We start from the raw sequence: 41,423 nt of genomic DNA, 5'->3' as shown, positions 1-41,423 counted from the left end.
TCAGGTTTTTGTTCACACCATAATTCTTAACACTCTCCGTCAAACGTTAAAAGGCCTCCTGACCAGATTTTTTGATCTGCTTCAGGAGGTCTTTTGTGTTGGAGTAGTTTAGGACTTACTCATCTAGGCACCAGCATCATTCCCGGGGCTTCCGGTTCCATAACTGATGGGTCAGCCCGCTGACGCTACCAATGGATTCGACGGTGAAGCGTTGCTCTGCCCCAGAAAGCCCCTCCCAAAGCCTCACTCCGGTGCCCAGGACCACAGGAACAATAACCACGTGAAGGAAATCGATGAGGTCCGCTTCCAGGAATTCCCTCACCGTTGCCGGCCCACCACCGATTCGAACATCCAGCCCATCCGCGGCCTGGATAGCCATGGATAGCGCTTGGCCCGGTGCCGCGTCGACGAAGTGGAAACTGGTTCCGTTCTCAAACTGGATCGATTCACGCGGGTAGTGCGTCAAGATGAAGACCGGTGTGAGAAATGGCGGCTCGTCGCCCCACCAGCCCTGCCATCCATCATCAGGCCATGGCCCGGACTGGGGGCCGAACTTTCGGCGGCCCATGATTTCGGCGCCAATGCCTTGTCCCCACATGCTGAACATGGCTCGGTCCACAGTTACGGGATCAACCACCGTATCGACACCGTGGATGACCCGTCCGTCGAACCTGCTGAACAGTGCAACGGCATCCCCGATCGGCTTTTCCAGCGTCACATAGTCACCTGCGGCATATCCGTCCGAAGAAACGAATAGATTGTGCACGCGTACTTTGGCCATGCTGCCTCCCGTTGAAAAGTTGCACGAAGTGCTCGTACTTTAACTCCTGCGGGCACTGCGCGCAACGCTTCTGGCCGGATTGCAAGGTCGGCCCGCGAGCCGCTGCTGCGCTGCTGGAGCAACGGGGAACGGCGTTCCAGGATCTTCACCAGCAAGGCGTCGCAGCCGCGGACGGTCAGTGATCCCGAAAACGAACCCGCATCCACAGCGGGCGACCTTCGGCCGCAAGGAGTGCATCCATTGGGCCGTGGACCCACGCCAGGTGGAGATTCCAGGGCCGGGCCGCGGGGCACTTTCGTTCGCGCAACCCGGCCTGCCGCGCGGCGGCTTCCTGGCCCAGTCCGCCGGCAACCTTGCTCTTCGTTCCCGACCATATTTCCCAGCCAAGCCCTACCTGTCGGTAGCGGCTCCGGCGCAAGTGGCATTTACCCAAGCCAAGCGTGGCAATTGTGACCTAGACAACCGGTGGTGAATTGGGCATTGTTGGTTCTATAGACGTTCCCAGTTTTCCCAGAAACTTCCTGGAGGAGCCCCATGGCCGAGGCCTACATCATCGATGCGCTGCGTACACCTGTCGGACGCCGGGGGAAGTCGCTGGCGCAGACGCATCCGCTGGACCTCGCTGCAGCGCCGCTGGCCGAACTGGTGAACCGCAACAGCATTGATTCCGAGCAATACGATGAGATCATCCTCGGCTGCATCGACCAGCTGGGGCCCCAGGCCATGGACATTGCCCGCAACGCATGGTTGGCCGCCGGCCTTTCCGAACACGTTCCCGGGACAACGGTAGAACGCCAGTGCGGCTCCGGGCAGCAGGCGATCTCCTACGCGGCCCAAGCGGTCATGAGCGGAAGCAGCGACCTCGTGGTTGCCGGTGGCGTCCAGTCCATGTCGAGCATTCCCCTGTCCTATTCCAACTCCGCCGCCAAGGACTTCGGTTTCCCCGATCCTTACACCGGGTCCAAGCTGTGGGAGTCCCGCTACGGCGGGCAGGATATCTCGCAGTTCCGCGGCGCGGAAATGATGGTGGATCGCTGGGGCCTCACCCGTACCCAGCTAGAGGACTTCGCTGTGGCCTCCCATGAGCGGGCACTGAACGCCCAAGCACAAGGCTTCTTTGACCGCGAGATCTTGGCCGTGGGTTCCCTGGCTGCAGATGAGGGGCCACGCCCCGTGGACCGCGCCAAGATGCAGTCGCTGGCACCGATTCTCGAAGGCGGCGCGCATACCGCGGCCACCGCATCGCAGATGTCTGACGGCGCCGCGATGCTGCTCATTGCTTCCGAGGCCGCGGTCAAACGCTATGGGCTCAAGCCCCGCGCCCGCATCCACCACGTCTCGGCCCGGGGCGATGACCCGGTCATGATGCTTTCGGCCCCGATCCGCGCCACCAAGCATGCCTTGGCACGCGCCGGGATGGGCATCCAGGACATGGACCGCATTGAAATCAACGAGGCCTTCGCCGCGGTGGTCCTCGCCTGGCAGCAGGAAACCGGCGCCGACATGTCCAAGGTCAACGTCAACGGCGGTGCCATTGCCCTGGGCCACCCCATCGGTGCCACCGGTGCACGGCTGATGACCTCATTGCTGCATGAGCTGGAACGCAGTGGAACGCGCTTCGGCCTGCAGACCATGTGCGAGGGCGGCGGCCAAGCCAACGTCACCATCATCGAACGCCTCTAGCTACCCCGCACCCACTGCAAAGGAAACTGCCCATGAGTGCACTGCGCGCCGCCCCGGCGATGAATCCCGATGACCAGAACACCATTGGCGCGCTGCTGCGCCGGTCGGTGGCCCGCTGTCCCGAGGACAATGCCCTGGGCTTCGGGGAACGTGCCTGGACTTACAGCCAGTTGGCCAACGGGGTGAACCGGGTAACGGCCCGGTTGCGGCAGGCAGGCCTGCCGGCCGGTTCGCGCGTTGCAGCCTATGCCGCGAACAGCGACGCCTATGCCATCTTGTTTCTCGCCTGCGCCTCCTCCGGCCTGGTCCATGTGCCGGTGAACTTCGCGCTCAGGGGCGACGAGCTGCGCTACCTGCTCCAAGATTCCGGGGCCGCACTGGTTATCGCCGATGAATCCCGCCTCGAGCTGGTCCAGGAACTGCGCGATGCCGGCGCCCTGCCGGCGGTCAAGGATGCTTGGCCGCTGCTGCCCGAAGCCGGAACCGGTCCCAGCGTGCTGGAAACGGCGATGGATGGAAGCGTCGAAGCAACGCCACCTGAAGCTGCGGTGGCCGGCACGGATCTGGTCCAGCTGCTCTACACCTCTGGAACCACCTCGGCACCCAAGGGCGCAATGATGACCCATTCCGCCCTGGTGGCCCAGTACGTCTCGGCCATCATCGCGCTGGATCTGGAGGGCACTGACCGGCCGCTGATCGCGATGCCGCTCTACCACTCGGCGGCCATGCACGTGTTTTTGCTCCCCTACCTGTCATTGGGCGCCAGCATCCGCTTGCTCTCCAAACCGGAGATCGGCGAAATCCTGGAACGCGTTGAAGCCGAACGCATCGGCTCGCTGTTCTTGGCCCCGACCGTCTGGGTGCCATTGAGCAACCACCCGGATCTGGGCACCCGCGACCTGAGCTCGCTGGCCAAAGCACAGTACGGTGCCTCGATCATGCCGGTGACCGTGCTGGACCGCTTGCGCGACCGCTACCCGCAGATCGGGTTCTACAACTGCTTTGGCCAGTCCGAGCTCGGCCCGTTGTGCACGGTGTTGCGCCCCGAGGAACACGATGCACGCCCCGCGTCCTGCGGCCGCCCGGTGTTCTTCATCGAAGCGCGCGTGATGACCGCCGAGGGGAAGCTGGCCGATGCGGGTGAGCCCGGCGAGATCCAGTACCGTTCGGCACAGGTCATGAGCGGCTACTGGAACAAGCCGGCGGAAACCGAGCAGGCATTTGCCGACGGCTGGTTCCGTTCCGGCGACCAAGTGGTCAAGGACCAGGGCGGCTACATCCAGGTGGTGGATCGCATCAAGGATGTCATCAATACCGGCGGGGTGCTGGTGGCCCCGCGCGAGGTGGAGGACTGCATCTACGAGTTGCCCGAAGTTGCCGAAGTCGCGGTCGTGGGCATAGATGATGAACGCTGGATCGAGGCGGTGACCGCGGTCATTGTGCTCAAGGTCGGCACCACGCTCACGGCCGAAGCGGTGCGCGAGCATGTGAAGTCCAAGCTGGCGCACTACAAGGTTCCCAAGCGGGTGGACTTTGCTGCCGGGCTGCCCCGCAACCAATCGGGCAAATTGCTCAAGCGCCAGCTGCGCGCTGAACGCGGCAGAACCTCGGGCGGCGCCCAGTGACCGGGGACCCAGGGGCAACGTACCACCTGGCCTCTGCTTTGGACATCGATTACCTGTCCGCCTTCGAGGCGGCCACCGACGAGGACCGCAGGCATTGGGCTCGCGCCCGGCAATACGGCGAAGAGATCATGCCTGCCATCAACCAGCACTGGGAGAACGCGCATTACCCGCTGGATCTGGTCCGCCGCATGGGCGAGCTCGATTTGTTCACCGACGGACTTAGGATTCCAGGCCACGCGCATTTCTCCCCGCTGGCCGCGGGCCTGGTGGCCATGGAGCTTTCGCGCGCGGATGGTTCGATGGCCGCGGCCGCCGCCGTGCAGGGCGGACTGGTGCTGCGCAGCCTGAAACTCTTCGGCAGCCCCGAACAGCAAGAGAAATACCTGGACCCCGTGGCCACCGGTGAGTTGCTCGGCGGCTTCGCCCTCACCGAACCGCATCATGGCTCGGACTCTGTCGGCCTGGAATCCAGTGCCCGGCGCGATGGGGATCTGTGGATCATCAACGGCCACAAGAAATGGATCGGCAATGGAGCCGCCGGTGGCATCACCATCGTGTGGGCACGCGACGTTGCCGATTCACAGGTCAAGGGGTTCATTCTCGACCAGCAGACCCCGGGTTACGAGGCCTCCCCGGTGCGCGGCAAGGGCGTGCTTCGCGCCATCGAACAGGCAGTGATCCGACTCACGGACGTTCGCGTTCCAGAATCCGCCAGGCTCACCGAGGCCGGCGCATTCAAGGATGTCTCGCGGGCGCTGGTTGAAACCCGGGTGAATGTCGGCTGGTCGGCGCTAGGCCATGCGCAATTCGTCTTCGAAGCGGCACTGCAGTATGCCAAGCAGCGCACGCAGTTCGGCAAACCCCTGGGCGCGCACCAGATGGTGCAGGAGCGGCTGGCGCAAATGCTTGCCGAGATCACCAATATGCAGTTGCAATGCGTGGCCGTGGCCGGCGCCCAGGCTGCCGGCCGGTTGAAGGACACGCAAGCTTCATTGCTGAAGTACCACAACACCCGGGCTGCCCGCCGGGTGGCGGCCACCGCCCGTGACCTGCTCGGCGGAAACGGAATCTTGCTGGAAAATCATGTGATTCGCCATTTCGGGGACATCGAGGCGCTGCATACCTACGAGGGAACCGAGTCGGTGCAGGCATTGATTCTCGGCAGGGATCTGACCGGTTTCAGTGCCTTCAGCTAGTTTCGCGGAGTACGATAAAAACGAATTTCCTAAACCACTTGGCCAACGCCCGAAGGAATCCCCATGCCATACCTTGTTGATTTCAAAGACGTATCCACCCAGGGCCTTGAGTCTTCGCCTGTTGCTGACGCGCTGGCAGGCTTGCGTGCCAACGAAGCGCGCTATCTGAAGAACAAATTCAACCATGACTTTGTCGTAGAGCAAGCAGCCGACGCTCCGGAAGCCATTGCGTGGGTGCACACGATCCTTGCCCAGGAACGCGACCTGCACATCGCATCGAAGCCGCTGCAGGCGGCTGTCTTCGAGGCGGATGGAGCCAAGCGCGCCTATGTCTTCTACGAGTCCGGCTTATCCATCAATGTTCTCTACGGCCTGGACCCCGGGGAGAAGCGCGCCGTTGGCTTCAAGCTCTCCGATGGCATGGAGGTGCCAACCGAGCTGGAAGAGAAGTTCAAGTTCGCTCGGCAGAAGTCCAAGCTTGCCGGAACCATCCGCGGCTCGTACTTCGTGATCAAGAACGAGTACTGACCTTTCGCCAATTCCGCTGCTGCCCTCAGGCGCGTGCCAGCCATGAGGTCATTTTCGGACTCCACTTCATTCGTCGCGCTTTCGTGGGTCCTTCTGGCTACCCGGCAGCTGCGCGTAGGCGTCTTTGGCGGCTTCGAGAAGGAAATCGGCAGGCCACAGTTCTTGCAGCGCCGCAGGGAACGCGATGTCCTTGATCGCCGCACCGTTCTCATGAGCCGAACCCAGGGTCGTGGCGAGCAATTCGAAGCAGTGCATTTGCTGAACGACGAATTCCCGGTCCACAGGCTCGCCGTGGCCCGGAACAATCACATCCCCCGGCTGTATGCGCGCAAGCAGGGATTTGAGCACGCCTGGCCACCCCAGCGGATAGGCGCCCGAGCCGAACATCGGTGGACCAGACTGCTCGATGATGTCGCCAAGGAACCACACCTTGGCATCGGGAATATGGATCGCAAGGTCGGTGTCGGTATGCCCGGCATCCAACGGGATCAGTTCAACTTCTCGTCCGCCTAGATTTTCCGTGCAGGGTTCGGCCACCAAGTGGCTTGGCGGCGTCAGCCTCACACCGTCCCAATTCATTTCGGGTTCGAGTTCCGGCGAGCGCTGCACCATCTCAAGCCGGGGCTTCTCGAACTGCTCGAAGTGCGCGGGGATCCGGTGATGGCCGTAAATCGGGATTCCCCGCTGGGCAAAAAGCTGATTGCCGAAGGTGTGGTCATAATGCGCGTGCGTGTTGATGACGGCAACAATCGGCAGACCGAATTGCGCTGTGGCATCGTCAATGATTTCTTGTGCTTCGGGTGCGTTATTGCGGGTATCGATAATCGTCACGCCATGCACGCCGAGCACCGCGCCCACGGTGATATCCAACGGATTGTAGCGTCGCTGGAATACTCCCTGAGCTACGTGGTTCCAGATTCCTTCAGCCATCTTTTCCCGTCCTGCCAGCCTTGCTTGGGCTATAGCCCCGCCTTCAACAGCTGCTTCCAGCGCTGCGGCATGGGTGCCTCGATCACCAGTTCCTGGCCATCGGGCTTGGGTATCACCAGCTTAGTCGCATGCAGGAACAGCCCGCGACCTCCCAGCTGCTCGACGCGGCGATTGAACTTCGCGAAGCCATACCGGTCATCTCCTGCAATCGGGTGGCTTTCGCTTTGCAGGTGGACCCGGATCTGGTGCTTGCGTCCGGTCATCAGCTGCACATCCAGAATGGTGGCTCGCTGGCCTACGCGTTCTTTCACAATGACGCGAGTTTCGGCTCGCTGCCCGTTCGGATCAACCACGACCTTGTCGGCACGGCGCAGCAGCGGCGAGAGGATCGATTCGGTCTTTTCGCTCCAGTGTCCTGCAACGAGCGCGAGGTAGTGGCGTTCAATCTCGTCTTCACGGTCCCGAAGCATCTCATGCAGGTAGCGCAGCATGCTTGGGGTCTTCGCCAACACCAGCAGCCCGGAAGTGTCGCGATCCAGCCGGTGGCTCAATTCCAGGTCCGGCAGCTCCGGGCGCAACTGGCGGAAAGCTTCGATAACCCCCGCAGGAACATCGCTTCCCCGATGCACCGCGATGCCGGCAGGCTTGTCAATGACCAGTACATCCTGGTCTTCATACAGTACGGTGTTGCGTAGCCGCTTGAGCAAGGGATCCGGGACTTCGGGGGCTGGTGCCAGGCTCTGTTCTGCGTACAGTGCCGGCAGCGTGATCTCGTCATTTTCGGCTAGCCGGTAGCCTTCTTGGACTTTCTTGCCGTTGACACGCAGCTGCCCTTTGCGCATGAGCCGGAAAAGTTGCCCGGCGGGCACCGTTTTGAGCTGCGCCCGAAGGAACTTTTCGATGCGCCGGCCAGCGTGCTCACTGTCGATAATGATGGTGCGCGACTTGGAATCGGACCGCACTTCTGCCGCTGGATGCTGGAGGATTCCAGACAAGAACTATCACTCCATTTAGGGGCCACATCCAGTGGTGGATCATGGCTTCGCCACTCTCGGCGAGTCATTTGCAAGGGACTTCCGGGAGCTGCCGCCCCGAATTGGCCAACCTTCATCGTACCCCGATGCCGCGGGCCGGTAAGGGCAAAGGAACAGTTATGAGGACCGATCTCACAAATCGGCTGGGGCCAATCGAGCCATGGCATTCGTTGAGCGGATCAATAAACGGTCTTGGCTTTTGCGTTGGAGTGAAGGTGCAACGGGCGAAGGAACCGCTCCGCCAGAGTCCCGTGGGCTCATCGAAGCCCTGGAACTGATTTCAGCCTAGGAGTCGCTTGCCACCTTCTCGATGACTAGGCTGGGTTCATGGCCACAGTAATTCTTGTGCGGCACGGACGCACTACCGCCAACGCCACCGGCGTACTGGCCGGACGCACCCCCTCAGTCTTCCTCGACCAAACCGGCGAAGAACAGGCGATTCGTACCGCCGAACGCCTAGCTGCGCTCCCCTTGGCGGGCGTTGTCTCAAGCCCGCTGGAACGCTGCGTGCAGACGGCGGAGTTCGCCTTGCAACGGCAAAGCCCAGAGGCACAATTGCTGATTGAATCAGAACTCTCGGAATGCGATTATGGCCAGTGGCAGGGCCGCACGCTGCAGGATTTGGCTGCCGAAGACCTCTGGAAAGCAGTGCAGTCCGCTCCGTCCTCGGTGACCTTCCCGGATGGTGAGTCCATGGCCGGGATGCAATCCCGGGCAGTTGCAGCCATCAGGCGACATGACGCGGCCATCGAGGCCGAGCATGGTGCTGGAGCAGTATGGGCGGCCTTCAGCCATGGCGATATCATCAAGTCGGTACTGGCTGACGCGCTTGGCATGCATTTGGATCTGTTCCAACGCCTCAATGTGGGCCCGGCTTCCGCATCAATCGTGCACTACGGTCCCGGCGCGCCTCGCGTGTATTCCATCAACACCGACGCCGGAGACCTCTCCTGGCTAGCCCCAGGACTCAAGACAAACGATGCCCCAGTCGGCGGCGGAGCAGGACACTAAGGAGACTGAAATGACGGCAACAGTCAACGAATTCAATTGGCCAGATCGCGTTGTCATTGGCGCCATCGGCGAGCCTGGGTCCCGCACCTTCTACCTCCAGGCAAGGGCCGGAAAGGAACTTTCCAGCATCGCCTTGGAAAAACAGCAAGCCGCGGTGGTTGCCGAGATGATTGACGAGATCCTCGATCAGCTCTCCACCGTCAAGGGCAACCCCTTCAGCGTTCCCGAGCATACCCCGGTGGAACTGGTTGACAACGATCCGTTGGAAGAAGTCAACGAGTCCTTCCGGGTGGGTTCCATGAATCTCGGATGGGACGCCACTGTAGCGCAGGTAGTTCTGGAAGCTTTCTCCCTGAATGAAGAAGATGAAGAAAACTTTGATCCAGATGGACCGGGCGCACTCCTGCGCGTCCGCATGCCCGTAGGCACCGCACGCGCCTTCGCAATGCGCACCCATGAGATCGTGGCTGCTGGGCGGCCTATGTGCGCCAACTGCGGTTATCCGATTGATCCGGATGGGCACACCTGCAAGGACGAGAACCGCGAATGAGCTCTCCCGATCTGCTGACCGCGCAGCTGGAACTGACCGGCCGCATCACCACCGCCTCCAATGCAACTTTCCTGGGCAGCATCGGTGAGAACACCGTGGTCTACAAGCCCATTGCGGGCGAGAAACCCCTCTGGGATTTTCCCCACGGTTCCCTGGCACACCGCGAAGTTGCCGCCTTCCTCGTATCTGAAGCCCTGGGCTGGAACCTCGTGCCGCGCACTTGGCTGCGCGAAGGGCAATTTGGCGAAGGCATGGTGCAGCTATGGCAAGAAGTCGATCGAGGACAACGCCCAGTAGACATCGTAGCCTCGGACAAAGTGCCTGCTGACGGTTGGAAGACCGTACTGCACGGACAGGACGAATCGGGGCGGCAGATGACCCTGTTCCACGAAGATACTTCTGCGCTGCGACGCATGGCGGTCTTCGATGTACTGGTCAACAACGCCGACCGCAAGGGCGACCACGTTCTAGCCATGCCAGGTGGCCACCGCTTCGGTGTCGATCACGGGCTCTGCTTCAACGAAGAGCACAAGCTGCGCACTGTGCTTTGGGGTTGGGTTGGCCAACCGCTGAACGAAGAAGAACTGGCCGGCATCCGGATGGTCAGTGATGCCCTGGACGCAGAACTTGGCCAAGAACTGTCCAAGCTACTAACTGATGAAGAAATCGCGGCGCTCTCCGAGCGTTGCACTACCCTGCGCAGCAAAGGGCACTTCCCGGCTCATAGGGGGCAGATGCCCGCCGTGCCTTGGCCGCTCTTCTAGAACTCTGATTCCTATTGACCGCAAGGTGGCCCACAAGCCATCCTAGGACTCTGATAGCAAAGGCAGGTCGTGCATGGGAACGGTTGAAGCCAACGGCGTGGAACTCGGTGTCGAATCCTTCGGCAACGAGAGTGATCCATTGATTCTCCTCATTGGCGGCACCACGATGCTTGCTTGGCCAGATGCCCTTTGCCAGGCCCTGGCCGCTGGCGGGCGCCACGTGGTTCGCTACGACCTCCGGGATTGCGGAGAATCAACGGCCGGGAACCCGATGAAACCCGCCTACAATCTGCGTGATCTAGCTTCTGATGCCGCAGCGCTGGCCAGATTACTGGATAGCCGTCCAGCACATGTAGCTGGCATTGGAGTCAGTGGCATGATCGCGCAGGTTGCGGCGCTGGATCATCCCGAATCATTTGGCGCCCTGACCCTGATTGGCACACGACCAGTAGCTCCAGGACCGGTGGACAAAGATCTGCCAGATCATGACCAAGCAACCATGGGCAAGCTGTTTTCCCGCCCTATGCCAGATTGGGCAGACCGCGCAGCCGTTGCCCAATTCTCCGCCGAAGGTTCGCAAATTCTTGGCAATGATCCTGAAGCTGCCATGGACTTGGCCTCCCGCATCTGGGACCGTACGGCCAGTGCAGAGCCAGAAGTCCATCTGGCAAACCAAATCGGGATCGTCTTTTCCAAACTGGACTGCACTCCGCGCTGGCGCGAGCGGCTGCCCGAGCTCGACATCCCCACCCTGGTGGTACACGGTGCAAAGGATCCGTTCTTCCCCGTCGGCAACGGCAAAGCGCTAGCCGAAGAAATCCCGAACGCTTCCTCGCTCGTTCTTGTAAACGCCTCGACTGTCATTCCATCGTCGGCGATCCCCCAGGTAGCTTCTTCGATGCTGCAGCTCTAGCAATGCAGTGATTCAATTCCTAGTCACAGTGCAATATAGGCTGTCCCCATGGATAACCAACCTAAGCGAGTCCCAGGCGGAGAACTTCGACCTGCTGAACTCGAGCTGCTGGCCTTGCTCTGCAGCGGCACAGATGCTGAATCAGCGAAGGCTCGCCAGCAACTGAAATTTGCGCGTTGGGGCGGCTACCAGTTCAAAGAATGCGATTGCTTCTCAATCTCCTTCACTAGCAAACGCGATTGCCAAAGCGTCCGGCATGCCGGCGGCCCATTCTCAACTGTTTTTGTTTCAAGGGATGGCAAGGCGCTTGGGCATCTGGATCTCTGGATTATTGACGGATACCTTCGTTCGCTCGACTACATGCCATTTGAAGACGATCCCGGGCACCTGCCAACTGCTGCGAACTACACGTTGGAATTCAGCGGACGGAACTAGTTTTCCGGGAATTCAGGCGCGCTTCCCCCATGATTTTGAGTCGCATACCCGGATTCGCCAGATGATCATTCCGATCAGGCCGGACGCTCCTAACCAAAGCAGTTACCCTGGTTTCGGTTGGCTGAAGGAGGACGGCGCGGCGCATCCTTGGCATCTGCGTTTGCCGATCCTGACGGATCTGCACGCAATCACTATCTCTCTTGCTCGCAGCGTGGCTTCAGCACTAGTATTCATGGCACACATTCATGCCTTCGAGAGGTTTCGCCATGTCATTCCAGGCCTATCTGGACACCATAGAAAAGAAGACCGGACTCACACCTCGCCAGCTTATCGAGATCGCCCGTGAGAAAGGACTTGGCCAAGAAGGTGTCAAGGCAGCAGAGATCCTGGCTTGGCTCAAGGAAGACTACCAGCTGGGCCGGGGCCACAGCATGGCGATGGTCCATGTTATTCAAAAGGGGCCAAATATCTCCAGCAAACATGTCGGATCCGGCGGCACGCACAATGACGAATCAGATGTTCTGTGGCTCGACGGCATCGCAACTAAGCCTTCCAACTGACCCAACCGAAAGGGAGGTGGTTATAGTTCCTGCTTGTGAGGCTCGGTTCCAGTGTCTTGCCGCTGGTCTCGTACCCCGGTGATAGCCGACGTGGCTAGGGCAATCGCTATCGCGATCCAGAAGCTGTCAAGGGCTTCGGCCAGCGACCTGCCTGAAATCCTGCAATAGGCCGCAAGGAACAAGGCCAGCCCCAAAATCGAGATGCTGAGGTATACGGAGACTCGTCGCCAAGTTACCCTGGAAAGTTTCCTCATTCGATCTGCCTCCACCTCTCCAGCTCACCGGCCTATTTCTTCCAACGGTATGTTGAGCTGTCGGGATATACAACATCGACTATGAAAAATCGCGCGGACTATCGATAAGCCCGATCATATTCTGCGCAGGCTACCGTTAGGGCGTCACCACGCCCGCCCGCGCAGGTCGACCTCCCCTTGTGGCCAGGACGCAAGCCGGGACGCGATTGGCAGGGCAAACAGCGGTTGCCCTGGCGGATCGTAAGCTGGCTGGCCTGCACGGCTGATGGAGCGCTCGGCAGCGGAAATCCGAGTCCAACCACACGAGCCGTAGAAGGCGGCCACTTCCTCGCGACACCCGAGATAGCCGAACGAAATGCCGCCGGCATCCAGCATCGACGAAGCCACGCGATTCATCAGGATCTCGCCCAGACTTCGGCCCCGCGCACGCTGGGAGACCAGCACTCCGCCCACACCCGCAATGATAAGGTCGCGACCTCCCACGCCTATCGTGCGTCGCGCCCATCCGGCATGGCCGACAACCTCGCCCTTGCACCGGGCCATGACGTGGAAGTCATGCGGAGCATAGCCGTATGGCAGATCCGGAGCCCAGCTGCCGAAATCCTGGAGGTATTCGGCATCGAACAGTCGACGGAGCTTGGCGATATCTTCTGCTGCGAGATCCGCGTGCGCAACAACGTCCAACACAATCTCAGGCATCGTGGCTTCGTTCAACTCGCTGGTTCGCGTCATCGACTGTGCTCCATGGGTTTCCGGTAATTGGTTCAAGTATGAGGAGATCATTTACTCGGCGGTCTCAGATTAACGGACGGTCACCGACGCCATCGCGAAGAAAGTAGAAGATCATCGCCGCATCGTTCGCCTCGCCCTACCTCTTCGCGTGGTTGCGCGACGGATTGCCAGTCTTTGTCCGGCAGACTGCGCCCACTTCTGCCTTGCAACGCGTACAAACTCGGCTTAGATCTTGAGTTACCAATAGTTGGGTTTCCAGCTCGCGGTAGAAATCGTCCTTCTCTGGTACATCGAGGTTTGCCAAGATGTTCTTTACCTCGATCGGTGATTCCGCGATGGCATTCAGCCATTCTTTTGCCATCTGAGGAATTACGCCGAATCTTGACAGCATGGTCCGCTTGAACGCTAGTTCGGCACGTGGGCCCCCGACACCACTGTTGTAAAGGTTCTCGCCTGAATTCCTCAGTTCAGCGATCTTCAGGATTTCGGCGTAATCGAGCGATACTTGCTCGTCAAAGTAACCGAGCACTTCCTTGTGGAAGTTCTGAGCACCAATTTCTTCGATGGCCTGCCGCAGTAAATCACCGCTGCCGAGGTAAGTCTGAAAGCTGAGGGAGTCAAGACGGCTCGATTGGCCGACATAGAGAATCTCGTTAGAGGTGTTACGCGTGAGATACAGGTACCCGACGGTCATGAAAATCCTCCAAGTGGGAACAAATTTCTTCGTAGATCCTTCCTACCAACACTGTATCCGGGTTCGGATAAACAAAGGTGATGTTAGGAGTGCACATGTCAACAGAGCCTCAGCCGGGGCAAAAAGAACTTCTGAACACTAAGTGCACTACTGTGATATCAAAGTTCCGAAATGACTCAGCAAACGATGCACACGAGCCGCCTATTGCTGGACTAAGCATATTCGGGCGCGCGAGATGCATTACCCCCTCAATTCACGCCAATTGCGCGGCCAACGGGCCTTCAAAAACAGTTGATCAAGATCAGAATCCAAAACGCTTCGTAATTCAAATAAAAACCGAGGGCGGGTGTGCTGAGAAAGCTGAGACGTTGAACCTGAACTTCACCAGGTCGTCGCACATTCCGACCGCTGTCACGCAACCACCGTGGCCGCGTCAGATGCGCGGATGGTTGTCGTCGGGAACTTGTGGATCCAGACTTGTCGCATTGGCCTCTCCCGGACTCCTCAAGTCGTTCGATTCGCGCGCGATATCAACGGCGCTAACGACTTCTCCGGCGCCCTCGGTTTTCAAGAAGTGTTCTGCACACCGCGGGCAAGCACGCCCACCCATGTCGACCACGTCCCCGACGGGTTCCGGCTCTGTCTAGCTACCGAAGGTAGCACCCGAGAAGACCAAGGACTCAACTCGATCGCCGCTGGCCAGCGCGCTGCGGTGATCCGTTGGACTGACGATGTTCCGGCAGGCTACCGGCGGCTCATCGGCCCCGGGGCGACGCCCGTCAAAACTAACTCACCATCGCTCGACCGCCTGCTCATCGCGTGGGTCGAGGATCCGGTCGGGCATCTGGCGCAGATTGTGCAGCCTCTCATCTGACCAGAGAATCATTGGGAACGGTGCCTGCACGATGCACCTGTCCTGCAGCTAACCCCGGTGCCAGCTTGCGATTACATGTCTCCAACCACGTTGATGAGGTTTCCTGACGGATCCGCGAACACGGCATAAACCATAGCAATCTCTGGAATCTCGGTGCGTCCGGCAACGACGGTCCCTCCGGCCTGCTCGACGCGCGCCAGGGCCGAATCAATGTCTGCCACCCGGATCACCGGCCGCGGCTCCCGCAGGTCCTCGCTACGTGGAACCACCTCTGCATGGATGGCACCGGTCCGCGGCTCGTTCGTGTAGGCCGATTCTGCCGAACACGCTCCCATAGAACGCCCACGCGCCCTCGACATCGTCAGCGGGAATCTGCAGCCAGGTCACGAGATCTTGGTTCATGCCGCATACTCTAACACGGGGCAATCCGGCGGCCAGGCCCTCGATTTGTGCGCCTGGTCTTTGGCTTTCCGGCGCAGCGGTTGCCAGCATTACCTGAACTGCATTCTCGTTGCGCCATCCCGCTTAGCTCGACGCAGTGCATGGACTGCACGCAAAAATGCCCCCGGCTTCACAAGAAACCGAGGGCGATTGAGCTAGGCAGGCTTAGACGTTGAAGCGGAACTCCACGACGTCGCCGTCCTTCATGATGTATTCCTTGCCTTCGATGCGGGCCTTGCCCGCAGACTTGGCATTAGCCACGGAACCGGCGGCAACGAGGTCGTCGAAGCCGATGACCTCGGCCTTGATGAAGCCACGCTGGAAGTCGGTGTGGATGACACCGGCAGCCTCAGGTGCGGTGGCACCCTTGGCGATGGTCCAGGCGCGGGTTTCCTTCGGGCCGGCGGTCAGGTAGGTCTGCAGGCCCAGGGTGTCGAAGCCAACGCGTGCCAGCTTGCCCAGGCCGGACTCGACGATACCGGCATCTTCCATCATTTCCTCGGCTTCGTCCTCTTCCAGCTCGGCTAGCTCGGATTCGAACTGGGCATCCAGGAAGATCGCCTCGGCAGGGGCAACCAGTGCGGAGAGCTTTTCCTGCATCTCGGTATCGGCCAGGCCGGCCTCATCGGTGTTGAACACGTAGATGAATGGCTTGGTGGTCATCAGCTGCATCGGCGCGAGCTCTTCAAGGTCCACGCCCTTGGTCTTCGCGGCGGCGAACAAGGTGATGCCTTCTTCGAGCACCTTCTGGGCGTTGAGCACTGCGTCCAGGAAGGCCTTGTCGATCTTCTTGGTGCGCAGTTCCTTTTCCAGGCGAGGAAGCTGGTTCTCGATGGTCTGCAGGTCAGCGAGGATCAGCTCGGTAGCGATGGTCTCGATATCCGAGGCCGGGTCCACCTTGCCGTTCACGTGGATCACGTCGTCGTTCACGAATGCGCGGGTGACCTGGCAGATCGCGTCTGCTTCACGGATGGTGGCCAGGAACTTATTGCCCAAGCCTTCGCCTTCCGAAGCGCCCTTGACGATGCCGGCGATATCCACGAAGGATACGGTGGCTGGGAGGATGCGCTCGGATCCGAAGATTCCGGCGAGCACCTTCAACCGCGAGTCAGGCAACGGCACGACACCCACATTGGGTTCGATGGTTGCGAACGGGTAGTTGGCTGCCAGCACCTGGGCACGGGTCAGCGCGTTGAACATGGTGGACTTGCCGACGTTGGGCAGTCCGACGATTCCGATAGTAAGAGCCACGGGAGGAAATTCTACCTTTTACTAGTGATGAGCGCGCAATGGTGTACTGGCGCTTGAATTCTTATGGAGAAATCAGGCCTGCGGGCGGGCGTGGCCGCCAAGGGCACGTTCCTCGTCCCCGGCTTCCTTGAGCTTGCCGCGGATTTCCTTGGGCAGCGAGAAGATGATGTCTTCCTGCGCGGTGGTGACCTCGGAAACGTCGGTGAAGCCGTACTCTGCCAGTAGCGCCACGACTTCGCGGACCAGCACCTCTGGCACTGAGGCCCCGGAGGTCACGCCGACGGTGGAGACGCCCTCGAACCAGGCCTCGTCCACTTCGTTGGCGAAGTCCACGCGGTAGGAAGCCTTTGCGCCGTGGTCCAGTGCCACCTCGACCAGGCGCACCGAGTTCGAGGAGTTCGCCGAACCGACCACGATCACCAGATCCGACTGCGGCGCGATGTTCTTGATCGCTGCCTGGCGGTTGGTGGTTGCATAGCAGATGTCGTCGCTGGGCGGGTCCTGCAGGTTCGGGAAGCGCTTGCGCAACCGGCGCACGGTTTCCATGGTCTCGTCCACGCTCAGGGTGGTCTGCGAGAGCCAGATCAGCTTGTCCGGGTTCTTCACCTGGACGGTGTCGGCTTCCTCGGGGTTGTTCACGATGGTGGTGACTTCCGGAGCCTCGCCGTAGGTGCCCTCGACCTCTTCATGGCCTTCGTGGCCGATCAGCAGGATCTCGTAGTCGTTCTTGGCGAAGCGCACGGCCTCGCGGTGCACCTTGGTGACCAGCGGGCAGGTCGCGTCGATGGTCTGCAGGTTGCGGTCCGCCGCGGACTGCACCACTGCCGGGGAGACGCCGTGGGCGGAGAAGACCACCAGGGCGCCCTCGGGCACTTCCTCGTTCTCCTCCACGAAGATCGCGCCGCGGGATTCCAGCTCGGAGACCACATGCAGGTTGTGCACGATCTGCTTGCGCACGTACACCGGCGGGCCGTAGTGCTCCAGCGCCTTTTCAACGGCAACCACTGCCCGGTCCACGCCTGCGCAGTAGCCGCGAGGAGCGGCCAGCAGGACCTTGCGCTCGGTGACCGTCGGGGAGGCAGCTGCAATCTCGGCCGGGGTGCGGCGCACACGCGGGATCCGAGGCATTGACAGCGAGACCGTGGTGGAAGTGGAAGTAGCCATACCTCTAGTCTACGAACTGCATGCAAGTTAGCCCATGCTCATATGATGCGTGCCACCCTTCGGGGACTGTGAGATCTGCCTCCGAAGGGGTGCTTGCCGGTTCAGCACGGCAGCGAGCTGGGCAGCAGCACCGGGGTGCGCACCACCGCGCCAGTGCCATCGGACCCGTGGTAGGCCCGGCACACGCCCACCGACCGGGCGCCGAGGTTCGCCTTGATCTGGCGCAGTGCATCGGGCGAGAAGCCGTACCACTGCATGTGCATCAGCACGGTATCCCCGGGCACCGCGGCCGAGGCCCGGGACACGGTGATCGACTTGGATTTCACGTCCCAGTCGCGGGTGTCCCGCGACCACGTCCAGATGGCCATGCCGCGGCTGTCGTAGCCGCAGCGCACCGAACCGTCGATGGCTCCGAAGGGCGGGCGACCGAAGTTCGTGTGCACCCCGGAGCCGCCCAGTTGCGCGCCGGCCTGCTGGCAGGACAGCGGGCGCAGATCCGGGTGGCTGATCGAATGGTTGATCACCCATTGGCCCTTGGCCCGGGCCAGCGAAGCCAGGTCCACGCCGTAGCGCGACTTGAACGAGCCGAGGCAATCGCCGGTGGGAGCAATCACCAGGCCGATGTTGCTGCTGGCTGCGTAGTCCATCACCGAGGTGAAGGCGCTGAGCGTGCGCGGGCAGTCATCGAAGGTGAGCACCACCCTCGATGTCCGTTTAGGTCCGGTGGATTGCGGTGCGGATGGCGGCTTCGGGTAGGTGGTCACGTAGCTGCCACTGACCCATCCGGTGTACCCTCCGTAGCTGACCTTGTACCAGCCGTTGGAGGCGCGGGCGTAGGCGGGCACCGTTTTCCCTTTCGCGATGCTCAGCAGGACCCGGTAGCTGGTCGATGTGCCGGTGCGCAGGTTCAGGTCATCGAGCGTGCGCACCGAAGCGGCGACCACGTAGTAGTCGCTGACGTAACCGGTGTACCCGTTGTAGCTGACCTTGTACCAGCCGTTGGAGGCACGCCCGGATACCGGAACCGAGGTTCCCGTGGGTATCTGCACCAGGATCCGGTACCCGCTCGAGGCGCCGGTGCGCATATTCAGGTTCGCCGTGGTGCGCACGCGGACCGGCAAGTCGATGGATATGGCGCTGGCAATCGACACCGTTGCGGCCGGCACCGCCGCGACCGGCACCGCGGGCATCGAGGCCGCGGCGGAGAGCGGGATGGAACCGGCCAGCAGGCTGAGCGCTGCCACCCAGGTCCACCCCGAACGTGCAATATTCTTATTCTCCAATGCCCCAAGCATGGCCCTGCATCCTTCTGAAGTGTTTCCCCAATGCTCAATAGTGTCCACCCGCACATTGCCCCTTGCAATGCCCGCACGCAGGCTTGTCCCAATCGTTGGAAAATCCCGTTTCCCCGGGTCTTGCGGGGCCAATCGAGTATGAAAATCGCCCATTGCGATACCTGCGCTCCACCTGCCGTGGCCCGTCCCCTGCCCCCGGGGATCCGGCCAGCCGTCGGTGCCATGCGGTAGTCTCACAGATGCACCAGAGATTCGACTTTCCAAGGAGCGGCCCCGATGGATCCCCAAGCCCCCGCCAGTTTGCCGGCGACCGCCGGGCAGACCACCGCGGACAATCCTTGGCCGCTGCGGCTGCTCTCGGAGAAGCTGAAAATCCATATTGAGAACTCTCCGGTAGTTTGGGTTGAAGGCCAGCTGCTTGAAGCCAATGTGCGCAACGGGCACGCCTACCTCACCCTGCGCGATGTCGATGCGGACTTCTCTTTCTCGGTGACCATTTGGGCCTCGACGATGCGCAAGCTGGATTCCACCCCGCAGGTGGGCTCGCGCGTGGTGGCCCAGGTGAAGCCGAGCTTCTACGCCAAGACCGGCCGGCTTTCCTTGAATGCCACGGACCTGCGCCCGGTTGGCTTGGGTGAGCTGCTGGTGCGTCTGGAACGCCTGCGCCAAGCGCTGGGAGCAGAAGGCCTCTTCGCCCCCGAGCGCAAGCGCCCGCTGCCGGTTCTTCCCAACCGCATCGGCCTGATTACCGGGCGTGATTCGGATGCGGAGAAGGACGTGCTGCGCAATGCCAGCCTGCGCTGGCCATCGGTGCAGTTCAAGGTCATCAACACCGCCGTGCAGGGTATGGATGCCGCCAACCAGGTCATCGCCGCCCTGCAGCAGCTGGACGCGGACCCGGAAATCGACGTTATCGTCATCGCCCGCGGCGGCGGCGCGCTGGAAGACCTACTGCCCTTCTCGAACGAGGATCTGGTGCGTGCGGTCTTCTCCGCTACGACGCCGGTGGTCTCGGCCATTGGCCACGAAGCGGACCGCCCTATCCTGGATGACGTGGCCGACCTTCGCGCTTCGACCCCTACCGATGCGGCCAAGCGGATTGTCCCGGATCTGCATGAAGAATTCGCCGGCTTGGAAATCGCCCGCAGCCGCTTGGACCGTTCCATCAACAATCTGCTGCAGCGCGAAGCCCAGCTGCTCGCCTCGGTGCGCGAACGACCGGTGCTGGCCAACCCGCAGGTGATGGTCACTTCCCGAGCCGAAGACCTGGAACGCTGGAAGCAGCGTTCCACGGATCTGCTGCGCCACCGCGTAATGCGCGCCAGCGATGAGATCAATCATCTGAAGAACCAGATGCGTGCCCTCTCCCCGCAGCAGACCCTGGACCGCGGCTATTCGGTCACCCAGCTGGAAGACGGAAGCATCGTGCGCGAGGCCGCCCAGGCGCCAGCAGACAGCAAGTTGTTCATCCGCGTGGCTTGCGGGCAGCTGGTTGCACGAACCCTTGAATCCGTCCCTGCCGGCGAGAACGCAAATTAATCACGTCGAATACCAACCTGGAGTAATCATGACTGCACAGATCCCTGAAGACATTGCCAAGCTATCCTACGAGCAGGCTCGCGAAGAACTGCTGACCGTCGTCAACCAGCTCGAAACCGGTGGCGTTGCGTTGGAAGCCTCGCTGGCGTTGTGGGAGCGCGGCGAAGCACTGGCAGCCCACTGCGAGAACTGGCTCAACGGTGTATCGCAGCGCTTGGAGCAGGCCCGCGCCAACCACGAGCAGGCTGCCGGCCAGTAGCCAGGCCTAGCTGAGATCTACTTCGCGGCCTCCAGCCGCGCCTTCTCCCGCTTCACATCGAAGGTGGCAACAGGCCAGTCCGGAGCAACGCGTTCCAGGGTGTCCAGCAGCAGCTCGGCGACGCACAAGCGGGCCTTCCACTTCTGGTCGGCCGGAACGATATGCCATGGTGCGCTCTGGTTGTCGGTGCGGTTGATCGCCACCTCGTAGGCGGCCTGGAAGCCATCCCACAGCAGGCGATCATCCACATCTCCCGGCGAGTACTTCCAATGCTTGTCGGCACGGTCCAGGCGTTCCGAGAGGCGCTCGTATTGTTCTTCGCGGCTGATGTGGAGCATCACCTTGATCGGGTGGATGCCCTGCTCGATCAGCTGCTTCTCGAAATCGACAATTTTCCCATAGCGGGACTCGACCGCATCCGGGGTGGCGAATCCCTTCACCTTGGCGACCAGCACGTCTTCATAGTGGGAGCGGTCGAAGACTCCCACTAATCCCCCAGCAGGCAATTGCCTGGTAATGCGCCACAGGAAATCATGGGCCGCCTCTTCCTTGGTTGGCGCCTTGAAGGCATGGTGCTCGACGCCCTGCGGATCGAGCATGCCCAGGACGTGGCGGACAATCCCGCCTTTGCCGGCCGTATCCATTCCCTGCAGGATAAGCAGGACTGCCGGCGCTTGTCCGCCAGATACCGATGCGGCAAAGAGCCGCTCCTGCAGATCCGAGAGCAGTGGCGCCAGCTCCTCCATGCGATTCCCGGCGGCCTTCTTATCCTGTGGGGCATCCTCGGGCCACCAATCAGCATCCTTGGTGGCGCGCGCTGAAAGCTTCAGGCCTGGTTCTGCACGTAGCGCTTCTATCAGGCTGGCAGGATAAGCGCTCATCAAAAACTCCTCGGGCGAGTGTCGAAGTAATGCCATTCGTTGTTGTCAGCCTACTGTCATCGCAGGCCCCGTGAGAAGAGGGATTCGCCATCGGAAGATGCCCCAACCACAGCTCTACGCTCTAGGCTGCCGAGTCCCGGGGAAAGCTCCGGCCAGCGGGCAGCCCGGCCGAACCATTCATGCGCGTCCAGACCTGCAGGTGCCAACACTCGATCTACGGCAATGACCATGGCAACGGACTTGTCGGAGTCGCATTCACGCGTTGGCGCAGCTGGGCAGGGAACTGTATTCCAAAGCAATCACCCTGAAGCACAACCGGCCCAGAATCACAGGAGTGATTCCGGGCCGGTGGCGGTTCAAGGCAAGTTACGCGCGAGCGCGCCAATCCTCCAGGAACTGTCCGATGCGTCCAACAGCATCAGTCAGGTCGCGCACGTTGGGCAAGGTGACCAAACGGAAGTGATCCGGACGGACCCAATTGAATGCGGTGCCCTGGGAGATCAGGATCTTCTGCGCCTTGAGCAGTTCAAGGGCGAAGGTCTCATCGTTGTGGATCGGGTAGACCTCGGGATCCAGCTTCGGGAACATGTAGAGCGCACCCTTGGCCTTCTGCACGCTCACCCCAGGAATCGCGCTGAGCAAATTGTAGGCCGCATCGCGCTGTTCGAGCAGGCGTCCGCCAGGCAGGATCAAGTCATTGATCGACTGGTAGCCGCCCAAGGCGGTCTGGATTGCGTGCTGCGCCGGCACATTGGCGCACAGGCGCATGTTGGTCAGCAGGTTGATGCCCTCGATGTAATCGCCGGCCTGGTGCTTGGGACCGGAAATCGCCATCCAGCCGGCACGGAAACCGCACACGCGATAGGCCTTGGACAGGCCGGAGAAGGTCAGGATCAGCACGTCATCTGCCAACGAAGCGGTGTTGATGTGCACGGCGTCATCGTAGAGGATCTTTTCGTAGATCTCGTCCGAGAAAACAATCAGGTTGTGCTTGCGCGCCAGCTCGAGGATCCCCTCCAGGGTTTCCTTCGGGTACACCGCACCGGTCGGGTTGTTCGGGTTGATGATCACGATGCCCTTGGTGCGATCGGTGATCTTCGCTTCCATGTCCTGAAGATCTGGAAGCCAGCCTTCTTCCTCGGTATTCAGGTAGTGCACCGGGGTGCCGCCAGCCAGCGAAACCGAGGCAGTCCACAGCGGGTAGTCAGGGGCGGGAATCAGGATCTCGTCGCCATTGTTCAGCAGCGCATTCAGCGAGAGGGTGATCAGCTCGGAGACACCGTTGCCCAGGTAGACGTCATCCACGCCAATGGTCTGGATGCCGCGGGTCTGGTAGTACTGCGAGACGGCGGTACGCGCCGAGAGAATGCCGCGGGAGTCCGAGTAGCCTTGGGCGTTAGGCAGGTTGCGAATCATATCAACGAGCACCGCGTCAGGCGCCTCGAATCCGAACGGCGCGGGATTGCCGATGTTCAGCTTCAGGATGCGGTGTCCTTCGGACTCCATGCGCGTGGCGTGCTCAAGCAGCGGGCCGCGGATGTCGTAGAGGACGTTGTGCAGTTTCGTTGATTGTTTGAATTCTGCCATGGTTACACTTTCTCACGTCAGGTGCGTTCGACACACCTTATTACTCGACCGCTATGACCAGCGGTCGAAATCTTGGGAGAGCTGGCCGGGGCCTACTCTTCGATGATCCATTCCCAACGGGTAGCCGCTTGCTCTGGGCTCAGTCCGTCGGACTGGCTGACCATCCGGTTCAGGTCCACGAGGGACTGCTGCGAGAATTCTCCGGTGATCTTGTCCAGTTCTGCCCGGGCCTTGCCATCCACATCGCCGTTGGCCAGTACCATGTATTGCTCGGCGTTGAAGAAGGCGGCGCTTCCCGGAATGCTGTAGAAGCCTTCATCGGAGATGACGGCATCTCCAGAGCCGAGCGCCACCGCGCTGTCCACCGAGGCGCGCAGCTTGCTGGCCAATTTCGCTGGTTCTTCTGCCAAGACCTTCGGCTTCTCGCAGCCAGCATCCTTCAATGATGCCTTCAAGGAGGCCGCGTTGGTTTCTTCGCTGATGATCGTCAGATCGGCGCAAGCAGCGATCAGGGTTTCCACCGAATCGACCTTGTGCAAGGTTGCCTGGGCCTGGCTCATGACCAAGACCTTTCCGGCATCAGCTGCACTGAGCTCCAAGGCAGAAACCTTGCCCTCAGCGTCGTTGATGGCGCTGCGCAGGCTCTTGGATTCCTCGGCGCTCAGCAGTTGATCTTCACCGGTGATAGCCCCCGGATCAGCAACCAGGGGCAGCGCCTTGGCCGCTTGGTCTATAGCCAAATCAGCTTTTCCTTCGACAACCTGCTGGTAAGGATCAGCGGCGGGCTTGTTCAACGACACCTTGTAGCCTTCAGCTTTCAGCGCGTTGGCGTAGACATGGGCCAAGGCCTGGTCTGCCGGCTGGGAACCGGCAGCAATCTGCAAGGTGATGTCCTTGCTTGGCTCGGCTGCTGGCGTTGCCTCTTCGGTGCAAGCAGACAGGGTTAGCAGCAGGGTTGCGCTGAGCGCGCCAACGGTGATGGTATTTCGCAAGTTCATGTCCCTATTGATTCTAGGGCAGGCCAGCGGCGATCCGTCGCTACTTGCCTGGTGCGGTCAGTCGCAAAATGCTCTCAACGCGTTCAATGCAGTTCAACTTGGCAATCTCCTCGCGGGTGAACCAGGCGGCCTGGCTGGTAGAACCGTTGACTTCATGGCGCAGTTCTCCCCCGGTCAGCTTGGCGCGATAGGTGACAGCCACCGTCTGCATGGCATGCCCTTCGCCCGAGTAGCGCTTGGAGCCAGGAATGACTCCCGTGCTCACGTCCAGGAGCGCCAGCTCGCCAACCGCGTAGCCGGTCTCTTCATAGACTTCACGGCGGGCGCCTTCCTCGATAGGCTCTCCCAGGTCGATGCCGCCACCGGGAAGGGACCAGCGCGGGGTGAAGCGTGGATCGCGATGACGCATATCCCAGAGCGTAAGCAGTACCTTTCCTTCATGTTCCACCAAGCAATAGGCCGCCAGCCTGGTATCGAAGGATTCACCGGTGTGCTCAGAACGACGTGTCATATCCCCAATATATCCGTTTGTTCACCGATTATTTACTCGTACGCGGACGGCATACGCCGATTTTTCTGCCAAAGATCCCACTGATACCTCGCGAATATGATGAAATATTCTTATGGCCCAGCAATCAGAGCTTTCATCAAACGTCGATCTGGACGAAATCGATCGAATCATCATCGACGAATTGGTCGCGAATGCGCGTATCTCCAATGCGACCCTCGCACAGCGCGCGGGCATCGCTCCATCCACCGCCCTGCTGCGCACCCGTTCGCTGGTCGAGCGCGGCATCCTCACCGGCTACCACGCCGAGGTTTCACTGGGAGCTGTCGGCCGAACCGTGCAGGCACTGATCTCGGTCAAGCTGCGCGCCCACGACCGCGAGAAGATTGACGCTTTCGTGGAACGCATCCCGCAGCTGCCCGAGGTGCTGTCCATGTTCCATGTTTCCGGCGGCACCGATTACCTGCTGCATATCGCGGTCGGTTCCACCGATGCGCTGCGTGACTGGGTGCTGGACAACCTGGCTACCGACGAGTCGGTGGGGCATACCGAAACCACCCTGGTGTTCGCGCACCACCGGGGCAACCGCGGTCCGCTGCCATTCGATGACATGATCAGCTAGAAGCGCTTAAGCGACTTGTGGCCCGGACTTCTTCACGAGGTCCGGGCCACAAGTCTTTGTGCTTGGAATTCTTATGCGCGGCGGCGCTGCATGACCGCATCCAGGTTCAGGCGAGGCTTGGTGCCTGCGGCAGCCACTGGTGCCACTTCTGGAGCGGCAGTCACCGCTGCAACGGTTTCCTTGGCTGCTGGTGCGCTCTCGGTACGCTTGGCAACTACCGAAGCGACAGCTGCACGCTCTTCGGCCGAAACTTCGGTGGCCAGGCGCTTTGCATCTTCCGATGCCTTCAGGCTGATCTGCTTGCTAGGGCGCAGTGGCTCCTCCACCGGCAATGCAGGCTTGTGGGTACGCTTGGCACCCTGTTCAGCTGCCAACTCCGCGGTCTTGGCGATGCGCTCACTGGCTTCCACGTAGGTCGGCTTGGGCACGTGAGTTGGTTCCCAAGTGACTGGCTGCTTCACGCCGCCGTGGCCGTGCGCCACGCGCAGCGCTTCGGCTCGCAGCTCCTCAGCCGTGATGGCTGGAGCGCGGCGGGAAGAACCCGGACGAGCATCGAAGACCTCGTCATTCTCATGCTTGCGCGAGATGACCTGGTTAGCTGCATCGTCAAAGGCCGGGGTCTGCAGTGCCTTCTGCCGGGTGGCTTCGAGATGCTCAAGCAGCTTGCGGTTGCGGTCGCGAACAGCCAAGCCACGCAGAGTGGCGAAGGATGCGACAGCAATCAGTGCGAACAGGCCCACGGTGCCGAAAGTCAGGGCAGTGAAAGGAGCCAAGACGAGACCGAAGACGGTCGCGATGACAGCCAAGGCACCGACGAGCGCGACGGACAACCGGCCATAGCGCACACGAATCTTGAGTTTGGTCGCAGCACTTTCCTGCGAAGCGCTCTGTGACGTGCCAGCCATGTGGGTCCTCCATCACCGATTGAGTCGGTCAAATCCTTGTGGAACTAAATATGGTTCCTTCGAATCAACACTATGCAACCTTGGGTGCGCGCTCACGCACATCCCTTGGCGTGTCTGCAAGTTTTCAATGCAGTTCTCTCATATCAGAGCTTGATTGATCGAAATGTCCCGGAATTCGCGTCAGTATTCGTAGATGCGTTCGAGCAGCGTAGTTTCCGCCTCTTCGCGGGTCAACGCAAAGGTGCGGTGATCCCGCCACTGCCCATCGATGTGCAGATAGCCTTTGCGCAGCCCCTCATCACGGAAACCGAGCTTGTCCACTACGCGCAGGCTGGCTGCGTTCTCCGGACGGATATTGATTTCCAGCCGATGCAGCTGCAGCTGCTCAAAGCAATGGTCAATGACCAAGGCGCACGCTTCAGGCATCAGGCCAAAGCCGGCATGGTTGCGATCCAGCCAGTAGCCGATGGACGCTGTGCGCGCGGCACCATATTGCACCGACGACACGGAAACCTGCCCGATCAGCGGCGGGCGCCCTTTGTGCAGCTGGGGAAGAGCCAACGCCCAGGAGAATCCGCTGCCGTCAACGGCTGATTCGTCCTTGGCCCTGAGCATCTCGCGGAAGGTCATAGCTTCTGGCGGGCCCAAGGGACTGGTGGGATCCCATGGCTTGAGCCATTTGGAATTGGCGTAGCGCAGATTGATCCATTCGGCTTCGTCACGGGCGGTCAGCTGGCGCAACAACAGCCGTTCCGAGGCCAGATCCGGAACCAGGTGCTTTGCCCGACGAGAGAAGAACATGTGCACATCGTATTACTTCGTCATGCTCGCAGTAGGTAACAGCGCAGGCGGTCAGCGTTTCGTTTCTTGCACGTAAGCTGTAGGCATGAATCCCACTGCTGATCAGAATCCTGGCTCCGGCAAGAAGGCCGCGCGTGCCGCTGTCCGCACCTGGCGCAGGGCACTTGATCCGAGCAAGCGCGAGCAGCTCGGCCTCGAATTGGCGCATACGGTGATTGGCTACCTGAGCCAGAGCACCGGAGTCGTCCAGAAGGTCGCGGCCTACTGCTCGGGTCCGGATGAACCATCCACCGAGGCGCTCTTGGATGCCTTGGTCAAGGAAGGCATTGAAGTCTACCTACCGGTGTGCGAACCGGAGTATGCGCTGTCGTGGGTTGAGTACTCCCCCGGCATGGAATTCCAGCCGAGCACCTTGGCCCCGGTGATGGAGCCAGTGGGCGAACGGATGGGCACAGAGCTATTTGACGAGATCAATACGTTGATCATGCCTGCGCTGTCTATCGATTCAAACGGGCTGCGCTTGGGCCAGGGCGGTGGCTACTACGATCGCTTCCTGCCCTTGATCGAAGATGCCCCGGTACGTGTAGCGGCCGTAGTTTATGAGCATGAGTACGTTCCGGCCGGCGCCTTCCAGATCGATGAGCATGACCAGCCAGTGGACTTGGTGTTCACCCCGCAGCAGGTGCATCAAATCATCTGATTTACCCACAGCTCGCGGGCAGCGTGCGATGGGGCCCCGGACCTGAAGGTTGCATGGGATTATGAGCTTCCTCTTCAGACCCCAAGCTGCCTCCCGACCTCCGGTGATTCCCAAACCGAAGATCAGACCGGTGCGCAACCGCAATGAGCTGTTGCGCCGCTACCGGAAGCCCCTGGCCATCGCCTGCGCGCTGTTGGCCTTGGCGGGTGTGCTCAATGTGTTTTCCTCCGGGCAATTAGCCCAGCGCGAGGTCGTGGTGGCGCTCAGTGATATTCCTGCTGGGTCCCGAATATCCGCCAACCAGCTGACGGTTCAAACGGTGCGGCTTGACCCGCAAGATGTTGAAGTCTTTGAAAGCATTGATGCGATATCGGGGCAACGAGCTGCCGTGGCGCTAAATGCCGGAACGGTGTTGCGCGACTATTCCTTGGTGGGGCCGCAACTTTTGACCGGTTCCCCGGAAGGCACCGTGGCCGTTCCCTTGCGTTTGAGCGACCCGGCCACGGTGACGCTGCTTCATCCAGGGCAGCTGGTGGATATCGTATTGACCACCGGAGATGGCTTTGAAAAGGAAATCAGCTCACAGACCATTGCCAAGGCGGTGCCGGTGCTCTGGGTTCCGGATAATGCCACCGGTTCCGAATTTGGCATGCTCAGCAGCGCGGCCCCGACTGGTGAGGGAATTGTGGTCGTGGCGGCTGCCAGCAGCCTCTCGGATGATCTGGCCGGGGCTGTATCGCGTGGCAAGGTTTCAGCCATCTTGGTGAATTAGGAGTTCAGCCCCAGTGCGGCGGCTTCTCGCGCTTCATCATTTCAGCCAGGTCTTCCTTGGCGTCGCCCCAGTTTCTCGGGTCCTGGTCTTTGGCCAGCAATTCGGAAAGTGGATCGGCGGCCAGCTTTTTGGCGCGAGATGCCATCGCTTCAGCGGAAGTCTCGGCGGGCTGGGGGCCGGCCAGTGCCCGGTCCACGGATTCTGAATGCGGCACAGGCGCGTAGCTGCCGGTGAGTTCAACGCGAGCAGTCAGATGCTGCGGGGGTGCGACAACGCGCGGCCGCTTGCGGCGGCCGCGCGTTGGTTCTTGCTCAGAAGTCATTACTTCCTTGGCTCCGGATCATCTATCTTGCTGGTAGCCGGTACAGGGGCTGGAGTCAGCGGCTTATCCGCACTGTCCTTTGCAGGTGCTTCGGCTACTTCAGCCTTGGCACCGCTGTCAGCAGCTGGCACTTCCTGCTTGGTCTCGGCCTTGGGTTCCAGACGCGCCTTGGCAGACTTCAGCAGTTTCGACTTTTCCTTCGGCGCTTCCGCCTCGGTGGTGACTTCGCGGGCCGACACCGGTCGAGCGGCGGCCACACCGGCACGGGCTGAAGCCTGGGCTGGGGCCGCGGGCTTTTTCAGTCCCAGTGCATGGGCCAGGCGATCGGTGACCGCACCCGGATCGGTGAAGACGTCGATGGTCCACAGCGGAACATAGCGCCAGCCGTGCTTCTCGAAGAATTCCGGGCGCAGGCGGCTGCGTTCACGCACGGTCAGGCCGGCATAGTGCTCGGTTCCGTCGTAGACCACGGCCAATGGGCGGATGCCGCTGTGCGCAGAGTCGTAGGCGTGGGCCGACAGGTCCAGCACCCCGCGGTAGTCCTCGGAAACAATGGCACCGCTTTCGCGCAGGCGGCGGGCCAGATCCGAGACCAATGGATCGAAGCGCGGGTTGCGCATCGAGCTGACTCCGGAATCCCCGGCCTGCACGCGTCCGAACAGTTCGAAGAACTGGCGGGCACCACGGTAGACGCGGTTCAGGTCCACGTCTTCCGGCAACAGGCTGGAGACCAAGGTCATGCGGGTACGCGATCGGGTCATCGCGGCGACGAACAGCTGCTCGCCGCCCTCGCGGGACAGTGCACCGAATTCGTGCAGGGTCTTGCCGTGCGGAGTACGCCCGTAGCCCCAGGCGAAGATTACCGAGTCCCGGCGCAATCCGATCAGCCGGTCCATGGTGGTCACCACGAATGGCTCGCGCTTGGAACGCAGGTGCTCCATCGCGTACTTGTGGTTTGGCAGCTGGACACGGATCGCTTCGGCGATGGCCGAGGCATGGCTGCGGTTCGAGGCAATGACTGCCAGCGATTCGCCGCCGTGGTTCTTGAAGTGCGCGAAGACCAGGTCCACCACGCGCGCCACTTCTGCGGCGGTGGTCTGCACGCCGTCTTCGCTGCTGGACAGCGAGCCGGTGGCATCCGGCACGTATTCGCCGCGCAGCAGCGAAGAGTTGCCGGTGAGGTTCACCGCCATTGGCAGGCGCGAGAGTGCTGAATCGTAGTACGTGGTGGACAGCTGTTCCACCAGACCTTCGTCAATGCCGCGGTACACGGTGGACAGCGAACCGGTCACCAGGACCTTGTTCAAGGCTTCCAGCGCGGAACGGTCCACGCCCTGCTCGCGAACACGTGCGGTCGGGTCCACGGAGACCTCGAAGCGCTTTGGACCGCCGAGCATTTCATCACCGATGGCAATGACCTGGTCGGAGCGGCGGATCGCATCCAGGACTTCACGCAGGGTCAGGTAGTTGGCTTCCAGCAGGATGACAGCATCGAACTTCGTGTCCTCCGGCAGGGCGCTGCCCAGCAGCAGCGGAGCCGAGACGATGACCGGGGTCAGCGAATTGGCCAGCGGTGCGCCAAGATCCAGCAGCCCGGCAATGCTCGGGGTTCCGCCCTTGAGCATTTCGCGCAGCGCGCGGGAGCCGGCACGGTGGTCAGCCAGCGCGGCCTTCCAATTGCGAGTCAGCGCCCAGCGGATGCGCTTCGGACCGGCGGCGATGTGCGCGCCGTCAGCCAGGCGGTAATCAGCCTCGATCTTCTCCAGCTTGGAACCGTCGTTCATGGCCAGGAAGTCATCACCGGAGATCATGGCATCCAGCACGGACTGCCACCAGGCAAGCTCCAATTCGCTGTCTACCTGGTCAGCATCGATCTCGCGTTCGGCAAAGTCATCGAGCAAGTCGCCCAGCCCAGCTTCGGCGAGCTGCTCGGAGATCAACGTGCGCTCTGGCAGTTCGCCCAGGTCCTCGCGGCGTTCGACCAGCGCGGCAATCACCGAGAGCAGTTCCTTGATGGGCATTTCACGCAGGCGCGAGCCCAAGGAGGACGGCAGCACTTCAGCCAGCTTGTCGATGCGGGCTCCGGCGTCATGGTAGCCGGCTTCAACATCCAGCAGGCCGCCTGGGACCTGCGGGTTTCGCTGGCTGGTGGCGATGGCACGCCAAGCATCGCGCTGGACCGACACGGCCTGCAGAGCGGACTGCAGGTCAGCTACGTGCATGCCTGGACGGACGTATTCCTTGGCAATTTTGCGCAGGCGGGAACGGACAATTGAGCCCATCTCAACGCCGTGTTCACGGCGCCATGCGCTGGTTGCGGTAGCGGCGATCAAATCATCGATGTCGCCCTCGAAGATGTCGGCCTCGAATTTGTCCAGCGAGCCGCGGACGGCGACCAGCAACTGCAGCTGGTCTCCCCATTTGTCGTAGCTTTCTTCCAGGCGGATCTGCGAACGCTCGGCAATCTGCAACATGTGATCATGCAGGATTGGCAGGTCGCGGCCCAGGCCGCTTGCCAGATTCAAGGCCTTTTCGGTGGCTTCGGTGTTGCGCAGCGGCGCACCATGCCATGGGCTGGTGGTGTGCAGCTTGGAGAACGCACCAAGCTGGGCTGCGCGCTTGAGCTGTGCGGCAACATGTCCGCGCTGGCCCATGGAGTCCAGCACCGAACGCTTCAGGCGCACGGTAGTGGATGGCGCTGGTTCCAGTGCGGAGAGGCGTGCCAGCTCCTGCATTGCCTGGTATGGCGAGCAACCCCAACGGCTGCGTACCGAGTGCAGCGACTTCACGTGCTCGTGCAGTGCGTGGCGGGATTCGCGCAGGCGCTTGAACATGGAGCCCAGCTGCGGTTCTTCAGCGCGTTCGTTGCGCAGGATCGCCTTGGTCATCATGGCGCGCAGCGCTTCTGGATCCTCGTTTGGTTCCAGCAGCATGCTGCCTGCATCCAGGTGCTCGTTGAAGCGTGTCACGAATTCTTCGGCGGCGGAGCGCTGTTCCGCTACCACCAGGACGCGCTTGCCCTGGGCGGCCAGCAGCGCGGCTGCGTTCAGCGCGGTCTGCGTAGCACCGGTACCGGCGGCGGCATTGATGGCTACGGATTCACCGGCGGCGATGTAGTCAAGCATCTTGGACTGGGATTCATCCGCGTCCAGCAAGAACAGCTCATCTTCCGGATCGCGGTCATCAGAAGACTTGGCAATGGTGGTGGTGCCGGTGTGGACCTTGCGGGCAGAAGATTCTTCGGAAGCAAGGCTTTGCTTACGCGAGCGCGCGGTTTCCTTGAGGATGTTCTTCACGCGGCTCAGGCGGGAGCCGGTACCTTCATGGCCCTTGGCCTCTGCGGCCTGCGTTTCAGGCTGCTCTTCGTCCTGCTTCTTTTCAGCAGCAGAATCGTCCTTGGCTTCTTCCGGCTTTGAGCCGTCGGCCTTGGTGGCGCCCGGTTTGGAAGCTACCAGGTTGGCCAGTGCCTCGGAGGTCTTGCTGCTTTGGCTGTTGCCAGCCTGCTTTTCAGCGGAGTCGTGACGGATCAAGGCCTCGATGACCGGGTGGGAGCCATTGAGCTTGGCCGGGTCGGCTGGGTCCATCAGCTCGGAGAAGGTGGAGAGCAACAGGCGGTGGCCTACTACCACTCCGGGGACCTCGGCCATCTGGTGGCGCAGGGCGTCCATGCCTCGGGCCGGATCGAAGCGGGCGATGGAGTACGCCTCGGCGTCCACTGCCGCTAAGTCGACCTTGGCGTTGTGGTCAGCTTCGAACTGGCGCACGAAGGCTGGGGATACGGTGGCGCGGCCAACCAGCTGCAGATCATAGTCATCGGCATCCACATGCTTGGTCAGCGTGATGCGTCCGAGCATGATGGGAGCCGAGACGGGCTCGCTCTTGCCTTCATGGACGGCACGCCAATTGGCGACACCGGCGGCCAGGTAGCCGACGTCGATGCCGCGTTCTTCCCACAGTTCGCTGATCTTGGCCGACAGTGCACGGGCGGTGCGACGCGCGGTGGCGTACTGGTCCGCATCATGCAGCAGCGTGGACAGGCGGGTACGCCGTCCGGCAAGGAACTGGGCCAATCCCGATGGATTAGCATGGGTTATGTCGATGCTATTGGAGGTCGACGGAGCAAATCGCAGGGTCGTATCCGCCCCGGCACTCTGCCCCAGGGATTTTACCCAGGCAGCTACACGCTCGGCGGCAGCATTCTGTCCACTAGTCACGACAGTCATTCCCTTCACTGAACCGACCACATTCGGGCGCACCACAGGTGCAGATACGCCTCTTTCTAACGTAGTGCACGCACCGTGCAGAACCGGTGTGCGAAACACGTTTTAACTGCGAGAAGCGGAACCGGCGTACCGGATCCGCTTCCCATTCACTCGCCAGTGCGAAGTGAATTAGCAGTCTTGGGGTTTTACTCCCACTCGATGGTTCCAGGTGGCTTGGACGTAACGTCCAGCACCACGCGGTTCACCCCATCTACCTCGTTGGTGATGCGGTTGGAGATCTTCGAGAGCAGATCGTATGGCAGGTGCGACCAGTCGGCGGTCATGGCATCCTCGGAGGATACCGGACGCAGCACGATCGGGTGGCCGTAGGTGCGGTGATCGCCCTGCACGCCTACCGAGCGCACGTCAGCGAGCAGCACTACCGGCATCTGCCAAACCTCGTCATCCAGGCCTGCAGCGGTCAGCTCGGCGCGAGCAATCGCGTCAGCCTTGCGCAGGATGGACAGGCGCTCTTCGTTGACCGCACCGATGATGCGGATGCCCAGGCCTGGGCCAGGGAATGGCTGTCGGCCAACGATTTCCTCGGGCAAGCCGAGCTCGCGGCCTACAGCACGCACTTCATCCTTGAACAAGGTGCGCAGTGGCTCAACGAGTTCGAAGTCCAGGTCCTCTGGCAGGCCGCCCACGTTGTGGTGGCTCTTGATGTTGGAGGTGCCTTCGCCGCCGCCGGACTCGACGATGTCCGGGTACAGGGTGCCCTGGACCAGGAACTTCACTGGCTCGCCCTCGGAAGCGGCTTCGGCGATGATCGCTGCCTCTGCTGCTTCGAAGGCGCGAATGAATTCGCGGCCAATGATCTTGCGCTTGGTCTCCGGGTCGGTGACACCGTCCAGAGCAGTCAGGAAGCGTTCGCGCTCGTCGGCAATGTACAGCTTGGCGCCGGTGGAAGCTACGAAGTCCTTCTCAACCTGCTCGGCTTCGCCTTCGCGCAGCAAGCCGTGGTTGACGAACACGCAGGTGAGCTGGTCGCCGATGGCGCGCTGCACCAGGGCAGCTGCAACAGCGGAGTCCACACCGCCGGACAGGCCGCAGATGGCCTTGCCGGTGCCGACCTGGGCGCGGATGCGCTCGATCTGCTCGTCAGCGATGTTGTCAGCGGTCCAGTCGCCCTTCAGGCCAGCACCGTTGTACAGGAAGTTCTCCAGGACATCCTGGCCGAACTCGCAGTGCTTCACCTCTGGGTGCCACTGCACGCCGTACAGGCGCTTTGCTTCATTTGCGAAAGCGGCAACCGGAGCACCAGCAGTGGTGGCCAGCACTTCGAAGCCCTCTGGGGCCTTGGAGACAGAGTCGCCGTGGCTCATCCAGACGGTAGGGGCCTGTGCGGCGCCTGCCAGGATGGAGCGGGCTTCGCCCTCGAAGATGGTTGCGGTACGGCCGTACTCGCGCAGGCCGGTTTCCGACACGGTACCGCCCAGGGCGTTAGCCATGGCCTGGAAGCCGTAGCAGATGCCCAAGACCGGCACGCCGGCTTCAAACAGGTCAGCCCCGACGGAAGGGGCGCCATCGGCGTAAACGCTGGAAGGACCACCGGAAAGGATGATCGCTGCAGGGTTCTTGGCCAAGATGGCTTCGGTGGACAGGGTGTGCGGAACGATCTCCGAGTACACACGGGCCTCACGTACGCGGCGAGCGATGAGCTGCGCGTATTGGGCCCCGTAGTCGACGACCAGAACCGGCTTATGTTCTGGATTGAGGGGAGCAGTAGTCACCGTTACAGTCTACGCGGTTCACTGCGCGCGAAACAGCCAAGGTGATGTCATCAGCGTCACCTAGTGGATTATTGGCAAAAGCAAAGGGCAGATCAGTTCATTCTTGATGAACAGATCTGCCCTCTGCAAAGTAATGCAGCTGCGTGTCAGTAGCGCTTGGCTGCCTTCGGATGAGCCGCCAGCTCGCGGTCTACTTCCGCGTGCACCTTGGCTTCGGTCCAGAAGGAAAGGAATGGGACAACGCCACCGAGCGCGATGGTAATGAAGCGCATGAAAGGCCAGCGCATCAAGGTCCAGAGGCGGAAGTCGGCAAACAGGTACACCACATACAGCCAGCCGTGGGCGATCAGGATACCCAGCGAGAGATTCAGTCCCCCGGCTACCTCGGCCCGGTTGTACATGCCGATGGCGTTGGCGGTGCCATCCACCAAGGAGCCACCCACGAACAGTTCCAGGGACCAGAAGTACTTGAAGATCATTTCCAGCACGAGCAGCAACAGCATCACGCCGGTGATGTAGGCGAAGACCTTGTAGAAGGATGCGGCTGCACGGATCTGCTTAGGGGTGCCGCCGAATTTCCGGGGCTTCGGTGCCGGGGTGGTGCTGGACATCGTTAGTGATTCCTTCCGAGTTCGGTAAGAAGTGCGGTGTGCGTGAAATGCTATTCGTTGTTGTTTTCAGCCTGGGTGACATTGCCACCCTTGAGATGCGTTTCGGCAGCTCGCTCGGCAATCTCTTCGAGATCCCGCTGGTAATCATCGCGCACCATGCGGTACCAGAGGAAGATGGCGAAGCCTGCGAAGAGGACCCATTCCAGGCCGTAGAAGACGTTCAGCCAGTTGATCTGCGCTTCCTGCGGCTGCGGACCGACATTTACGGTGTCAAGGCCCGGCTGCGCTACGGCCTCGCCCTTGGCGGTGGTGATTTCGTGGGCCGTGACAAATCCTTCAAAGAGGACCGAATCCCAGATGTTCGCCAGCTGTGCTGAGGCAACAGTTGGCAGGGTTGCGCTGCGCAGGTCCTCGCGGAATTCCGGGCCTTCGCTTGGCAGCAAGCGTCCGGTAATTTCCAGTTCGCCTTCCGGTGCCGGTTCCGGCTTGGTCGCTTCGGACTGCCAGCCGCGCACGACGGCAATGCCGGCGTGCTGGGCCGCGCCCTCGACCTTGAACTCGGTCAGGACCCAGACACCACGCTGATCACCATTCAGGCGCGGCGCAATCAGTTGATCTGTGCCGGGGACGAATTCGCCTTCCATGGTGATGATCTGGTCTGCCTTGGTGCCAAGCAGTTCCTTGCCGACTTCCTGATGCTCAATGAGCGCAACCGGCTTCTCGGTCTGATCGATCTTGACCGGCGGCTCGGATTCGGAGGCGCCAAACTGCCAACCGGATAACAGAACGAATCCGGTGGCGATAGCTAGCGCAGCAAAGAGGGCGCCGATCCATTTGAGCTTCAGGGCGGTTTTAAACACACTCTAACGGTACTTCTATTTAGCGTAGAACTCGAAATGCGAGGGGCGTGAGATTAGCCCTGTCGCCCTATTTTCCGCCTATGGAACCAACTTGCTTGCTCATTCGTTGAGACCGAGCGGTTAAATGGCTCTGGCCCCGCCCTTCAGCAGAAGAGCGGGGCCAGATCAAGATCCTCTAGAAGCGATCGGATTCGTAGGGGGAAAGCACAACGTCTACGCGCTGGAATTCCTTCAGGGTCGAGTAGCCGGTGGTGGCCATCGAGCGGCGCAGTGCGCCAACCAGGTTCGAGGTGCCGTTGGTCTCGTGCGATGGGCCGTGCAGGACCTTCTCCAGCGAACCAACGGTGCCGACCTTGGCACGATCGCCACGTGGGCTGGCCTCGTGTACAGCTTCCATGCCCCAGTGGTAGCCAGCACCTGGTGCTTCATCGGCACGTGCCAGTGCCGTACCGAGCATCACTGCGTCGGCGCCCATGGCGATGGCCTTGACGATGTCACCGGAGTTCCCCATGCCGCCGTCGGCGATGACATGGACGTAGCGTCCGCCGGACTCTTCGATGTAGTCGCGGCGTGCAGCTGCAACGTCGGCGATGGCGGTAGCCATCGGTGCGTGGATGCCCAGGGTGCGGCGGGTTGTGGAGGACGCTCCGCCACCGAAGCCAACCAGCACGCCAGCTGCGCCGGTGCGCATCAGGTGCATGGCCGGGGTGTAGCCGGCTGCGCCGCCAACGATCACTGGGACATCGAGTTCATAGATGAACTGCTTGAGGTTCAGTGGTTCGGTGGTCTTCGAGACGTGCTCTGCCGAAACGGTGGTGCCGCGGATGACAAAGATGTCGACGCCAGCAGCAACTACGGTCTTGTAATGCTCCTGGGTGCGCTGCGGGGTCAGCGAGCCGGCAACGACAACGCCGGAGTCGCGGATCTCGGAGATGCGCGAGGTGATCAGCTCTGGCTGGATTGGAGCCGCGTACAGCTCCTGCAGCTTCGCGGTGATCTTGGAATCATTGCGGGTTGCCGCCTCGGACTTCAGGCCGGCGATTTCAGCCAGTACTGTTTCCGGGTTCTCGTAGCGGGTCCACAGGCCTTCGAGGTTCAGTACGCCCAGGCCGCCGAGCTTGCCCAGTGCGATTGCGGTAGCCGGGGAGGTCACCGAATCCATTGGCGCGCCCAGGATAGGGGTGTCGAACTGGAAGGCGTCGATCTGCCAGGACACCGATACGTCCTTCGGATCACGGGTACGGCGATTCGGTACGATCGCTACGTCGTCCAGGGAATATGCCTTAGTTGCCCGCTTGCCGCGGCCGATCTCAATCTCGTTACTCACCTAACTAGGTTATCAAGATTCCGGGATAATCCCGCTTTTGATAGTGCACTGGCTTTGACGCAAGGGGCCGCAGTTGGCACGCCGGGACAACAATGCCCTGCCATCCGGTGAGTAAGATCACCGGATGGCAGGGCTTATATTGAGCCAGGTTTACTTGGCTGCTTTGGATGCCAGCTTCTTGGCGGTCGCGGCCAAGGCGGTGGCGGCTTGCTCTTCAGCCTCGGCAATGCGCTCAATCGCGTCAGCCAATACGGCGAAGTGCTCAGCGCGCTTGGCGAACTCGGTCTCTGGATCAATCAGGTCCGCGAACTCATCCCACTGGACGGAGAGCTGCTGGTAAGCATCTACGTGGGCTGCCAGCACTGTCAGTCCTGGTAGTTCCGCAGCTTCTGAAAGGAAGTCCGAGTACAGGCCGCGCAATGCGCCTTCGCCGCTGAAACGCGTGTCGGAGAAGAAACCTGCGAGCTGGTTCAAGCCGTTGGCCAGCGCTTGCTGGCTTGCGAAGATCTGGGACCAACCGGTCTTGGACTCGGTATCGCGCAGTCGCGTGGCCAAGGTGCGCATGCCGGTAATGCCGAAGTTCTTGGCAAAGTGCACTGGAACCCCGGAAAGTTCGCTGGTGCCCAGCAGTCGTGCGGTGGTTTCCTCAATAGCCTCGACAGCATTGGCTGCCAGGGTCTCGGCCTTCGGCGAGCGCGAAGACGGGATCCAAGCCTGCCAGTGCTTTTCCTTCTTGCGCATCGCGCGGGCGATGGCCAGTTCCTTGGGGCTGATCAGGTTCAGGGCACCTGAACCGTCATCTACCATCAGGTCCTTCTTGTGCTCGCCAACCACGACGAGGTCCAGGGTCTCTGCTTCATCAACCGTGTTGCCATCAATCCATGGCAGCGCGCTGATTGCCACGCGGACCACCACGGTGCGGCCTGCGTCCAGGGCAGCGTCCATGTTTTCGACTGCGCGTTCGGCTGAGCCGGTGGTACGTTCGGTCACCGTAGCACCGCAACGGGCCAGCAGGTTCTGGGTATAGGGCTCCGGGTTATGGCGGGTCACCAAGGTTACTGCAGTCTCTTCGCCGCCTTCGTGGGTGAAAGCCATGAAGCCTATACCGCCGGCAAGGCCAGCCAGCAATGCCTGGCTCAGCGGTTCGCCGGTGTGCTTGTTGGTGACGCCAGCTTGGACCAATACGCGGTGCCAGAGCGCAGCATCGTACTGGATGACATCTCTTGGTGCAGGGTATTCAGGCAGCTCGTCAGCTGGCGAAGCAGCCGGAGCGTTCTTGCCCTTCTGTTCCTGCGCTTTGGCCTTTTCGCGCGCTTCCTTGGCGTAGTCGCGTGCGGCGGCAGCGCGGGCGACCCGGGGGCTTTCGGGCTTGCCGGCCAAGATGTTCTTGCGCGCGGTCGTGTAGCTCTCCCCCGTGCGTTCCATACGCTGGCGGGTTTGCTTCTTCAGGTTGGCTGGCTGGCCCAAATTGATGTCCTTCGTTGACGGTCACTCACTTGCGGGTGGTTCCCGCGCACCGAGAGGTATTGCCGAGCTTTCATTCTACGTGGGTTCGGCTCCCGCTTTCATCCACTGGTCGCACAGGCCTTGGCGTTCCACCTCGGCTCCCGCGGTGGCGTGCGCCGCGCGCTGGGCAGAGTGCTCCCGCGAACCGATAGCTAATCTCGATATGTATTGGGCGGCGGCTTCTGCTCCGGATCAGCAGGCTTCGGCAGAATCACAGGCGGCAACCCGGTCAACAGCACCACCTGGATCCGCGTCGCATTGGCATCCATATGCGCACCACGGCAGGAGGCTCCCGGATCACCCAGCTTCTTTCCCCGCCCTTACCGATATGGCGGAACTCCAGCCACTCCGGCGGCTCGGTGCACACCGTGCACGGTGTACTCATCCCTGGCAGCCTAATCCTGCAGGCTCTCGCACCTCAGATGCACGAGCACATCCAGCCGGATCCGCCCGTCACCACCAGCGGTGGTGGTGAGGATGTCCTCCAGCGCGTTCAGCGCCGTTCGGGCAAGGTCGCAATGGTTTCGGTCGCGTCGGGGCCCCAGCGCGCTTCGTAGCCAACTCCTTCGGGGAGAAAGCCCGGGAGGCTAGAACCAGAGGTGCCTGATTCGACGCTGGCGTCGGCTTCCGCAACGGACGGTTAGAGAACGCCCGGATCCATGGTCTCGACCAAGGTCTCCAGCCTCGTAGGTGCCGTTCCGTTCATTGCCTGCCCCGCCCGGGTGCGCGGGTTAATTGGTCTACGCGATCAACGAATCGAGCACCTCGCACTCCACCGTGCCCACCCGCATGAGAAACACCCGGCTGAGCGCATTGCGCATCGGCAACGCGAACACCCCACGCCGTGGCGAGGCTTTGGTCGCGGTGCCCGCAGTGGTGGCGCTGTTGAACAGCTCCGCCACATGCGTCTCGGCTTCCTTCATGCTCTGAGCCCGCGCAGCGCCTCGGCGGCGTGTTCCTCCACTGCCCTCCATCGGTGTACCGGAGTGCCGTTTCGATGCGGATGCCTTCGAAAGCCAGTTCCCTCGGTTCGCGTTTGGCCAGGTTGCGGTTGGTCTCCTGCACGAGGGCCGGATGCAGCACCGGGGCGGTGAACTGCTCCCAAGATGGGTGAAGCGCGGCAGGAAGAGGGTTCCTGCCGGGACCCGGCGGCTGGTGAGGTCGCTGGCGTCCCGGACGAGACCGGCAGCTTCGGCATAGGGCAGGTGCAGCCAGGACGCCAAGAGTGCGGCGGGGTCCAGGAAGCTGGGTCGCCCTGCTCAGCGCTGCGCGTCCCGGCTGGTGTCGGCTCCGAAAGTGCGCTGCGCCTCGAGTTCCTCGACGTGGAGGGTGAGGGCGTTGATGGCCGCGATGCGGTCCACGGCGGTCGCGCGCATGCGGGCGGATTCATCGACCTGGGCCTGTCTGGCGGAAGCCAGTTCCTGGGCCAGACGCGGGGAAGCCCTTGCGGCTGGGTCGGTGGGCTCGGTGAGCTCCCGGATACGACGGGTCGGGCGTGCAGAGTGCGGACTGTGGATGAGCCCCCACGCAGGGAATAGCGGGCGCTATGCGGTACGGTCCGCCGGCTTGCCTGCGAGCATCAGCAGCGGGACCAGCTGCCGGGAGGATATCGCCGCGCTCAGGTTCGCCACGGCCACCGGGCCGTCCTCGCGCAGGACCAGCGGGGTGGCCAGCGGGTCGGTTCCCGCCGACAGCGAGTCGCGCATCTGCTCCAGGACCTCGAGCACCTCCACGGTGCGCTCGACCTGCCCGGTAACCGCAAACCCTGCGTCCTTCAGCGCGCCGGCGTATGCTGCGGCGGATTCCACAAAGGAGGCCTCGGCCCGCTCGGCCCACGGCATCGGGAAGGACAGTTCGTTGGAACCCATCAGGTCGTAGATGCCGAAGACCGCCCCGGGGCGCAGCAGCCGCCAGACCTCCGCGAAGACCGAAGGCTTGTCAGCCAGGTTCATGCCCACGTGAATCAGCACGGCCGCGTCGAAGCTGGCATCGGCCAACCCGGTGTCGTGTCCCGGGCGCTTCAGCATGGTGATGGATCGATCCAGCGCGCAGTTCGCGTCCAGCTCGCGGGCCAGGTCCACGAATTCGGCGGTGATATCCACCCCGGTGACCAGGGCGCCACGCAGGGCGAAGCAGCGCGCCGGCCCGCCCAGGCCGGCGCCCACGTCGAGCACCCGGGTTCCCGCGCCGAGCCCGAGGGAGTTCGCCACGAAGCTGGTCGCTTGCAGGCCCCCGGTGTGGAAATGGTCCGCCTCGCGCAGGTCCGTTGCCTTGAAGTCTTGCGGATCCACTCCCGCGAGGCGCAGCGCGGCGAAGACCCGATCACGCAAGGTGCCGCTGGTGTACCGGTCGGAGGATGGCTCGATGCTGTTCATCACTTGCTCCTAGGCAGCTGCGAGAGACGTGCAAGTCCCCGAGCTTCGCGGGGTGCGCCTATCGTGTGCCTTCCAGTTTAAACCCTGCGGCGCCCCGGGAACATGGCAAAGCGCCTCGGTTCATCCCCATGGGGATGAAC

The 41,423-nt window shown here is 61.6% G+C and carries 41 protein-coding genes; 17 read left to right on the top strand and 24 right to left on the bottom strand.

What is annotated here, in order from left to right; all coding sequences use genetic code 11:
* Positions 1 to 136: 136 nt before the first annotated feature.
* The gene (locus ACRDT3_RS15480) at positions 137 to 781 is read right to left on the bottom strand and encodes a dihydrofolate reductase family protein (protein WP_431493829.1); all 645 of its coding nucleotides are present in this window, start codon (positions 779 to 781) and stop codon (positions 137 to 139) included.
* A 534-nt stretch (positions 782 to 1,315) separates the two neighbouring features.
* On the opposite strand from ACRDT3_RS15480, the gene ACRDT3_RS15475 reads away from it, so the two are divergent.
* From ACRDT3_RS15475 to ACRDT3_RS15460, 4 genes are all read left to right on the top strand, one after another.
* A complete protein-coding gene (locus tag ACRDT3_RS15475; protein ID WP_431493828.1) occupies positions 1,316 to 2,464 on the top strand; it encodes an acetyl-CoA C-acetyltransferase in 1,149 nt (382 codons plus the stop codon).
* A gap of 32 nt (positions 2,465 to 2,496) precedes the next feature.
* Entirely contained in the window at positions 2,497 to 4,089 is a 1,593-nt protein-coding gene (locus ACRDT3_RS15470) for a fatty acyl-CoA synthetase (protein WP_431493827.1), read from the top strand.
* Positions 4,086 to 5,285: an acyl-CoA dehydrogenase family protein gene (locus ACRDT3_RS15465; RefSeq protein WP_431493826.1), complete on the top strand. Its 1,200-nt coding sequence runs from the start codon at positions 4,086 to 4,088 to the stop codon at positions 5,283 to 5,285. The genes ACRDT3_RS15470 and ACRDT3_RS15465 overlap by 4 nt, the downstream gene beginning before the upstream one ends.
* 63 nt (positions 5,286 to 5,348) lie before the next feature.
* Complete coding sequence (locus tag ACRDT3_RS15460) at positions 5,349 to 5,813, top strand: phage tail protein (protein WP_431493825.1); 465 nt, start codon at positions 5,349 to 5,351, stop codon at positions 5,811 to 5,813.
* Positions 5,814 to 5,879: 66 nt separating this feature from the next.
* Here the strand turns inward: ACRDT3_RS15460 and ACRDT3_RS15455 are convergent, their stop codons facing one another.
* On the bottom strand, positions 5,880 to 6,743 hold the full coding sequence (locus tag ACRDT3_RS15455; RefSeq protein WP_431493824.1) for an MBL fold metallo-hydrolase: 864 nt from the start codon (positions 6,741 to 6,743) through the stop codon (positions 5,880 to 5,882).
* 29 nt (positions 6,744 to 6,772) lie between these two features.
* On the bottom strand, positions 6,773 to 7,738 hold the full coding sequence (locus tag ACRDT3_RS15450; protein ID WP_431493823.1) for an RluA family pseudouridine synthase: 966 nt from the start codon (positions 7,736 to 7,738) through the stop codon (positions 6,773 to 6,775).
* Positions 7,739 to 8,104: 366 nt separating this feature from the next.
* On the opposite strand from ACRDT3_RS15450, the gene ACRDT3_RS15445 reads away from it, so the two are divergent.
* From ACRDT3_RS15445 to ACRDT3_RS15420, 6 genes are all read left to right on the top strand, one after another.
* Positions 8,105 to 8,788: an MSMEG_4193 family putative phosphomutase gene (locus ACRDT3_RS15445; protein WP_431493822.1), complete on the top strand. Its 684-nt coding sequence runs from the start codon at positions 8,105 to 8,107 to the stop codon at positions 8,786 to 8,788.
* A 10-nt stretch (positions 8,789 to 8,798) separates the two neighbouring features.
* Positions 8,799 to 9,338 (top strand): DUF3090 domain-containing protein, encoded by a 540-nt coding sequence (locus ACRDT3_RS15440; RefSeq protein WP_431493821.1) that lies wholly within the window; start codon positions 8,799 to 8,801, stop codon positions 9,336 to 9,338.
* Positions 9,335 to 10,102, top strand: coding sequence for an SCO1664 family protein (locus tag ACRDT3_RS15435; RefSeq protein WP_431493820.1), 768 nt, complete (start codon positions 9,335 to 9,337; stop codon positions 10,100 to 10,102). The genes ACRDT3_RS15440 and ACRDT3_RS15435 overlap by 4 nt, the downstream gene beginning before the upstream one ends.
* A 73-nt stretch (positions 10,103 to 10,175) precedes the next feature.
* On the top strand, positions 10,176 to 11,015 hold the full coding sequence (locus ACRDT3_RS15430) for an alpha/beta fold hydrolase (RefSeq protein ID WP_431493819.1): 840 nt from the start codon (positions 10,176 to 10,178) through the stop codon (positions 11,013 to 11,015).
* 48 nt (positions 11,016 to 11,063) lie between these two features.
* Positions 11,064 to 11,450, top strand: a complete 387-nt coding sequence (locus tag ACRDT3_RS15425) for a hypothetical protein (RefSeq protein WP_431493818.1) — start codon at positions 11,064 to 11,066, stop codon at positions 11,448 to 11,450.
* 266 nt (positions 11,451 to 11,716) lie between these two features.
* Positions 11,717 to 12,010 carry a DUF4287 domain-containing protein gene (locus ACRDT3_RS15420; protein WP_431493817.1) on the top strand — a complete coding sequence of 98 codons (294 nt, stop codon included), beginning with the start codon at positions 11,717 to 11,719 and terminating at the stop codon, positions 12,008 to 12,010.
* A 398-nt stretch (positions 12,011 to 12,408) separates the two neighbouring features.
* On the opposite strand, the gene ACRDT3_RS15415 is transcribed toward ACRDT3_RS15420, so the two are convergent.
* Together ACRDT3_RS15415 and ACRDT3_RS15410 are read right to left on the bottom strand one after the other, a co-directional pair.
* On the bottom strand, positions 12,409 to 12,996 hold the full coding sequence (locus ACRDT3_RS15415; protein WP_431493816.1) for a GNAT family N-acetyltransferase: 588 nt from the start codon (positions 12,994 to 12,996) through the stop codon (positions 12,409 to 12,411).
* Positions 12,997 to 13,132: 136 nt separating this feature from the next.
* Positions 13,133 to 13,690 (bottom strand): hypothetical protein, encoded by a 558-nt coding sequence (locus ACRDT3_RS15410; RefSeq protein ID WP_431493815.1) that lies wholly within the window; start codon positions 13,688 to 13,690, stop codon positions 13,133 to 13,135.
* 424 nt (positions 13,691 to 14,114) lie between these two features.
* Between ACRDT3_RS15410 and ACRDT3_RS15405 the strand changes: the two genes are divergently transcribed.
* The gene (locus ACRDT3_RS15405) at positions 14,115 to 14,564 is read left to right on the top strand and encodes a hypothetical protein (protein ID WP_431493814.1); all 450 of its coding nucleotides are present in this window, start codon (positions 14,115 to 14,117) and stop codon (positions 14,562 to 14,564) included.
* A 71-nt stretch (positions 14,565 to 14,635) separates the two neighbouring features.
* Here ACRDT3_RS15405 and ACRDT3_RS15400 read toward each other — a convergent pair whose 3' ends face one another.
* From ACRDT3_RS15400 to ACRDT3_RS15385, 4 genes are all read right to left on the bottom strand, one after another.
* Complete coding sequence (locus ACRDT3_RS15400; RefSeq protein WP_431493813.1) at positions 14,636 to 14,899, bottom strand: VOC family protein; 264 nt, start codon at positions 14,897 to 14,899, stop codon at positions 14,636 to 14,638.
* Between the two features lie 271 nt (positions 14,900 to 15,170).
* Positions 15,171 to 16,256 carry a redox-regulated ATPase YchF gene (ychF, locus tag ACRDT3_RS15395; RefSeq protein ID WP_431493812.1) on the bottom strand — a complete coding sequence of 362 codons (1,086 nt, stop codon included), beginning with the start codon at positions 16,254 to 16,256 and terminating at the stop codon, positions 15,171 to 15,173.
* A gap of 72 nt (positions 16,257 to 16,328) precedes the next feature.
* Positions 16,329 to 17,420 (bottom strand): 4-hydroxy-3-methylbut-2-enyl diphosphate reductase, encoded by a 1,092-nt coding sequence (locus ACRDT3_RS15390; protein WP_431493811.1) that lies wholly within the window; start codon positions 17,418 to 17,420, stop codon positions 16,329 to 16,331.
* A 101-nt stretch (positions 17,421 to 17,521) separates the two neighbouring features.
* Positions 17,522 to 18,715, bottom strand: a complete 1,194-nt coding sequence (locus ACRDT3_RS15385) for an SH3 domain-containing protein (RefSeq protein WP_431493810.1) — start codon at positions 18,713 to 18,715, stop codon at positions 17,522 to 17,524.
* A gap of 276 nt (positions 18,716 to 18,991) precedes the next feature.
* Here ACRDT3_RS15385 and xseA point away from each other — a divergent pair, with 276 nt between their 5' ends.
* Together xseA and ACRDT3_RS15375 are read left to right on the top strand one after the other, a co-directional pair.
* Positions 18,992 to 20,254, top strand: coding sequence for an exodeoxyribonuclease VII large subunit (gene xseA, locus ACRDT3_RS15380; RefSeq protein WP_431493809.1), 1,263 nt, complete (start codon positions 18,992 to 18,994; stop codon positions 20,252 to 20,254).
* Between the two features lie 28 nt (positions 20,255 to 20,282).
* Positions 20,283 to 20,513, top strand: coding sequence for an exodeoxyribonuclease VII small subunit (locus ACRDT3_RS15375; protein WP_431493808.1), 231 nt, complete (start codon positions 20,283 to 20,285; stop codon positions 20,511 to 20,513).
* A 17-nt stretch (positions 20,514 to 20,530) separates the two neighbouring features.
* On the opposite strand, the gene ACRDT3_RS15370 is transcribed toward ACRDT3_RS15375, so the two are convergent.
* From ACRDT3_RS15370 to ACRDT3_RS15355, 4 genes are all read right to left on the bottom strand, one after another.
* Positions 20,531 to 21,394: a PPK2 family polyphosphate kinase gene (locus ACRDT3_RS15370; RefSeq protein WP_431493807.1), complete on the bottom strand. Its 864-nt coding sequence runs from the start codon at positions 21,392 to 21,394 to the stop codon at positions 20,531 to 20,533.
* Between the two features lie 366 nt (positions 21,395 to 21,760).
* The gene (locus ACRDT3_RS15365; protein WP_431493806.1) at positions 21,761 to 22,981 is read right to left on the bottom strand and encodes a pyridoxal phosphate-dependent aminotransferase; all 1,221 of its coding nucleotides are present in this window, start codon (positions 22,979 to 22,981) and stop codon (positions 21,761 to 21,763) included.
* A 92-nt stretch (positions 22,982 to 23,073) separates the two neighbouring features.
* Positions 23,074 to 23,979, bottom strand: coding sequence for a glycine betaine ABC transporter substrate-binding protein (locus ACRDT3_RS15360; protein ID WP_431493805.1), 906 nt, complete (start codon positions 23,977 to 23,979; stop codon positions 23,074 to 23,076).
* 40 nt (positions 23,980 to 24,019) lie between these two features.
* A complete protein-coding gene (locus tag ACRDT3_RS15355; protein WP_402470595.1) occupies positions 24,020 to 24,490 on the bottom strand; it encodes an NUDIX hydrolase in 471 nt (156 codons plus the stop codon).
* A gap of 112 nt (positions 24,491 to 24,602) precedes the next feature.
* On the opposite strand from ACRDT3_RS15355, the gene ACRDT3_RS15350 reads away from it, so the two are divergent.
* Positions 24,603 to 25,109, top strand: coding sequence for an Lrp/AsnC family transcriptional regulator (locus ACRDT3_RS15350; protein WP_431493804.1), 507 nt, complete (start codon positions 24,603 to 24,605; stop codon positions 25,107 to 25,109).
* 71 nt (positions 25,110 to 25,180) lie between these two features.
* On the opposite strand, the gene ACRDT3_RS15345 is transcribed toward ACRDT3_RS15350, so the two are convergent.
* Complete coding sequence (locus ACRDT3_RS15345; protein WP_431493803.1) at positions 25,181 to 26,014, bottom strand: hypothetical protein; 834 nt, start codon at positions 26,012 to 26,014, stop codon at positions 25,181 to 25,183.
* A gap of 180 nt (positions 26,015 to 26,194) precedes the next feature.
* Positions 26,195 to 26,815 carry a GNAT family N-acetyltransferase gene (locus ACRDT3_RS15340; protein WP_431493802.1) on the bottom strand — a complete coding sequence of 207 codons (621 nt, stop codon included), beginning with the start codon at positions 26,813 to 26,815 and terminating at the stop codon, positions 26,195 to 26,197.
* Positions 26,816 to 26,900: 85 nt separating this feature from the next.
* Here ACRDT3_RS15340 and ACRDT3_RS15335 point away from each other — a divergent pair, with 85 nt between their 5' ends.
* A complete protein-coding gene (locus tag ACRDT3_RS15335) occupies positions 26,901 to 27,515 on the top strand; it encodes a 5-formyltetrahydrofolate cyclo-ligase (RefSeq protein ID WP_431493801.1) in 615 nt (204 codons plus the stop codon).
* A gap of 130 nt (positions 27,516 to 27,645) precedes the next feature.
* Positions 27,646 to 28,287 carry an RcpC/CpaB family pilus assembly protein gene (locus ACRDT3_RS15330; RefSeq protein WP_431493800.1) on the top strand — a complete coding sequence of 214 codons (642 nt, stop codon included), beginning with the start codon at positions 27,646 to 27,648 and terminating at the stop codon, positions 28,285 to 28,287.
* A gap of 4 nt (positions 28,288 to 28,291) precedes the next feature.
* Here the strand turns inward: ACRDT3_RS15330 and ACRDT3_RS15325 are convergent, their stop codons facing one another.
* From ACRDT3_RS15325 to ACRDT3_RS15295, 7 genes are all read right to left on the bottom strand, one after another.
* The gene (locus ACRDT3_RS15325) at positions 28,292 to 28,609 is read right to left on the bottom strand and encodes a hypothetical protein (RefSeq protein WP_431493799.1); all 318 of its coding nucleotides are present in this window, start codon (positions 28,607 to 28,609) and stop codon (positions 28,292 to 28,294) included.
* Positions 28,609 to 32,832, bottom strand: a complete 4,224-nt coding sequence (locus ACRDT3_RS15320; RefSeq protein ID WP_431493798.1) for a DNA helicase — start codon at positions 32,830 to 32,832, stop codon at positions 28,609 to 28,611. Before ACRDT3_RS15320 ends, ACRDT3_RS15325 begins: the two co-directional genes overlap by 1 nt.
* A 185-nt stretch (positions 32,833 to 33,017) precedes the next feature.
* Entirely contained in the window at positions 33,018 to 34,604 is a 1,587-nt protein-coding gene (guaA, locus tag ACRDT3_RS15315) for a glutamine-hydrolyzing GMP synthase (RefSeq protein ID WP_431493797.1), read from the bottom strand.
* Between the two features lie 146 nt (positions 34,605 to 34,750).
* Positions 34,751 to 35,215, bottom strand: a complete 465-nt coding sequence (locus ACRDT3_RS15310; RefSeq protein WP_431493796.1) for a DUF3817 domain-containing protein — start codon at positions 35,213 to 35,215, stop codon at positions 34,751 to 34,753.
* 50 nt (positions 35,216 to 35,265) lie between these two features.
* Positions 35,266 to 36,075, bottom strand: a complete 810-nt coding sequence (locus ACRDT3_RS15305; protein ID WP_431493795.1) for an SURF1 family protein — start codon at positions 36,073 to 36,075, stop codon at positions 35,266 to 35,268.
* 175 nt (positions 36,076 to 36,250) lie between these two features.
* Positions 36,251 to 37,402 (bottom strand): GuaB3 family IMP dehydrogenase-related protein, encoded by a 1,152-nt coding sequence (locus tag ACRDT3_RS15300; protein WP_431493794.1) that lies wholly within the window; start codon positions 37,400 to 37,402, stop codon positions 36,251 to 36,253.
* 150 nt (positions 37,403 to 37,552) lie between these two features.
* Positions 37,553 to 38,869, bottom strand: coding sequence for a DUF4872 domain-containing protein (locus ACRDT3_RS15295; protein ID WP_431493793.1), 1,317 nt, complete (start codon positions 38,867 to 38,869; stop codon positions 37,553 to 37,555).
* 308 nt (positions 38,870 to 39,177) lie between these two features.
* Between ACRDT3_RS15295 and ACRDT3_RS15290 the strand changes: the two genes are divergently transcribed.
* The gene (locus ACRDT3_RS15290; RefSeq protein WP_431493792.1) at positions 39,178 to 39,465 is read left to right on the top strand and encodes a hypothetical protein; all 288 of its coding nucleotides are present in this window, start codon (positions 39,178 to 39,180) and stop codon (positions 39,463 to 39,465) included.
* Between the two features lie 183 nt (positions 39,466 to 39,648).
* On the opposite strand, the gene ACRDT3_RS15285 is transcribed toward ACRDT3_RS15290, so the two are convergent.
* Positions 39,649 to 39,831 (bottom strand): hypothetical protein, encoded by a 183-nt coding sequence (locus ACRDT3_RS15285; protein WP_431493791.1) that lies wholly within the window; start codon positions 39,829 to 39,831, stop codon positions 39,649 to 39,651.
* 621 nt (positions 39,832 to 40,452) lie between these two features.
* Entirely contained in the window at positions 40,453 to 41,283 is an 831-nt protein-coding gene (locus ACRDT3_RS15280) for a class I SAM-dependent methyltransferase (protein WP_431493790.1), read from the bottom strand.
* Positions 41,284 to 41,423 lie beyond the last annotated feature (140 nt).

Source organism: Glutamicibacter sp., assembly GCF_050701915.1.
GTDB lineage: Bacteria > Actinomycetota > Actinomycetes > Actinomycetales > Micrococcaceae > Glutamicibacter.
Note: the sequence above shows the minus strand (reverse complement) of the source record. Positions and strands in the feature narration are given on the sequence as shown.

Excerpts from the sequence above, each read along its gene's own strand:
- ACRDT3_RS15420 (WP_431493817.1), top strand. The coding sequence starts at position 11,717 with ATGTCATTCCAGGCCTATCTGGACACCATAGAAAAGAAGACCGGACTC.
- ACRDT3_RS15340 (WP_431493802.1), bottom strand. The coding sequence starts at position 26,815 with ATGTTCTTCTCTCGTCGGGCAAAGCACCTGGTTCCGGATCTGGCCTCG.
- ACRDT3_RS15375 (WP_431493808.1), top strand. The coding sequence starts at position 20,283 with ATGACTGCACAGATCCCTGAAGACATTGCCAAGCTATCCTACGAGCAG.
- ACRDT3_RS15455 (WP_431493824.1), bottom strand. The coding sequence starts at position 6,743 with ATGGCTGAAGGAATCTGGAACCACGTAGCTCAGGGAGTATTCCAGCGA.
- ACRDT3_RS15435 (WP_431493820.1), top strand. The coding sequence starts at position 9,335 with ATGAGCTCTCCCGATCTGCTGACCGCGCAGCTGGAACTGACCGGCCGC.
- ACRDT3_RS15370 (WP_431493807.1), bottom strand. The coding sequence starts at position 21,394 with ATGAGCGCTTATCCTGCCAGCCTGATAGAAGCGCTACGTGCAGAACCA.
- ACRDT3_RS15475 (WP_431493828.1), top strand. The coding sequence starts at position 1,316 with ATGGCCGAGGCCTACATCATCGATGCGCTGCGTACACCTGTCGGACGC.
- ACRDT3_RS15390 (WP_431493811.1), bottom strand. The coding sequence starts at position 17,420 with ATGGCTACTTCCACTTCCACCACGGTCTCGCTGTCAATGCCTCGGATC.
- ACRDT3_RS15425 (WP_431493818.1), top strand. The coding sequence starts at position 11,064 with ATGGATAACCAACCTAAGCGAGTCCCAGGCGGAGAACTTCGACCTGCT.
- ACRDT3_RS15355 (WP_402470595.1), bottom strand. The coding sequence starts at position 24,490 with ATGACACGTCGTTCTGAGCACACCGGTGAATCCTTCGATACCAGGCTG.
- ACRDT3_RS15430 (WP_431493819.1), top strand. The coding sequence starts at position 10,176 with ATGGGAACGGTTGAAGCCAACGGCGTGGAACTCGGTGTCGAATCCTTC.
- ACRDT3_RS15470 (WP_431493827.1), top strand. The coding sequence starts at position 2,497 with ATGAGTGCACTGCGCGCCGCCCCGGCGATGAATCCCGATGACCAGAAC.
- ACRDT3_RS15345 (WP_431493803.1), bottom strand. The coding sequence starts at position 26,014 with ATGGCTGGCACGTCACAGAGCGCTTCGCAGGAAAGTGCTGCGACCAAA.
- ACRDT3_RS15335 (WP_431493801.1), top strand. The coding sequence starts at position 26,901 with ATGAATCCCACTGCTGATCAGAATCCTGGCTCCGGCAAGAAGGCCGCG.
- ACRDT3_RS15445 (WP_431493822.1), top strand. The coding sequence starts at position 8,105 with ATGGCCACAGTAATTCTTGTGCGGCACGGACGCACTACCGCCAACGCC.
- xseA (WP_431493809.1), top strand. The coding sequence starts at position 18,992 with ATGGATCCCCAAGCCCCCGCCAGTTTGCCGGCGACCGCCGGGCAGACC.
- ACRDT3_RS15480 (WP_431493829.1), bottom strand. The coding sequence starts at position 781 with ATGGCCAAAGTACGCGTGCACAATCTATTCGTTTCTTCGGACGGATAT.
- ACRDT3_RS15365 (WP_431493806.1), bottom strand. The coding sequence starts at position 22,981 with ATGGCAGAATTCAAACAATCAACGAAACTGCACAACGTCCTCTACGAC.
- ACRDT3_RS15280 (WP_431493790.1), bottom strand. The coding sequence starts at position 41,283 with ATGAACAGCATCGAGCCATCCTCCGACCGGTACACCAGCGGCACCTTG.
- ACRDT3_RS15285 (WP_431493791.1), bottom strand. The coding sequence starts at position 39,831 with ATGAAGGAAGCCGAGACGCATGTGGCGGAGCTGTTCAACAGCGCCACC.
- ACRDT3_RS15460 (WP_431493825.1), top strand. The coding sequence starts at position 5,349 with ATGCCATACCTTGTTGATTTCAAAGACGTATCCACCCAGGGCCTTGAG.
- ACRDT3_RS15385 (WP_431493810.1), bottom strand. The coding sequence starts at position 18,715 with ATGCTTGGGGCATTGGAGAATAAGAATATTGCACGTTCGGGGTGGACC.
- ACRDT3_RS15320 (WP_431493798.1), bottom strand. The coding sequence starts at position 32,832 with ATGACTGTCGTGACTAGTGGACAGAATGCTGCCGCCGAGCGTGTAGCT.
- ACRDT3_RS15360 (WP_431493805.1), bottom strand. The coding sequence starts at position 23,979 with ATGAACTTGCGAAATACCATCACCGTTGGCGCGCTCAGCGCAACCCTG.
- ACRDT3_RS15440 (WP_431493821.1), top strand. The coding sequence starts at position 8,799 with ATGACGGCAACAGTCAACGAATTCAATTGGCCAGATCGCGTTGTCATT.
- ACRDT3_RS15325 (WP_431493799.1), bottom strand. The coding sequence starts at position 28,609 with ATGACTTCTGAGCAAGAACCAACGCGCGGCCGCCGCAAGCGGCCGCGC.
- ACRDT3_RS15410 (WP_431493815.1), bottom strand. The coding sequence starts at position 13,690 with ATGACCGTCGGGTACCTGTATCTCACGCGTAACACCTCTAACGAGATT.
- ACRDT3_RS15350 (WP_431493804.1), top strand. The coding sequence starts at position 24,603 with ATGGCCCAGCAATCAGAGCTTTCATCAAACGTCGATCTGGACGAAATC.
- ACRDT3_RS15310 (WP_431493796.1), bottom strand. The coding sequence starts at position 35,215 with ATGTCCAGCACCACCCCGGCACCGAAGCCCCGGAAATTCGGCGGCACC.
- ACRDT3_RS15290 (WP_431493792.1), top strand. The coding sequence starts at position 39,178 with ATGCGCACCACGGCAGGAGGCTCCCGGATCACCCAGCTTCTTTCCCCG.
- ACRDT3_RS15415 (WP_431493816.1), bottom strand. The coding sequence starts at position 12,996 with ATGACGCGAACCAGCGAGTTGAACGAAGCCACGATGCCTGAGATTGTG.
- ACRDT3_RS15400 (WP_431493813.1), bottom strand. The coding sequence starts at position 14,899 with ATGGGAGCGTGTTCGGCAGAATCGGCCTACACGAACGAGCCGCGGACC.